Here is a 57,671-nt window from a genome sequence, read left to right as displayed (position 1 = left end):
TGATTTTTTAGCTAAAAATAAGCACAGGGGATTCCACCAAAATAGGCTTTCCAACAAGCAAATAGCCCAGCTCCAATACACATCCCCCTGGCGTAAATGGGTTGCCTCATGTTGAATAATCGAATGAACTTCTTTGGCATCAAGCAGCGCCCGATCCAGCCAGATAGTGGGCCGTGTCACCCCACTGGCGAATGCCGGAGCCCCTAACTTTGCAACCCGAACAGGGTAACCCCCACTACTTTGCTCATAGCGGTTACAGGGTGTGGAGTGGCGATAAAGTCGCTTGATAAACGAGAAGTACTGCCCTATGCGCCAGATAAACAAGGCGACACCAATTAGCAACGCCAGAAATACCAGATGAGAGACATCAAATGCATAGCCATCAACTAACGACACTGGTGCCTGAACCTGAGTAGCTAGAGCATCTTGTTGTTGGCCTTGCGAGGGAGCCGTCTGCCAAAAATGTGCAACGTTAAAAGTCAGCTCCGGGTCTTGCTGATATTTAGAAACTTCGGGCATATGCTGCCAGGGCACAAGCCAGCTGGACAGTGCCAACACCGAGACATAGAAGCTCAGTCGTGCCGGAGCACTTTGTAGCCCCTTTAATGCGACCAGTGCGCACAGTGAAATAAATAAGCTGGTTAGGAAATAGTCCGTCATATCGCCCTCCTTTTTTACATGTCTTTCTTTTTGCTATTTAACAGGTTTTGTAAATAGGCAATATCCTCATCATTAAGACGCTCTTCTTTAATAAAGTGAGCAATGAGATTACGGGAGCTTCCCTTAAAAAAGCGCTGCATAAAGGTGGGGACGGCTTCTTCTGACAGAGCGCTTTGCGTCACAATAGACTGATAAACAATCGCCCTGCCTTGCTGACCACAACGCTCCACCGCGCCTTTCTTTTCAAGCCGATCGACAATTGTTTTCACCGTGTTATAGGCCACTTGCTTGTTATTCTTTTTTGCTTCGCTAAGCAACTGATGGATTTGGCTCGCTGTACATGGCTCGTGTTGCCAAAAAAGCTGCATCACATCCATTTCAAAATCACTGAGTTTCATTTCACCCTCACTACTACACTTGTAGTTATTAACTGCCACAAATGTAGTAATTAGACTTTTTAAAGTCAAGATTTAATTTAACCCTCAGCATGAAACGGTTAGGTAAGTTGTGAACTGCGTCTTTATTCTGCCGGCACGAGGTTGAGCATGTTATAATCCCCTTTTACTTTTAAAAGATGATTGTCACCGTGACCTTACCTGCCTTTTCCAGCACCCCGCTTTCTCGCTCTTTGCTCGATAACCTAGAGTCTTTGGGTTATCACCATATGACAGAAATCCAAGCGCAAACCTTGCCGCTCATTTTGGCGGGCAAGGATGTGATTGGTCAGGGTAAAACCGGCTCAGGCAAGACGGCCGCCTTCTCTTTGGGGCTGTTACATAATCTCAATGTAAAACGTTTTCGTGTCCAGGCCCTGGTGGTATGCCCGACCCGAGAGCTGGCCGATCAGGTGGCGGTGGAAATTCGCAAACTGGCTCGTGCCATTCACAATATCAAGGTGCTCGCCCTGTGTGGTGGTGCGCCCATGGGGCCGCAAATCGGCTCGCTTGAGCACGGTGCCCATATTATTGTCGGCACCCCGGGACGCATTGAAGAGCACTTGCGTAAGGGCCGCTTATCCCTAGATGAGGTTAACACCTTCGTACTTGATGAAGCGGATCGCATGTTGGAAATGGGCTTTGAAGAGCCACTGCAATACATTATCGATCACTGCCCGGCAGAGCGACAAAACCTGCTCTTTAGCGCCACCTATCCGCCTAAGATTGAACAGCTGGCCCAGCATGTGATGCACAACCCGCAAAAGATCACGGTCGAATCGACCCATGACGACAGCAGCATAGAGCAGTATTTCTATGAGGTGGACAACAATGACATGCGCTTGGAAGCAGTGCAAAAACTGCTGCTGCATTTCCAGCCCGAGTCGGCGGTAATTTTTTGCAATACCAAGGCCGAGTGTCAGCAGGTGTGCGATGAGCTTCAGAATATGGGCTTTGATGCCGCCGCCTTACACGGCGACCTAGAACAAAAAGACCGCGACCGCACCTTGGTACGTTTTGCCAATCACAGCCTGAGTATCCTTGTGGCCACGGATGTCGCCGCCCGAGGTATAGATGTGGACCATGTGGATATGGTGATCAATTACCATATTGCCCATGACCCCGAGGTCCATGTACACCGCATCGGACGTACCGGCCGCGCCGGTAAAAAAGGCATCGCCTGCTCCTTAATGAGCTATAAAGAGTCGCACAAGGTCAATGCCTTAGAAGATTATCTCGAGCAAACCTTGGAGCCCACCGACCTGCCCAATGACAACGTCTTTAGCAATGCGATTAAGCGTGCGCCCATGGTCACCATACAAATCGACGGCGGCAAAAAGTCCAAACTGCGTCCGGGAGATATTCTTGGCGCCCTGACCTCTAATCAGGCCATTACCGGGGATCAAATTGGGAAAATAAAGGTCACGGCTATCAGCTCCTACGTTGCCGTGCAGCGTAAAATTGCCAATGCGGCGCTGAAAACCATCAGTGAGGGGAAAATGAAGGGCCGCAATTTCCGCGCCCGTAAGCTAAATCGCTAAGCCCTTACGGAAATATATCACTTAGGTGCCAAGGCCTTACGCCCCGGCACCCAATCTCTTAGTTGGCGCCCAGTAAGGCCTTAGCCATTAACTGACCGATTTCGGTGTGGTGCAACATGCTTGAGAACGGCTTGGTCACGCCATCTGGGCCAAACGCATACACGGCAACCGGCGTTGCGGTATGAGTACCGTTACCCCAAGTCACGCTTTGCTCCGAGCTAATCGCACGGGCAATCAAGGCTCCTTGGTCTTCATAGGCATACACATAGAAGTCGCTGAAATCATTGATAGCCGGCACCTGAGTCGCACTTAGGTACTTGTGATCCGCATAATAGTTTTCGTTGGGCTTAACCGCAGCAATGGCTTGGGCATCTGCATAATCGATATGGAAATCCGGGTGCAGGGTCGCGTTTACCGCAGTTTGCCATTGCTCCGGCGTTGAAGCGCCAAAATCCCAATCAGCATTCACCTGGTCGTAAATCGCATAGAAAGACGCTTTTTGATCGTAAATCTTGTCCAGAGTAGAAAGCGAACCAAAGTTGTAGTTTGGATGGTAGTTTTCACCCTTCATACCATCACCCGACAAGGTAGTGGCTTCAGGAATATTATGTGCCGAGTAGCTAAAACCAAAACCACCGGTTTCGTGGTCGGCGGTGATCACCACTAGGGTGTCATTGCGCTCGCTTACCCACTCGTACACGGCATCAACCGCTTCATCAAACTTCAATAGTTCGTGTAGCATCCAGCCGGTGTCATTTACGTGCGCCGCCCAGTCGATTTGACCACCTTCGATCATCAAGAAGAAGCCATCTTCGTCTTGAGACAAAACATCCAGGGCTTTTAGCGTCATTTCACGCAGTGAAGGCTCGTGGTTACACTGGCTTTCATCGTTTTTACAGGCCGTGTATTCGATGCCATCGTTCATCGCCGAGTCGTCAAATAGACCCAGCAGCTTAGCACCCTCTGCCGCGCTCAACTGCTCCTTATCAAAGGCCAGGGTATAGCCGGCGTCGCGTGCTTCTGCGATCAGGTTACGATCATCGCTACGCTTAGACTTTTTAATTACGCTGGTGTTACCGCCTAGCTCGGCAGCCAATGCATCTTTGCGATCGGCGGTATCTTGTGGCAACCAGTGACGCGCACCACCACCTAGCAATACATCAACCTGATTCATCAATAGGTCTTCGGCGATTTCGTTCTCAAATGAACGATGTGGTTGGTGCGCCGCAAAAGCCGCCGGCGTCGCGTGAGTAATACGGGTATCTGTCACTAAGCCTGTGGCCTTGCCCGCTGCCTTGGCTTTTTCCAAAATGGTCTCGACCACATTACCCTGGTCGTCCAGGCCAATCACTTCGGAAGCCGCCGCTATGCCGGTAGCCAGCTGAGTCGCCGAGCACGCCGAGTCTGTTACCAAAGAACCGTTTTTGCCACCCGGGGCATTAAGCGATAAACCAACGTGGCCGCCGTCGGCAAACTTCTGCATGCCCGTAGTCGTGCTTGCCAATACGCTGTTTGGCGCACGACGCGCATATTCTTCAAGCAGGCCGATTTGTTGCGGGCCCATGCCGTCGCCGATCATTAAAATGACGTTTTTAACCGAGGTAACTTCTTCTTGTTCAACCGGTACTTCAACGATTTTTTCGACCTCAACAATGCGCTCTACTTCAACTGTTTTTGTGTCCGAATCACAGCCCATTAGCAGTGCCGAAGAAATGGCCGCCGCCAGCATGGTTTTATTTATTTTCATTTTTTTCCCTGATAATACTATTTTAGTTAGTGGTACAGGGCGGCGATAATGAACGCGCTTTGTTAAAAATAAATGAAACTTTTGTAAAGGTTTAAATTATTGGGACATTAATTTTTATATTTATAAAATAACCATTCCCATATTAGGGATAAAATAAATCAAACCATATTTCTTTCTCTCCCCCTAAGCCAAGCGCGCTTTATCTAGACTTTTTTTATCTATTTGCCCAAGGGAGGCTAAACTTGAAAAGCAGCTTAGCGATTTAGTTGATTTATCGGGGTCAATTTCAGGGAGCAAGGCATGAGTCGTGTCAGTAATGTAGAGGCGCAGCAGAGTAAACCGATCGCCGCACATTCGCCAATTCGAGCACTGTTAACACCACGCTATAAAGATATGGGTGGTTTTTCGGTGCTGCGCTCCCTGCCCACCTCACAGATCACCACCATAGGACCCTGGATTTACTTCGATCACCTAGGACCGGCCACCTTTGCGCCCGGACAAGGGGTTAATGTGCGTCCTCACCCTCATATTGGCATAGCCACAGTCACCTATATGTTCGACGGCGAGCTGCTGCATAGAGACTCCTTAGGCAGAGTACAAGCGATTCGTCCCGGCGATGTTAACCTAATGATTGCCGGTGCCGGCATAGTACACTCAGAGCGCCAAAGTGAGCAGGAGTGCGCTAAAGCGCACAGTCTTGAGGGCTTACAGTTATGGCTGGTATTGCCAGAAGAGCAAGAGCAAAGCGACCCGGCCTTTTATCATTATCCCGCTGAAGCCTTGCCTATCACCTCGGTAGCTGGGGTCCCGGTGCGGGTGATGATGGGCAGCGCCTACGAGGTAAGTTCACCGGTAAAAACCTTTTCCGATACCCTTTACCTTGAAGCCGAATTAGCACCCGGACAAACACTGCCCCTGCCCAATTGCGAGGAGTTAGGCTTGTATGTAGTGCGTGGCCATATTCACTGCGCCGGCACCTCGGTGCCAGCTCAAAGCATGGCGGTGTTCGATTGCGCACCCACGCTGAGCATCCGCGCTCATGAATATTCACGCATCGTCTTGCTCGGCGGTGCTCACCTCGGGCCCAGGATCATAGATTGGAACTTTGTATCAAGCAGCCAGACCCGTATCGAACAGGCAAAAGAAAAATGGCGCCAGGGGCGCTTTCCAAAGGTGCCCGGCGATGAGGAAGAATTTATCCCTCTGCCTTAATCAGGAAAGCCAAGTCTATAAGTACATAACCCAGGTCAATACCCTGTTGCGGTAACAGGAGTTATACGGCTTGATAGAAAAAAAGGTCGCCCCGATTGAGACGACCTTTTAAGGAGGGGAACTTACTTGTTACTTCACGCCCTTGCCATTACAGCTATTAACCATTAAATGATCATATGCGGCTTTGGCCTGAACCAAGCCATTACCATACTTGTAGTCATAGCCGGCATCGCCCAAATCCTTCGCCGAAGCGCTCAAGGCATTGCGGATCTCATAGTTATTACAGTGTGGGAAATGACTCCATACCAAGGCTGCGACACCGGACACATGAGGCGTCGCCATTGAGGTACCCGACATCCAGGCATTGCCACCACCGGGGAACGTGGAATAAGTGTCTACACCAGGAGCTGCAAGCTCAATCTGAGAAGTTCTTTGTGAAAATTCAGCATGTTGCATATCCTTATCCACTGCCGCGACCGACACCACGGAATCGTAAGATGCGGGGTAGCTATGGGTGGCGTTGCCATCATTACCAGCAGCGGCAATGGCCAAGACACCGGCACGCTCTAGTCGTGCAAAAGCACGTGCTTCAACCTTGCTCGAAAAGGCGCCGCCCAAACTCATGCTCACTACCTTAGCACCGGCGTTGGCGCAATCCGCCACCGCGCCAGCAAGATCTGAGGCATAAACAAAACCGCCCTCGTCATCAAACACTCGTACTATGTGTAATTCGGCCATACCTGAGCCTAACACCCCGGTCACACCGCCGTTACCATCGATTGCGGCTATGGTGCCGGCGACATGGGTGCCATGACCATGGCCATCCTGATACCAGGGGCCAGCGCCTTCATCGTCACCAGTCACAGTAGTGCTTGGCAAATCCGGGTGTCCCAAATCATAACCGGTATCGACAACACAGACCTTGATACCACCGGCATAGTTAAGCTGATCCGCTTGCACCATGGCTAGGCCGTATGGCGCAATATCTTGAAATTCATTGGCGGAAACTGCGCTTGGGATAACCTGGCGCACGGCATCAATTTCGGCGGATTTCATCACCCCCTTTGCCTGTAATTGTTTAAATGTATCGGCATTAACCACAGCCGCCACGGCGTTATCATGATCCAACTGACGTTTTACTTCGCCACCGGCAGCCTCAATGGCGGCGATCAGCTCGGCCTTATTGCCCTGATGATATTCGAATATGACACGAGCCGTTTTGCCCGCCAGCATATCTGTGCCCTCAACCAGCTCGGCTTGCGCCGAAAAAGCAGTGGCTACTAATACAGTGAGTAAAGTTTTATTAAACATCCGTATTCTCCTTATTATTCTGCTTCGTTAGTTTCTGGGCAGCTGTGTTGCTGAATATTACCGTTCACTGTGCCAACATTACCGTAACCCTCATAGGGTCCGTCGATAAGGTTAAACGCGGTAATGGCACCATGGAAATTGCCTTTACCTTCGCCGGTATCAAAGAAACAGACAAAGCCTGTGCCTTCTCCAGGCGCCTGAGGGTTTTTCGATGAGTAGCTAAATTGCGCTTCAAACTGATCCATGCAGTTACATTCCTGCACGCCGTTTTCTAATCCTTCATCGGTCAACGCACAATAACCAAAATTATCTACTTGTGCCTTAAGGCTTACACCACCAACATCTTCGAAATCAATGGCGCTGTGATCGACATAGTTAACGCGACCCTTAACCTCATCCCCGCCGCAATTTTCGGCGTTAAAAGTAAAGACGGCATTCTTATCACCACCGGCCGAAGCCATGGTGCCGCCGCCAGTAAACTTATGCTCACCGATAAAGGTACAGCCGCTCGACAAGGTTGCGGCCAACAACGCCACGCTAAGCAATTTGAGTTTGTTTTGGACCATAACGTCCTCCATTTGTCATTATTTTTAACTTCATTGCATGTTTTTTTATTGCGCACTTGTTCAAACAGTAATGAGAGCCATATAACAACCAAGATGGCACCACTTCCTCACCTGTTGTGAAATTCCAGTGTAAGCAGTTACCAACAATTAACATATAAAGCAGATGCGCTAATTGAACGGCTAAATTGACCTAGGCCATTTGACCTAAAATAGCCGTTAAATGCGAAAAAAGTCGTGGTTTCTGAGTGAAAACCAGACTTTGTTGCAATTATTAGCACAATAAAAAAGGGGCTAGCTTAGGTGCTGAGCTACAGGTTTACAGCTCAAGGGCATGAGCCAGGCGCTTATATTTCACCGCCGCCTGAGTACGGTTTTCAACATCCAGCTGTTTAAATATGGCACTGGCGTGAACACGAACGGTTTTCTCGGAAATATTCAACTCACGGGCAATTGCCTTGTTGCTTAAACCATCGGCCATTTGCTTTAACACCTTGCCTTGACTGGGGGTCAAAAAGGGTAATACATGGAGTTCATCGGCCTCGGGCAAGACCTGGCTAGGGGCTACTGAATCGACAACAAGGTACTTAGAAATCAAGTCAATAATCACCGAGTCGAATTCAGTTTTAGAGACAAATCCGGCGGCGCCGGCGTTTAAACAGGCGGTGCAGCTGTTAAAGTCATCAAAGCCGCTGATCACTATCACAGGGACATTTGCGTAGTTCTTACATATGTATTCCACTCCCTGAATACCCTCACTGCCGGGCATGGAGAGATCAACAATGGCTAAATCTAGGTGTTGTTCTTTTTGCTCAAAAAGGCGAAACAGTTGATGGTAACAATGGGCACTTTCAACCTGAATATCGGGCCAAACGTCTTTAATTTTATGTTCAATGGCAAACACAATTAAAGGATGATCATCGGCTATCGCAATACATGCGTTACTCATTTTAAAACCCTCCTTAGCGGCCTTCCCTGCTTGTTTGGCTTAACTGACCCTAGCTGGTGAGCACACCTCTTGTGTGCTTTAGCCAACTTATTACAACGACCCCAATACGGATACAAGACCTTGGTCTAGCTTTCCTTTACCTAGGCTAGCCTTACCTAAATCTTCACGCTATGAAATCAGTTAATGCTCATAGTCAACATACAATGTACTTTACAAAGGTACAAGGTGCGCGCGATAGATTCTATTCTCACCATAACCCAGTTCCGACATCGCCCTGTGTTCCTCATTTCTAATTGCACCGCGCCGCCAAACAGCTTAGCGCCGATGCATTAACTTAAAGCCAACTATACTTTAATGATTGAACAACTAAGAAACAGCGCCCTATGACTCGCTCAGCCTTTGTTATTCGCCTTATGGTTCTTGGAGTTTGCAGCTTATTCGTTGCCTGTGGTGGCAGTGACGGCGACAGCGCCCCTCCAGTCAAAATATGCACACAGACCAGTCTATATTACTGCCCTGCCTCCGCCTTTAATGACCCTTTTGGTATCGCCCTGACCATAGCCTGGTATACCGGCCAATGCACGAGAGAAGTGTTTTGCGAGGAAGACGGTAATGTGCCCGACGTCGACCCGGATAATGGCATCATTGACGATGACTTTATCAGTAAAAACTGGACGACCCAGTCACTGCAAGAAAGAGAGCCCAATAATGAGTTTGAGCAGGCCACGCCTTTTATTCTCAGGCCCAGTAATGGCGTGCTGATCACCGGAGAGCTTGACGCCGCAGGCGATAAAGCCGATATATTCGCCTTTATTATGGATGGTCAAATCACCGTCAGTATCTATTTGTGTTCAACGCCGAGAACCTGTACCCAGCCGTTTTACAATGGCCCCGACCTCTACATCGAGCTCTATAACGCCAATGAGGTGTTATTGGATAGCACAGAAACACCCAATGAACTGGGCCATGTATTTACTGGCCCGCAATTATTGGATGGTGAGCAATATTTTATCGCCGTGCGTATCAGAGACGCTGCCATGGCTGCGCAAGAATATAAGTTAGTCATCACCGACTAACTTGAATCAAGGCCGTCACACCACGGTTAAGGTGCCACGATACATCTGCATCTGGCAGTGAAATGGATACTCACCCGGAGCCAGGTCGGACAGCGTAACAGCTGTTAACTTGTTCAACTCCAGTTGCTCGCTGACTCCCAAGCTTGGGATCAGTAACATTTCCGAGCAGGGCGAGTGGTCCTTGCGCAAGAAATTAAGGGTCACAGTCTGATGTGCCGTCACCTGAATCGCCGAAGGAGTATAGACTCCGTCTTTAACCTCTATGGTCAGCGACTGCTCCTGCACCCGGGTTTGGGTCGGTTTGTAGAGCCAAAACCACCAGGCTATCAAGGCGATGAGTGCCAGTCCTAGAATGTTGATGATGATCATGCTTGTTTCTCCTTTGCCTTATGCGCAGTAAATAACCGCAGGCGGTTGGCGTTGCTAACCACAGTGAGGGAGGAAAAGGCCATGGCTGCACCGGCGATCACCGGGCTCAACAACATGCCAAAAACTGGATAGAGCACACCGGCGGCAATGGGAATGCCGGCAACATTATAAATAAAGGCACCAAAGAGGTTTTGCTTAATGTTTTTTAACGTCGCCTTGCTCACCGCAATGGCATCGGCCAGGCCATGCAGTGAGCCGCGCATTAGCGTGATATCGGCGCTTTCGATGGCCACATCCGTGCCGGTGCCAATGGCAAAGCCGACATCGGCCAAGGCCAGTGCCGGCGCATCGTTAATGCCATCGCCCGTCATCCCCACCAGCTCACCGCTCTGTTGCAGCTCTTTGACCTTGTTGGCCTTGTCTTCGGGCAGTACCTCGGCAAAAAACTCTTTAATACCGGCTTTATGCGCCACCGCGGCGGCGGTGTCCTGATTATCGCCGGTCAGCATAATCACCCGAATGCCATTGTCCTGGAGGCGTTCAATGGCGGCAATGGAGTCCTTTTTGATCGGATCGGCCACGGCAATAATGGCGGCCAGTTCACCATCGATAGCAAAAAACATGGGAGTTTTGGCCTGTTTCGCCAAGTCGTGGGCGCGTTCGCTAAAATCGCCAAGCGTGATGCCCTGTTGTTGCATCAGCTTGGCATTGCCAAAGAACAAGGTTTTCTTATCGCAGCGCCCTTCTACTCCCAAACCGGTCAAAGCCTTGAAGGAGTCCACCGCTAACAACTCAACGTCCTGCTCTTGTGCCTTGCTCACTATGGCCTGCGCCAGCGGGTGCTCGGAGCCGCTTTCCAGACTCGCCGCCAGTTGCAATACTTCCTGCTGTTGATGGTTGTCGGCAACCACCAGGTCGGTGACCTGAGGCGCTCCCTCGGTGATGGTGCCGGTTTTATCCAGCACCATGGCGGTGATTTTTGAGGCGGTTTGCAAGGCTTCACCATTACGGATCAACACCCCCGCTTCGGCGGCCTTGCCCACGCCCACCATGACCGACATGGGCGTTGCCAGGCCCAGGGCACAAGGACAGGCGATGATCAGCACGGTAGTGGCACAGACCATGGCCAGAGCCAGCGCGGGCTCGGGGCCAAAGTTCAACCAGGCCAAAGCCGTCAGCACGGCAATGATCATCACCACGGGCACGAAGTAAGTTGAAATAACGTCGGCCAGACGGCCGATGGGCGGCTTGGAATTTTGCGCCCGCTTGACCATACTAATGATGCGAGCCAGCGCCGTGTCTTTCCCCACCCGGGTGGCCCGAAACTGTATCGAACCGGAGGTATTGATGGTGCCCGCGGCCACTTCGTCGTCTTTAGACTTTTCAACTGGCATGGGCTCACCGGTCAGCATGGACTCATCGATAAAGGTATGGCCTTCACTGACCACACCATCGACGGGAATTTTCTCGCCGGGTTTGACCTTGACCAGATCGTCCAGCAAGACCTGGGCAATATTAATTTGTACTTCTTTATTATCGCGGATCACGGTCGCGGTCTTGGCCTGTAAGCCAATCAGACGCTTTATGGCCTCGGATGTTTTGCCTCTGGCTTTTAATTCCAACGCCAGACCGAGGTTAATCAGGCCAATGATCATGGCGGTGGCTTCAAAATACACATGCCGTGCCATGGGGGGAATGGCCTCGGGGATGGCCACCACCACCATGGAGTAAAGCCAGGCGGTGCCCGTGCCCAAGGCAATCAGGGTATCCATATTGGCATTATGGTTTTTAAAACTTTTCCAGGCACCGGTGTAAAAATGCTTACCGGAAAAATACATTACCGCCAGGGTGAGCAGGCCAACGCCTAACCAGGCTGCGCGTTGCATAGATGTGGTGACCGACATATCGCCGCCAAGCAGGCCAAACAGCATTAATGGAACACCCACCGACAAGGCAATCACCGTATCCCTGACCAGCTTTTTATAATAGGCTTTATCGGCAAGTTCTTTTTCACCTAGCAAGTCTTCATCGTTTTGCTCTTGCACCGCCTTGGCGTTATAGCCCGCCGACTCTACGGCGGCAATTAAGGCCTGGGTTGAGGCCGTGCCGGTAACCAACACGCTTCTGTCGGCAAAGTTCATCTGCGCACTTACCACGCCCGGCGTTTTTTTCAGCGCCGCCTCTATTTTACCAACGCAGCTGGCACAGCCGGCTCCTTCGATAAGCAGCTGTTGATTTACGTTCGACTCACTCACTTAGTTCTCCTTATTCGCACCCCAAAACTCACGTTACTAGCAAGTTCCGCTGCTTCCGCTCGTTTTATCGCTATTGTCGATGAAAGTGTAGACCTGTGAGTAGGACCAAGGTCAAACTTAAATCAATTAATTAAAATAAAAGGGTAAGCTTGAGTGCGTTTATTGGCTGGGATTCGCCAGTTAGGTAGAAAAATAGGGCCGCTGTTATAGCTTGTAAGCAAATTACTAAAGCGCCTGATTGCCACCCCTAAGCCCTTGTCTTAAGGTTATAAAAGCGGCTTTATTGCGCTTTAGAAAGACCTATTCGCTGCCTTGTTACCCAGTTGCGTCCTTATCAACAACGGCGATAACATGCTGTTTTATAGATTAAATAAGCCATTAACCCAGCCGACTATTGGTCTTTCGCTGCATTTCTTTACTAAACAGCAATAAACAACTATAGCTATAGCCACGTTGAAACATTGCTGGCTGAATGAAGTCTGCCCGACAAACTGACACCAAGTCTGCCTGACAAACTGAAGTGAAATCCGCCGACAAAAGAATCACCCTCAAGGAGATTTTATGTTGATTTCACTGCTGCTCAGGTGTGCCTGCACCTGCTCTCGCCTTTTACTAACCAGTGCCGAAAAAGGCGCAACTAGAAAGACACGTAACCACTTACGCAAACTCAATATAATGGCGAGTGTTACCTTATTACTGGCCTGTTTGTATATTCCCAATTCCTACGCCGCGAGCAGCTGTGGCGGCGATGGCGAGCGCGCCTGCTGTGCCGGTACCTTTGAGGTCTGGCTTGGCCAGGCCTGTGATTACGGCAATGTTGAAGTCGCGGGTTGCTCCGGAGACTGTACCTGCGGCGGGCTAAATCCATTTGGCATTCAGGCATCGGGCACCTGTAAAGCCACCACTTCCTGTGGCGGCGAAGGACAAAGAGCCTGCTGCAATGGCCTGACGGAAACCACCACCTCGGGTGAGCTACGCGCCTGCAACTCAGGGTTAGTTCCCGTCGCTGGCTGCGCCGGTAATTGTTATTGTGGTGGCAGCATAGCCACGGGGCAAGTTGCTCAGCATACCTGTGCGCCGGTGACCGAATGCGGCGGTGAAGGACAAAGAGCCTGCTGTGTTGGCGAGCCAAATACCAACGGCGCGTGTAATTCTGGTTTAACCGAAATACCCGGATGCTCCGGGGATTGTAGCTGTGGCACGGTTGATCCCGCCGACTGGCTGGGCGGCATTCCCTCACAATCCAGTGGTACTTGTGCACGTGTCGGCAGTGTCGCTATCGAAGAACCGCAAGCGGGCTGGAGCGCCAGCGAGGAGCCGCGAACCTGTGCCCTGCGCGGCTACGCCGACCTGCATAACCACCTGTTTGCCCATTTAGCCCATGGTGGCAGGACCTTTGCCGGTGAGTCGGCCCCGGTTGATGATTTTGGTCAATTTACCCTGGATGCAAGTAACAGCATTAATTCAGCAATGTCGCAACAGGAAGATCTCGACATCCACGGCACTCACACCATACTCGAGGGCTTGATTAACGGCGATACCGTCGGTGCCGGCACTAAGGACGGCTCGGTCGGTACGGGTGCACCTCCGTATTTCAATAACTGGCCGACCTGGACCACCACCACCCACCAGCAAATGTACTACCCCTGGGTGGAACGTGCGTTTCGTGGCGGCATGCGCTTGACCACCATGTTGGCGGTCACCAATGAGGCGCTGTGCAAGTCCACCGAAGGCAGCGACTGCGCCAACTCCATGGGTCCCATAGATGCACAGATAGAGGCCGCCTATGATTTCCAACGCTTTATCGATGAAAACTGTGCTGCCGACCCGGCCTCCGGCTTTTGTGCCGGCGAAGCGGGCGTCAAAGAAGGCTGGTTCCGTATCGTCACCAGCCCCTTAGAAGCACGCCAGGTTATAAGTGAAGGCAAGCTCGCCGTGGTGCTGGGCATAGAGGTGGATAACCTCTTTAACTGTAAAGAACAAAATAGCAATCGTCCCGAAGCCAGCTGCCCCAATATGCGCGACGGCAATGGCGAGCTGATGCGCAACGAGCTTGGTGAGCCCATAGACACGGTGACAAAAGCGGTGAATCATTACTTCGACAAGGGCGTACGCCACTTCTTCCCTATTCATAATTTCGATAATGCCTTTGGCGGCGCCGCCACCTGGAACGACATTATCGCCGTCGGTAATGCCTATTCGGAGCAGCGCTGGTGGCATATAGAAGACTGTGGTGTGGGATATGGTGAGTATGGCAGCCGGCTGTCCGGTGGGCCCTTCGACGACCTGTTAAAACGATTAATCGGCGCTATCGGCTTTGACTCAGACCTGCCCGTGCGCCCCATCTATCCCCTTTACCCCGCGTGCAACCGCTATGGTCTGAACCTCAACGACACCGGCCCAGGTCCGGATAAACGCGGGTTAGGTAGTGAGTTATTTTCGGCGCTGATGGATAAGGGCATGATCATAGATATCGACCATATGTCCCGTAAGTCCCTGGACAACACCCTGGCCCTGACACGCCTGTATGCGGGCGATGAAAATAATCCCTTAGCCTACTATCCCCTGGTGGCCAGCCATGTGCAGTTTTTTGATTTGCACCAGCGTACGTTCGGTGGCAACCAGGGCCGTCATGAGCGCATGCGCACCAAAGAGCAACTCGAAGCCATTCGTGATGGTGGCGGTATGATAGCGGCCATGACCAAGGACGATGTGCAAGATACGGCAATCAAGGGCTATAAGGTCACCTTGCCCTACTCAGAGCCGCTTTTTGGCGTAGCCATCAAGGATAACTGCCGTCATTCTTCCAGAACCTTTGCCCAAGCCTATCAGTATGCGGTGGATGTGATGGGCGGCCCCGTGGCTTTGGGCAGTGATTTTAATGGCGTCGCCGGTCATGTTGGCCCTCGCTTTGGCGCTAATGCCTGCGGCAGTGATATTCCTACTTTGGCACCCAGCGCCGATGTAGAACGCAGCGCCCAACTGCGCGAAAACAATAAACTTATCTACCCCTTTACCCTCGACGGCTATGGTACATTTGATAAGCAAAAAAGCGGATTTAAAGCCTTTGACTTCAATGTCGATGGACTGGCCCATGTGGGTCTGCTGCCCGACCTAGTGAAAGACATGGAAAATATCGGTCTTGCCAAACCCTATAACGATGCCTTGTTTGAGTCGGCGGAGCAGTATATTCGCGTGTGGGAGCGAGCCCTGCGCATCGCCGCGTTGAAAAACGGTAACCCTTTACCCGAAAGTCCCGCGGCGGAGCTTACCTGCCCTCGCAGCAATTTATGCCAGGGAGATAACAGCGTACCGGCAGCTATTAACTGTCCGGCACAGGTGGTTAAAGAGTGCACCGGGCCTGATACCGAGGCACAATTTGCCGACCCCAGCGTGAGCGATGGCAGTTGTGGTGTGGCCACCTTCCAAGGTTGTATTCCAGGCTCAGGCTCGCTCTTTAGCGTGGGAGACAATCAGGTAACCTGCGCTGTGATGGACAGTGGCAGAAACTCCGAAAGCTGTTTCTTTAACGTGACCATACAGGACACTCAGGAACCGGAAATTACCGCCCCCGCCGATGTGCTCGCGTTTGAATGCACCTCACCCCAAGGTGCTTCCCCAGAACTCGGGCTGGCAAGTGCCGCAGATATCTGCGACCTAACTCCAGTTATTAGCAACGATGCCCCCAATATTATCCCCATTGGCGCCAATACCATCACCTGGACCGCCACCGATGGCAGCGATAATAAAGCCACGGCACCACAGCTGGTGGAAATAGTCGATACCGTGCCCCCACAGATTAACTGCCCGCAAAACATAGTGGCCGAGTGCAGCGGCAACCGCTCTGCAACCGTGACCCCAGGCGCGGCAACCGGGTCAGATCTCTGTTCAACCTCGGTGGCGCTAAGCCAGCCATCAACCCAGTCTTTCCCCTTGGGGATCACCGAGCTCACCTACACCGCCACCGATGCTCAGACGCTGACCTCGAGCTGCACCAGTACGGTTAAGGTCGAGGATACGCTGGCACCACAATTCAACGACATCCTGGCCTCACCGCATATCCTCTGGCCGCCAAACCATGAAATGATTGACGTGGTGATCGCCCTTACGGTCAACGATGTCTGCGACAACAGCGTCCCCGTATGCCGCGTCACCGATATAAGCAGCAATGAGAGCAGCGATGGCAAGGGCGATGGCAGTACCGAGCCCGATTGGTCCTGGAATGCCAATCAAACCGGCACTACTTTGAACGTGCAATTGCGCGCCGAGCGAGAAGGCTCAGGCGACGGTCGCACCTACACCATCGACCTGGCCTGCAGCGATCTCACGGGCAACACCAGCACGGCGCAAACCACGGTCTATGCGCCCAAAAATAACAATTAGTGTTAGAACATAAATTAAAGCCCGCAGCTGCGGGCTTTTTTATATCAACACGCGCCCTGGGCTTAAACGGCAAGGACCTCAGTAAGCGCCAGCTTGTAATTGCTTCATCAACTCCCCCCTGAAAATAGCCTGATAGCAGGATAACAGCCCATCTTGAAAAATTTTTGAGATCAATTGTTAAAAACCGGTAAATGAACTGTTGTATATACCGCAACCCTAATGTATAAAAAAAGAGCGGTATATACAGCAGGGATTAAATTGGTATTGCTCTACACTGCCATTAAACAGGATCTGAGAACAATAAATTTAATAGAATCAACTAGATCGGAGTTACTATGAAACTATCACCTATTGCCAAAGTGTTGTGCCTGGCTTTTCTTGCATCCCATACGGTGCACGCACAAGATGAGCAAGTAGATCAACAGAACGAAGCGGATATTGAGAAGATCCAAATTACCGGTAGCCGAATCAAGCGAACGGATATGGAAGCGGCCAGCCCGGTTAGCGTGATCACCTCGGATCAAATTCTTGCCACCGGCATTTCCAATGTTGAAAACCTCTTACAAGAGATGTCTTTTTCTGCAGGTGTTGCGGGTAACCAAACAAATGCCTATTGGACCAGCGGCGGTTATGGCACGGCTCAAGTTAACTTGCGTGGTATGGGGATCAAAAGAACGCTTGTGCTGTTAAATGGACGACGCATTGTCTCCGGTGGTACGGGTGCTAACAGCTCGGTTGACTTAAACATGATCCCGACTTCAATCATTCAACGCATTGAAGTACTTAAGGACGGTGCCTCTGCGGTATATGGCGCAGACGCAGTGGCCGGTGTAGTCAATATCATCACTAAAAATGATTTTGATGGTGCCGAGCTAGACGTAAAAGCCGGTATGGCCGATGACGGTGACGGTGAAAGCCAAGACGTCAGCCTGAGCCTGGGTGGTGATTTCGATAAGGGCAACTTCTTTGTCAATGCAACATACAGCAACAGTGAAGCCGTGCGCCAATCCGATCGTATCGATTGTCCTGTGTTTGGTACCGAAGACAGTGAACTGGTGTGCTTCGGCAGCGGCACCACAGAGGGCGGCCGAGCGCTTTTACCCGATGGCACGGCGGTACAATTCAACCAAAATCCAGACACAGCAACCTATGGCGACGACTTTGGTCCATACAACAGTGCAGAGCATGGGTTTGACTGGCTTCCCTACCTAAACGCGGTCAGTCCGCTAGAACGCATCAGCATCGCCAATTTTGCCAATTACCGTATTAATGATGACACCCGCTTATTCTATGAAGCCATGTATACCAAGCGCAAGGCAAGCCAAATAGTAACGCCGCGCAATGGCTTTGGTGGCATCAGCGTTGATGCCGATTTCCGCTACAACCCAACCGGCCAAGACGTTGAATTCCAGCGCCGCCGCAACACCGAACTAGGCGCCCCTTTCTTTTTCCAAGAAACAGACACGGTACGAATCGTCCTGGGCCTTGAAGGCGAATGGGACAATGGCTGGTATTGGGATGTGGCCTACAACTATGGCCGCAACACGGGTAAAGATGGTTGGACATTTGATATCGACCCAGCTAAGGCACAGCAAACCCTGGATGACAGTATTTGTACCTACGACAACGGCAATGGTATCCCCTGCGGAGATTGGTTCGGTGTGAATGAGCTCACACCCGAAGTCATTGACTATGTTAAATACCGCCGCGAAGGCACGGGTGGTAACGAGATGCGCACCTGGACCGCCAACGTTTCCGGTGAGGCATTTGCACTTCCTTATGGCGCCCTTGCGGTGGCCGTAGGTGTCGAAAAACGCTGGGAAAGTGGTTGGCGTGACCCGGATTCCACGGTACTGGCCAATGGCCTGGAGGATGAAATCTCCGGTGACTTCAGCGTTACCGAAGCCTATTTCGAGCTTTCGGCTCCCCTCTTAGCGGATCTGGATTTTGCCCAAAAAGTCGATGCCGAATTCGCCATGCGCTATTCGGATTACGACACCCTTGACCCAGAGACCACCTATAAACTGGGTATTACCTGGAAAATCGACGACAGCCTGATGCTACGCACGGTTAAGTCTACCGCCTTCCGCGCACCGGCCATTACCGAGCAGTTCGGCGGCACCAACGGCGAGAACCTGCGAACCATAGACCCTTGTGAGAATGCAACCGGCGCCATAGCGCAAAACTGTTTGGCCGATAATGTGCCTGCCGGCTTCGTTCAGGACGGCACCACAGTACTCACCAATGTGGGTGGCAACCCGGACATTGGTCCAGAGGAAGCAGACACACTCACCGCCGGTATCGTTTGGCAACCTCAGTTTCTAGACAACTTTTCGATGACGGTCGACTACTTCGATATTGAAGTCGAGGGTGCCATTACCTCGGTCAACGGCTCGGATATGTTAAAGCTATGTTATGAAGATCCTGTAGGTAATTCAGAGTTTTGTGGTACATTTACCCGTCATCCACTGACCCGACAGGTAACTGAGATTAACCAGCGTCCGGTGAATGCGGCGACAGAAAATGTCGCGGGTGTCGACCTCAACATGGACTATAAATTTGACCTTGCAGGGTTAAATGCAAAAACCAGTTTAGATGTCACTCGCCTGCTAAAACATGAAAGCACGCCTTTCGCCGGTCAACCTACAATCGATAAAGTAGGTTTCATCACCGAAGATCAAGGTAGCTACACCAAATGGCGCAGTAACTTTAACTTTATGGTCATGGCGGATTTATGGTCAGCGGGGCTGTCGGTACGATATATAGGTTCTGCGGATGATGTGAATGGCGGTGATTTCGATCCACTGGGTAAATCCGTTGGCTCGGTCACTTATACAGACGTGCAAGGCTCGTATCGTATTAATGACGATTTGCAGCTGTCTGCGGGGATAGATAATATATTCGACAAGAAGGCGCCCTACTTAACGTCTTGGAATGACGCCAATACGGACGTTATGACCTACGATTTAATTGGTCGCAGAGGCTTTGTCCGTTTAAATTATAAGTTCTAAGAGCTTATAACAAATAGTGATGTAGGCTTTAACTATGGTGAAGCCTACATCTCACTAAATAAATACACCTTATACACATGGATAACGTTGTAAGCGATGCAAGTTCCAAAATACAAAGAAATCAGCAATTTTATAATCTCAAAGATAAATAGCGGAACTTGGGCTGAGAACGAAAAGCTGCCATCTGAAAACGACCTAGCCGAGTTGCTCGACAGCAGTCGTATGACGGTAAGAAAATCGTTAGAACAGCTGGTCGCCGACGGACTGCTTTATCGCCGACCCAGTGTTGGCACCTTTGTCGCGCCAAAGAAAGTGCAGAGTTCTTTTTTGGAAATTCGAAACATTGCCGATGAAATTAAAGAGCGCGGCCATCAGCATTCAAGCCTTGTCCTTAGTAAGGTGCTGATGAAGCCCACGGACAAGTTATTAGAGCTGTTAAAGCTGGACACTTACGTCGATGTAGTAAGAGTGGTGATTTTACATCAAGAAGATGGCAAGCCCTTTCAGCTCGAAGAGCGCTATGTCAATGCCGAGCTGGTGCCCGATTTTTTCAACCAGGACTTTACCCGTATCACCTGTAATGAATACCTCAATACCCAGTTGCCTGTGACCAGTGCCGAAATCTCAATTGAAGCCATTACCCCACCCAAAATCCTAAAACACCAATTAGGAATGAACGATGGCGATCCCTGCCTAAAACTCACCCGGATAACCACCTCGGGCAGTAACACCGTCAGTTTCGCTAATCTTTACCACTCGGGTAATGCATTTAAACTCACCGGCAAACTGGTTTCCGTGTAACCCTTATCGTCTGAACTCAGCCAATGTTGTGCGTTTGCAGGAACGCCTTTTAGCCCTGAACACATCCGCCTCTACCTCCGGCCACTAGGCCAAACGCCGTGTCGACCTATGCTCGCTAAAGTAAAGCCACAAAAAAGCCGAGTAGTTACCTACTCGGCTCATTTTGAGCGCTTATTGACTCACTTAACCCTAACTAAAGCTATCGAAGTGGATAACGTTTTTATCGACGCCCATATTAACCAGGGTGGCTATGGTTTCATCCATCATGGCTTTAGGCCCACACATATAATAGTGCGCGGCTAACAGGGCTTCTTTATTCATATTATTGAACAACACCTGCTGGGCATAGCCGGTGGCGCCTAACCAATCCGGACCGGCTTGCGATAGCACAGGGGTGAAGCGGAAATTATCAAAGCGCTGGCTCAGGGCAAAAAACTCTTCCTGATAGAGCAGGTCTTCTTCATGGCGCGCACCAAAGTAGAAGTGAATTTCCTGCTTGCTATTGTTGGCCAACAGTAGCTCCTTGATGATCCCTCTCAGCGGCGCCATACCAGAGCCTGCGCCGATCACCACAATGGGTGCCTTGGTGTCTTGGTCAACATAGAACTCTTCGAATGGACCCAAAGCATCAACCGTGTCACCTGGCGCCATGTTACATAGATAACTGGAACCCGAGCCCGCCGGCACGCCCTGTTGCGGGGCGCGATGATATTTAATGGCAAATACCAGCTCTTCGTCTAACTGGCTCACCGAGGTCAGTGAGTAGTTACGTGAGCAAGCCGCTCTGGGGTACTCGCTATTATCTTCCTCGTCCCAATAGGCTTTGTAATCGCTTGGAATATAGTGCGGCCTTGCCGGTACTTGCCCTTCGGGAATAAAGAAACGCATAAAGGCACCGGCTTTATAAGCCAATGGCGGCCCCTGAACTTTAAATCGCAACTCCTTGATATCCGGGGTTACAAACTCACTGCCGACCAGGGTCAGCTCAACCTTTTTGGCATCGGTGACATCGAACAAGGTCATGTCTTGAACATCGTCACTAAAGTGTTGACAGGCTAACCTAAAGCCTTGTGCCAGCTCAGCTTGCGAGAAGTGTTGCTGGTCGGCGGAGGTAGCCTTAGGTGCGGGGTTAATCAACACCTTACAACGCCCACAGGTGCCACCGCCACCGCAGGTAGACGGCAGGGAAATATCATGGCCCGCGAGCCCATCTAACAGATTCGTCGCCGTAGAGAGCTCAAGCTGATCAAGCAACTGCTGCTCGTGATCGAATATTTTCACCGACGTTCGCTTCGACAGCAGGGCGACCTTATACTGTCCACGGCGAATAAGATCTAAGGTCCAGATCAGCCCCGACAGCGACAACCACAAGGTAACAAAGGCGAACAGAATAATCTGTATATTGTTAAAGCTGCCCTCATTGCCGTAATCCATAAAGTGCAACATAAAGAAGATATCGGCGAAGCGCTTATGAGCATCGCTGTGCCCGACCACGCGTCCCGAACCCGCCTCGATATAGACACTGGTTTGAATATCATCGTTAAAGTTCACCCGCCAAGCGGCATTTTTCTGCTTGGGAAAATCTTCAAGGGGTGGCTGCAGCAGGGTCACCTCTCCGACGCTGCCCGGGCCATTGTAAGATTGCTTGGCAAGGCGCGTGGCAAAGGCTGCATCTATGCTCACCTCATTACCCCGATAGGCATCAAACAGGCTGTATTCGTTTTCAAAGTACGGGTACAGGCCGCGCTTATGGGTAAGCAAATAATAGGGCTGACCGAGCAGTGCAATCTGCTTGAGTGACATGCTGGGCTCGGCTTTTTCCAGCACGCTTCTTGGTTCGACCAAGGCTGCGGTATCTATCTGCACTTGGTCATGCGCGTGGGCGCGATAGGTATGACCGCCGACCTTATGGTGATCCATCAAGTTAAAATAAAAGCCGCTGCCTAACCACAGCATAAACTGAACCCCCACGACCAGGGAGGTCCATTTGTGTATTGATCGTATCCACTGCATTAGACATCACCTCGTTGTAGTTGATTTTTTTGTTGGAGGTCTTGCGTTAAGGCATGCTCTTCTTCGTTCTTTTTGAACACCCTAAAGTACACCAGCACCATGCCGGCTAGGGCGGCCAAGATGCTAAACAGGGTCACCCAAAACAGCAATTGATTGTCTATTTCACTGTCTTCGTAGTCCATTACGTGGAATCTAAACATCCAGTCGAACAAGCGCCACCATTCATGTCGCTTGGCCAGCACCTCACCACTGCGGGCGGAAATGTACAGCGCCGGGCTGCCCAGGTTGTCAAAATTCACGCGCCATGCTGGCAGTGCATTGTGCACCCGTCGACTCAACTCAAAGGGCGGGTTGTCGTCTATGTATTCAACACTTTCAACGTCACCGCTGCCGGTGTACTCGGACTTGGCTACCCTCACGGCTTCGTCTTTGCCCAAAGGCGAGAGCAAGACGCCGGTGTTGGCATCAACCAGATAGTGAACATCGTCCTGCACAAAGCGATAAACCGGTTTATCCAGGTGCATCCCCAACGAGAGCTTCTCCAAGCCCGTGTACTGAGCCCTTAACGAGCTCATGGGATAGTTGACCTGCTGCACCGCCACCTTGGTCTGATGGTTGTGAACCAGGGTGTCGCCGTGCACATAATCTATGTCAAAAAACACCATATAGGCCCCGGTGACCGACCAGATCACAAACTGCGAGCCTAAAAACAGCATCAGCCACTTGTGGTATTTTCGGCTGCTTTTTAGCAGGCTAAAGGGCGGTGTTTTGTCTGCCTCAATGGCGCGAGCGCGCCAAATGAAGTAGACCGCAGGTAAGACCAGCAGGGTCAGCAACACCGCACTGAGCATGCCGCCCACCATGGGCGCGGCAATACGGCTCATCACCTCGGAGCCGGTTCCCGAACCATATAAGATGGGCATTAGGCCGATGATAATGGTGGCAACCGTCATCATTACCGGGCGAATACGCATGCCCGCCCCTTCCATAATGGCCGCTGTCAGCTGTGCTCTATCAAAGGCGATGCGCTGCTCTTTACAGCGTTCCCTCGCCTCCTTATAGGACTGGTTTAAATACACCAGCATAATCACGCCAATTTCAACCGCGACCCCGGCCAGGGCAATAAAGCCAACACCCACGGCCACGGAGAAGTTAAAGCCCTCAAGGTACATCAACCATAGGCCGCCGATCATCGCCATGGGCAGGGTGATGATAATGATGCCGACCTCAACAAGGGATCTGAAGTTTAAGTAAAGCAGCACCACAATAATGGCCAGGGTGAGTGGCAAGACATAGGTCAGCTTATCTTTCGCTCGCTCCATGTACTCGTATTGTCCGGCCCAGTTGATCGAGTAACCCGCCGGTAAATCCAGGTTGGCAACCAAATGTGCCTTGGCATTTTCAACATAGGTGCCCACATCCACATCGGCGATATCGATAAAGGTCCAGCCATTAATACGGGCATTCTCACTCTTGATACCCGGCGGACCAATCTCGATACGAATATCGGCAACATCGCCAAGGGCAATCCGTTGTCCGTTTGGTGTCACCACGGGCAGGCGAGCAAGCTGCTCCGGCGAGTCGCGGTAATCCTGGGGATAACGCAGGTTGACCGGATAGCGCTCCTGGCCTTCGATGGTTTGCGTCACATTCATGCCGCCGATGGCGGTCGAAACCACCTGCTGCACATCTTCAATGTTTAACCCGAAGCGGCTCGCTTTTTCCCGTGAGATATCCACCTTGATATAACGGCCGCCGGCGACGCGCTCGGAGTAAACCGAGGCGGTGCCTTGCACCTGAGGCAAGAGCTGCTCAATTTGCTGACCTATGTCTTGAATGACATCCAATCTCGGTCCCGCGACCTTAATCCCCACCGGGGTTTTAATGCCGGTTGCCAGCATATCGATACGGGTTTTAATCGGCATCACCCAGGCGTTGGTTAGGCCGGGGAATTTCACCAATTTATCAAATTCCGCTTTCAGGCTTTCGGTGGTCACGCCTTCGCGCCACTGATCGCGCGGTTTAAGCTGAATAAAGGTTTCTATCATGGTCAGCGGCGCCGGATCCGTCGCCGTTTCCGCTCGCCCTACTTTACCGAACACAGTCTCCACCTCCGGCACGGTGCGGATCAGCCTGTCGGTTTGCTGCAACAACTCACGGGCCTTACCAATGGAAATACCCGGGTAGGTAGTTGGCATGTACATTAAATCCCCTTCATCCAACGGCGGGATGAACTCACTGCCAATTTTGTCTACCGGGTAGAATCCTACCAGGGTCAAGGCAAGGGCCAGCACCAAGGTGAGTTTCGGGAACTTCATCACCTGTGCCAACACAGGCTTATAGATGGCAATCAACAAACGGTTGAGCGGGTTTTTCTTTTCCGAGACTACTTTGCCGCGGATAAAGTAACCCATCAATACCGGCACCAGGGTAATGGCCAAACCGGCAGACGCCGCCATGGCATAGGTTTTGGTATACGCCAGCGGCGCAAACATACGCCCTTCCTGCGCTTCAAGAATAAACACCGGCAGGAAAGACACTGTGATGATCAGCAAGCTAAAGAACAGCGCCGGCCCCACTTCGGAGGGGCCTTGGCCACGATTTCCCAGCGGTTTTCGTTGGTCAGGGGCGTTTTTTCCATGTGTTTGTGCATGTTTTCTATCATCACGATAGCACCATCGGTCATGGCACCAATGGCAATGGCGATACCGCCCAGGGACATAATATTGGCATTGATCCCCTGCATATACATGATGATAAAGGACACCAAAATGCCCAGCGGCAAGGTAACCACCGCCACGATGGAGGAGCGTAAATGGAACAGGAAGGCCACACAGACCAGTGCCACAATGGCCAGTTCTTCTGCGAGCTTGCTCCAAAGGTTATCAACCGCGCTTTCGATCAGTTTGGAACGGTCATACACGGTGACAATCTCAACCCCTTCCGGCAGCGACGACTTCAAGGATTCGAGCTTTTCTTTGACCCCATCTATGGTTTGTTGGGCGTTTTCACCAAAGCGCATCACCACTACGCCGCCAACCACTTCGCCTTCGCCGTTTAATTCCGCGATACCGCGGCGCATTTGCGGCCCCAGGCTGACATTGGCCAGATCACCTATACGCAGCGGCGTACCTTGTTCATTTATACCCAGGGGGATTTTTTCAATGTCACTGACCGACTTAATATAGCCGGTGGCGGTCACCATATACTCGGCTTCGGCCAGCTCGACCACGGATGCTCCCGTCTCTTTGTTACCGCGCTGCAAGGCCACCTGAATTTGCGCCAGCGGTACGTTGTAGGCGCGCAGCTTATCCGGGTCGACCTGCACCTGGTACTGCTTCACCATACCGCCCACGGCCGCCACTTCGGAAACGCCGGGCACGGTTTGCAGCTCATACTTCAAGAACCAATCCTGAATACTGCGCAACTGACTTAAATCATGGTTACCGGTTTTATCCTCCAGGGCATAGATATACACCCAACCCACACCGGTGGCATCCGGGCCCAATTGCGGTTTGGCCGTCTCCGGCAGGCTAGAGGCCACCTGGCTTAGGTACTCCAGCACCCGCGAGCGTGCCCAATACAAATCGGTGTCATCATCAAAGATGATGTAAACATAGGAGTCACCGAAAAAAGAAAAACCGCGCACCGTTTGTGCACCGGGCACCGACAACATGGCCGTGGTCAGCGGAAAGGTGACCTGATCCTGTACCACCTGAGGCGCCTGCCCCGGGTAGCTGGTTTTAATGATCACCTGCACATCGGATAGATCCGGAATGGCATCAACCGGGGTGTTCTTCAGCGAGTACAAGCCGCCAAAGGCTATGATCAGGGTGATCAGCAAGACAAAGAAACGATTGCCTACCGACCAGCGAATTATTGATTCAATCATAACTACTTCCCTCTACTTAATGCGCTGAGTGATCAACAGCATCTTGCTGTTGCGTATTATCAGCGAGAGAGATTTCGGTGATGACAAAGTCGTCTCTGATTTCAAAGGTAAACATCACTTCATCGCCGACGTTAAAAGCAGAAATATCGACATCCTCGGCAAGCATAAAGTCCATGGTCGCCGCCGGGCGGCCCCACTTTTCAATTGGTCCGCGGCTGATGTTCATGATGCGGTTTTGCGCATCAACAAGGTTTATCACCCCCATCACGGTGGCACTGGACACCTCGGGCTCGGTCATGATGTGAATACCGGTTAGCTCATAACCGCCGTCATCGGTTTTGGTCACTTCAAAATGCAACGTCTGACCCGATTTTAAGGCGTCAATATCCACCGAGTCTGCCACGGTAAAGTCCATGGTCATCTCTGGCCAGTCCCATTCTTTTGCCGGTCCGTGGGTGATGTTCACCATGCGATGACCCGCCATGACACTGTTCACTTCCCCTTCCATCCATACCGATGTAGGCACTTCGTCGTGATACATGCGTTTGAAGTCGGAGCTCTTGCTTGATTCCGAGTCAATTAAGAACTGAGCCGAGGTCACCACCACATCGCCCTCTTCAAGACCCGTTAGTATCTCTACTTCGTTCTCGCCCACTCGACCTAGGGTTACCGCGACCGATTTAAACTGGCCGTCACCAAAATCCAGAACGACACGATCTTGCTGTCCGGTTCTGATCACCGATTCTTTTGGCACCACCATGGTATTGCCGGTTTGCTCTGCCTGCAGCGACACCTGCGCGAACATATTCGGCTTAAGCAAATAGCCTGGATTATCAAATTTCAATCGCACCCGCAGGGTACGCGTTTGGCTGTTAAGGGTGGGATAAACATAATCAACCACACCGTGCCATTCTTTACTGGGTAAATAATCCAGTGTCATCGACACCGGCAGGCCTTTTTTAATGACATCGGCATCGCGCTCGAACACCTCCGCCTCAACCCACACCTGAATCCAGCTTAGCAATACTCATCAGCGTGGTACCGGGCTGCACATAAAACCCTTCACGCACTTGCAAGCCATCCACAACCCCTTGTTGTGGCGAATAAAAAGTAACGGTTTGGCGCACCTTGCCGGTACGCTCCAGCTCATCAATAAACTCCGAAGACATGTGCAACGCCTTTAAACGCTCTCTGGCTGCAACGGCCAAAGAGCCACTGCTATGCTTTAAGGCGATCAGAAACTCTTCCTGGGCATTGACCAGTTGCGGCGAGTAAAGGGTGTATAACGCCTGCCCCTTATCCACCGGGTTACCGGCGGCTTTGACGTAGAGCTTTTCTATCCAGCCATCAACACGGGGGTGAATATGGATCAGTTCGTCTTCATCATATTGGACATAGCCCACGGTGGAGATATTGGTTTGCATTGTTTTCACTTGCACCGGCGCGGTGCGCACGCCCAAATTATGGATCACGTTCGGAGAGATTTTTACCGCGCCTGGGCCAATATCACTGCCCGACTCTTCTTCCTCGTAAACGGGCACCAGGTCCATCCCCATGGGTGATTTACCAGGCTGATCACGACGATAATTGGAGTCCATGGGCGCCACCCAATAAAGCGGCTTCTTTTCCCCTGAGTCGGCGACTGTTCCGCTAGTGTCAGACTCTTGGCTGTGAAACAAACTCATGCCCCCGACTCCGATCAAGGCACCAATGATCACGGCGATAATCGTTTTGTTGTTAGACGACATTATTCTTCTCCAATTCGGTGTGTATGTATGGACTCGCTGTTGGTTTGCTGTTGTGGTTGGTAGCGAGCCATAAAGTAATTGATTCGGGCAACGGTTTTAAGCAGGTTAACGTCAATATTAAGTGCCGAAATACGGGCATTTAACACGGCGATACGGGCCCGAACGACCTCGGCAAAATCACCATCATCATTGGTGTACGCATTGAGCGATGCATCTGCCTGTTCTTGTGTTTGTTTAAGTAACAGCTCGCCGTAGAGCGCCTTTCTGTCGGACAAGCGCTTTAACTGCTTGAGCTCTTTTTCCACGGCGCTGATCATTTGCTTGAGCAGCAGTAACTTCTCTGTTTTTACCGACTCAGACTCGGCGATTGAGGCGGCCACTTGTTTATCCTGGTTATTCTCGGTGAAAATCGGCAGGTCAAAGGTAACGCCCACAGAGAAAAAGTCGGCGCGACTATCGCCGGAAGGCATATCGCCCCGGTAGCCGTAGCCGGCGTTGACGCCCCATTGAGGCTTATAGCTCTGCTCGGCCAGCTGCACGCCTTTTTCTGACACCTGCTGTTTCACATCTATGGCCATGAGGGCGGGATGATAAGCCAACTCGCCGGCAAGGCGCTGGCGGGAATAATCGGATGCCTTAAACAGTTCGGCATTTAACAGCTGCAGTGTAGGCAACTGGTTTGATACCTCAAAAGCGAAGGTGCTTGGGTTGTCATCGAATGTGATTGCAAACTCATCTTCATGGTAGATATGAAGCCATTCGTTGAGCTGCGCCAACAGGGTATCGAGTTTTTGCTTTTCTACCGTCAACCTGTCTTCGAGTTGCACAATTTCCAGTTCGGCGCGAATAACATCCTGCTGGCGCGTCTTACCAATCACATTGGAGTAGCTAATCATCGCCACCTCGGCAATTTGCTCAAACAGCGCTCTGTCGCCCTTGATAAGCTCTATTGTGCGCTGCGCCAGGTAAGCGTCTAACCACAGCTCTGATACCTTGCTTTGAAGCTGCGCTTTACGGTTCGCGCGTAACAGCGGGTACTGGGTCGACTCGAGCTCAAGCTGGCTTTGTTTTAACTGCAAGCTATCACCGCGAGGGAACATTTGCGTCACGCCGACTTTCACTTGCGTCATCCCCTCTTGCTCAAACTCCCAGGTATCTACCGGCAGGTTCATTAAACCGAGGGAAACCTGAGGGTCGGGCAAAGCACCCGAGGCAATGCTCTTGTTTTCAATGGCTTGCTGTTTTAGGCGATTGCCATGCAACCAAGGGTCATTTTGTTGCGCCATCATGACCGCTTGTTCAAGGGTGAGCGCTTGCTGCGCCGTCGCCGCCTGCGAACTCGCGGCCACGGCGATAGCTAACAGCCAGGTAGCAAGGCTAACAGGATAGCTAGTCATTAGAACTGCTCCTCATAGGTCTTCACATGGGCGTAGACTTTGCTGCTGCCATCTTTGTAGAGGATAAGCACCTGATAGGGCGTAAACCTGTCACCCACTTCCATGCCGGGTGACCCTAGGGGCATGGCGGGAACCGACAGGCCGATGGCATCGGCGTGCTCTTCTTTTAGAAATTGCCGGATAAACTTGGCCGGCACATGGCCCTCAAAAGCAAAACCATCGCGTGAAATGGCACTATGGCAGGAGCGATAATTGGCGGCGATGCCAAGCTTGGTTTTGACCGGGCTGATATCCAGATAGTCTTTGGCATAGGTAATGATCCCCTCACTCTCGATGTGGGAGATCCATTTTTTACAGCAACCGCAGGTCGGTGTTTTGTACACCAACAGCTCTAAAACATCATTGCCATTGCTTCGTTCATTGGCATGAACAACACTCGGTAAAAGCAGTACTAACACTGCTACTTTTAAAAACTTTTTAATCATTTTAGCCCCCAGCAAATGCTGGCTTTTCAACACGTTTACACGTGCATTATCACAAAAGTGCTCATCATCTTTGAGCAGATTTTTGACGCATTAACCCTGTGTTAGGCAAAAATGGGGGGGCGAAAAAGGGACGTTTGAATTGCGCTTGGCTGCGCAGAGGTGGCGCTAATGACGGCTTCACTGACGGCAATTACGTCGGCCATAGCGGTTGAAGAATTGACAAGGGTTACCGATGTACAGGCGTTTGTCGGGCAAACACACTGCACCTCACAGCAGTCGTCCATCATAGCTGAATTCATGGTTGTATCGCCATGTTCCATGCCTTGATGATGCTGCATCTGGGTATTATCGGTCACCATCTTCATGGCTGCATGTGATTGATGAGCGTCCATAGCCGTTTCACATGTCATCGCAGAATACGCGAATGCCTGCCCAAGCAGAGCAATCAGCACGGCTGCAATAACTAATACCTGTGAAACCAGTCTAAACATAACACTCTCAAATTGAATAACCTAAAAAGACTAAGCTACTTTTTGCGTAAAGTAAATGCTTTGTAGATAAAGCAACTAGCGAAAGCGTTAGCAAATTCACCACCAATAAAAAGCCGGTGTGAAGTTTTAATCACACCGGCTTATTTTGTATCGCTTGCTTGTGCGCCCGTGGCCGAACACATATTGTCGGTCGCCGAGCAGAACACACTTAGTGTCTTCTTTGTGGTGCGTTTTGGATCATTTCTTTGCCATTTTCATACACATAGGCGCTCACCCAACGTCCATACAGAAGCTGGTGATTGTTGTCCAGCACGGCTACAAAGGGACGGCCATCGGCATTATTGGTCGCCAAGGCAATTCCCGTGGCGTTTTCCAGCCCCAGAGCACCACTTTCAACTAAACGTAAAAACGCTTCAAGCTCTTCCAGGGTTTCAATAATGTCGTTGTCATTGATCATGCTTATTACTCACTTAAACTCCGATAGGTGTAGAGTAGCACCTCTGGACGAACCGATAAATAAAACGCATCCCCGCCCAACGTCAAAGTATGCCCGACATTTCAATAATTGCTCAGGGGTCACGCGTTTACCCAAACTGCACTCACAAAAAAGCAGGCCAATTGCAGCCTGCTTTTTTAAAATCAAAATGAACCCTTAAGATTCGCGATAGAAAACTTCTACCGTGCCTTTGCTTTTCAGCAGTAGTGGCTGGCCGCGACGGTCAAGCGCCTTAGGTGAGGCTACCTTAATCCAACCTTCGCTGATGCAGTATTCTTCTACGTCGAAACGCTCTTTGCCGTTAAAACGCACGCCAATCTCATGCTGTAGAATTTCTTCGTTGTAGAACTTGCTACGCGGGTTGATAGAAAGCATGTCTGGAATGGCCGGTTTTGCATTTGTGTCTGTCATGATGATTTTTCTTAATTTATAAATGTGCCGCTATTGTAGGTAATACCGCAGCAATGCTCAATCATCAGCGCACCAAAACAACCGGCTGATTTATTTGCGCTGGGCAATGAGACATAGGATAGTAACGCAAGCATCCAACTAGGCATTGACACTGTATAGGACCACTATGATCAAAGCACTTCTGGCTTCTGGCCTTGTTTTATCCACCTTACCAGCATTTGCGGCCAACCTTACCGTTGAAGAGCTGCGCATTGAAAAAGCCACCAGCGCCATGCCTCAGGTATTAAGCGCCTTTAGCGCTGATATCAGTCAATTTGAACAGCAGTGGCAAGGCGCCAAAAGCTATGCCGAAGCAAAAGAGCGGGTGCAAGCGCACGCCAGCGAACTATGGCAAAGCGCCAAGCAACGCCTTACCAGCAGCGCAAGTTATGATGATCGCGAGCTCTATTGGGCACGCCTGCACTCCAGCAAAGTAATGCGCTCGGTTAAGCCCGCATTTGCGATGAGCGATGCTGAGCAAGCCACCCTGCTGGCTCTGTTAGAGCACGGCAGCCGTGGCCGTGATGACCTTGAATACACTAAGGGCACAGAGAAAAAAATTCTCCTGACCGGCTTTGATCCCTTCTTGCTCGATAAAAACATCAACCAGAGTAACCCCTCCGGCGTGACCGCGCTGTTACTCGATGGCCAGGTGATAAGCTTTAAGGGCGTGCAAGCAGAAATCAACACAGTGATGATCCCGGTACGCTATGAAGACTTTGACCAGGGTCTGATTGAAGAGATCCTCGCTCCCTACTACGCCCTGAATAATGTGGATATGGTGGTCACCGTGAGCATGGGTCGTAAAGACTTCGACCTTGAGCGCTTTCCCGGCAAACGTCGCAGTGTCACCGCGCCGGATAACGCCAATATCGTCTATGGCGGCACGCAAACGGCACCGAAAATATCCAGCCTCAATGGCCGCCCCTTACCTGGCGATGAGTTTGTGCAATTCAGCCTGCCGGTAGCGCAAATGCAGCAGGCCAAGGGCCCGTACAAGGTTATCGACAACCACAAGGTCACCACACTGGAAAAAACCTTTGAGCCGAAGACCCTGGATGAGCTTAAAAACGCGATTGCGGTTAACGGCGGCGGTGGCGGCTATTTATCGAACGAGATCTCCTATCGCAGTATTCGCCTGCGCAACGAGCTCAATTCCGACATTCCCACCGGGCATATTCACACCCCGCGTATCGCCCAGTTTGAACCTGAAGTGGAGGCAAAAATTGTGGCCCAGATTAAGGCCATGCTGGAGCACAGCCTCACGGCCATCTAAAACTTGCCTGCGCCAATGGCGAGCAAGAGCAATAAAAAAGCGCCTTAGGGCGCTTTTTTTGAGAGCTTTATGCATCAAGACAATCACTTGAATGCAATCACTTGCGAGTGCGTCTGGCCTGGCAGTCAGAACCAGGGCTACAGTGGCGCCAGGGCTTAGTTAGACCAGTGAATATGCTTTATTTTCCACTGTCCGTCTTGTTGCTCCAGCACTATGGTTTCCATACCCTCATAATCGTATTGCTTATCCTTATAGGTGCCCTTGGTATGGCTGCGTGAAACAGAAACCGCGGTGTTACCAAAAACCTCAACCTGATGTTCCAGTGTTTTTGATTCCATCATTTTCAGGTATTTCATATCGGATAACATATGATGATGCGCATATTCGTCGGCACTGCGCTCTACGCGCCCGCCCTCGAAAATAATAATATCATCGGCAAGCTGTGCCGTGGCGAGCGCCTTATCACCGCTTTTAAGGGCCTGTTTAAAGGTTAGCACCGCCCTGGCCGCTGGTGTGTCCAAGCCGTTGAACAGTTTCGCGTCTTTTTCATCGCCACTCTGGGCTTGCACGGCAACGCTGGTCGTTGCCAGTAGGAATAAAAATGCCGATAGTAATTTCATTATGCTTCTCTTTTTATTGTTTTAGTTAGTAGGGCCTACCACACTGGTTAAGCAAGCGGTGACGGCCAAAATGGCCCCTGCGATGACCATCTCTAGAGTGATGGAGTTAGCTAACACCGCCCGCCCATCCGGGTTGTTAAGCCGAGGAACAAGTATAAACTTATGCCTGGCGGCCAGCGCCAATATACACAGCACTAGCACTAGCTTAAGCAGTAAGGTTTGTCCGTAACTCGACGCCAACAGTGCCGCGGGGCTGATGAGCAATTGAAACGCCAAATACGCCCCGGCCAAGAGTAAAACCCCAACCAATACACTAGCCTGCCGTGAAAAGCGGTTCATCAGGGCTATTAGCCCATCATCATTGAGCACCTCAACGGCATGTTTAAGCGGATACAGGGCCCCAAACCACCAGGTCATCACCACAACATGCATCATTAAAAGCGCTTTTTCTAGCGCCGCTAACTCAGAAACATGCCCTACCAAGGTAAAGGAGTAGGCAAGCATTAATAAGCTGGCAGCAAACAGGCCATGGCGCGCCCATTGAACTAATGTGGCTTTGGCAGAGCAAGCCAAAAGCATCACCGCCCCTAAGGCAACCAGGCAGCCCAGGGCTCTAACCTGAGCCGCTGCACCTATGGATGAATCCCACATAATTTCCAGGATAAAGCTATCGAATGCGCCGCCAATGCCGTCTTCTGCCATGGCACCGGTATTGGCAAAAAACCAAACAGCATTGCCGACAAAGGCAAGCAGAACCAGAGATAATGGCAGGCAAATGCCGCTCAATACGCCTGGCCGTGCGGGGTCCTGTTCATGGGCAAACACCTGACCCAAGAAGGCATAACCTGCAACACCGGCAAAGCCTGCATAAAAGGCCATTTTCGCTAGCACAATGATGGTATTCCAGATAAACACGTCCATCACAGGGTATTAGCCTTGCTTAGTTCACAACAAAGCTAACGCTGCTTTTCATTTTATGGCCGTCTTGGCCAAGAAAAATCATATCAACCTGATAGCTTGAGGGCGCAAGTTCAGGAAGTGCCCAGGAATGCTCAAGGCTCGCTTCCTTAGTGGGCTTAAAACCAAATTTAATGGCCTCACCCTGCGCATTTTTTAGTGATACCTTCACCAGGCGCACTTCTTTGGTAAATGTGAGTGATAACAGCTCGGGAGTTTGCGCTAGCGTGGCCTTATCAGCGGGCACACTGGCTTTCAAATCGACATGGGCAAAGACCGCAGAACTAAACGCCAGCGTGATTACCGCAAGAAAGTGAATTAGGGATTTCATTGTTACCTCGATTATTTTTTTATTTATAAGATCACGCGACAGGCAAACAACTGATACACCAGGCCTGCAACACCTTTACATCTGCCGACGTCTTATTCGAAATTTATCACATTGCGTTGTTACTTATTGTCTTTATTGCAATGCGTTTTCAGCCCTATCTAACCAGATATACCCCGGTGTTAAAAGGAATGTGATAAAAAACGGTGTAAAACCAGCGCCGGCTCCTTAATTGAACCACCTAGCCAAGGCCACAGGTATTGCGCTACGGCTAATAGCGAAAAGGCACATGCCCTACCTTCACAAAGATCACCGTTTCTTCGTTTACGTACGGCGTGTGCTCACTCATATGCGGGCTGCGCAGCCAGGTGCCCTGCGGATAATGACCGAACTCATCGCAAAACTCGCCACTAAGCACTAAAACCTCTTCGCCGCCAAAGTGCTTATGAGGCACAAAGCGCTCGCCCTTGGGCCATTTCACCAGGGCCGTATGTTCATGCTCAAAGGTGTGCAGTGGCATCACTTCAAGGCCACCCTGCCCCGGTTGCCACTGTGTTTCCCGGGTGTTGATGCGCACCGTTTGCGTATCCTTTTCATCAAACTGATTGAGCTTCACAAAGAGCACGCAGCCTTCTTTACTAAAGGGCGCGTGCACACTATTAGGTGGATTACGAATGTAGGTGCCCGCCGGGTAATCGCCGTGCTCGTCTGAAAACACCCCCTCAAGCACAAAGATCTCCTCGCCCAGAGGATGAGGGTGCGGATTAAAACACGAGCCCGCCTCGTATTTAACTATGCTTGTAGTGTGCCCCGACTCTTTGCCTTCGCGCTCCAATGGCTTGCGCCACACCCCTTTAGCCGGGCTTGCCTGCCAGGGTTGCGCTGCCGTTTTAATCGCTAACTTCTGGTCAAAATCCATATTTAACATGCGTGCTCCTGTTTGATGCGCTTCTGCAAGCGCTCAGCTGGTTTTGATAATAAGCAATGAATACTACACCACCGGCGTTTTGGTTCACCCAAAGACGGTAAAAGGAGTATCGGGGCAAAGACTATAGTGGCAGTGCGATGCGACCAAGAACTCCCGTTATCTTCCCTTGCCAGCGCGTCATAATTCGGCGGTTATGTGTGAAGACACCTTATGGAAATTTAATAATTTATCCTTGAGGCGCTGCGAGTATGTAACAAAGTTGGTGAGCGCACCGGCATCTTTTCTATTGGTATCGGCAAGTAACAATAACAGCTTGCGGTGGGCCTGATTAAGATGCAGCTGCAACAACTTGGCCGACTTCTCAATCTCCTCATTATTGGGCTCCTCTAGATGCTCACTGGTTTTTGTAAAAAGATTTAAGGTATCGCTCGATAACTCTCTTACCAGAATCAAAATATCACTTTTCAGCTCGATAAATTGCTCACTCATGATGCGTTTGCTCTCAAACAGATCGGTAATTGAGTCATGGATCTGGAACAGATAATCATAGCGATTAATTTGTATTATCAGCTCTCGTGATTGCTCTTCATCCTTCATCTTGCTTAACAGCGAAGTGAAGTAAGTCATGTACTCTTTTTCGATAAAATTGACATATTCAATGCGTTTTTGCGCCGTGTCCTGAATGCTCTTGTAGTTTGTTTCTAAGCTTAGGGTGACAAGGTTGTAGTTCTCCTTTAAAAAGTTGAGCAGCTGTTGATTACCCGTTTCAAGCCTGTCCACGATAAGCTGAAACTCTTCGTCTTCTTGATAGGTCGGCAGCTCAAGGCGCTCAAAGTCCATTTTCCCTTCACCCAGCAAAAAGTCGACAAAGCGGGTAAAAGGGGTGACAAAAATAATAAAGATGAGGCTGGCAACCACGTTGAATATAAAGTGAATGTTAGCCAGGGCAATGGCCGGATCCATGGTCACGTCACTTAACTTGTGGCCAAACAATAAAATAACGGGCAAAAACAACAAGACCCCACCCACATTAAACAAGAGGTGACTCAAGGCTGCTTTTTTAGCGGCAATATCCATCCCAAACACGGCGATCATAGCCGTTGCCGTGGTGCCTATATTGGCCCCCATAATGATGGGCACCGCATTCTCAAGGCCCAAAACCCCCTGCTGGGTGAAGATAATAGCCAAACCCGTTGTGACCGAGCTCGACTGCACCATGGCGGTAAAAATACAGCCAACCAAAATCGCAATCAGGGGGTTTTGCGGCTGGGTTAAAATCTCAATTAACGCCGGATTATTTTGTAATGGCGCCAAAGACGAAGAGATCAGATTCAGGCTGAAAAACACAAACCCGAAATAAAAGATGGCCTTGCCGAAGATAGAAAAACGATTGCGCGTCAGCGATAAGAAAAAGCCGATAATGATAAACACGGGCGCAAACACGGTAAGCTTAAAGGCCACCAGCTGCGCCGTTATTGTGGTGCCCACGTTGGAACCGAAAATAATGCCCACACTGTTTTTGAACGTTAACACCCCGGCGTTAACTAAACTAATAGTGATCACCGAGGTGGCGGAGCTGGACTGAATTAAAGCGGTAACAATGGCGCCAATAAAGACGCCGAGTATGGGTATGCGCGTTGCCCGGCTCAGGGACTTACGAAAGCGCTCGCCTGAGATGCTTTCAATTTCCCGAGAGAAATTCTGAAGCCCAAAAATAAAAAGAATAATGGCGGTTAATCCAGCCATGGCAATCGTCAGGTTTTCCATTTGCTTATCAAATTTTGAGCAAGGCAGATATAAAAAGCATAGGTTTTAGATGCAGTTAGCGCAATATTGTCCAGCGATCTTGGTTCGTATTTGGAGTAATAATAATCCCCTTGGCTTTCGCAGGGAAAACCCATGGCCGCAGCAGGGTAAGCCGTATCATTGTCGCTGCGCTTGCCGCTTCCTATACTAAAAGCACACCCACCCCGCTTGTTTAAGGCGTTCTTTTTATGGCTGCCGATATGCTTTCACCCCAGACCATACTCTTTGCTGCCATTGCCTTAGCGCAGCAATCGAGCTGGGAGCGCTTTTCGCTGCAGCAGCTGGCCGGCTCGCTCAATTGTGGTTTAAGCGATATACACAGGTACTTTCGCTCCAAGGACGATATCGCCGAGGCGCTGTTCGATGGTGCCGATAGGGCCATGCTCGCTTACGCCGATACCGAGGCCGCTAAAGTAGGCTCGGAGCAAGAGCGTACCCTCAATTGCATCATGAGCTGGTTTCATTATCTGGCCCCTTACAAAGCCGTGGTGCGCGATATTATGCGTTATAAACTGGAGCCCGGGCATGTTCACCTGCAGGCCCATGGTGTGACCCGCGTCAGCCGCACCGTGCAGTGGTTCAGAGAAGCGGCGGCGCGCCCGCAGCAGGGATTGGCCAAGGTGGCCGACGAAATTGCGCTCACCAGCGCCTATCTGAGCAGCTTTTATTGCTTTTTAAGCGATAACAGTGCCGATAATGCCAAAACCAGAGCCCTGTTAAGGGGCTTGCTTAAGCGCATTCATGCCGGTCATGGCTTTTTCTCCCGCCCGGGTCGAGCAACCTAGCCTTGGATGCCCTCACCCATGTATTCATTGGCGCCCTTGTCGCCCAGTTGCCCGCAGCTAAACCTTCATCGGCAGGCGCAGACACCAGCACAAAGACTGGCTGGAAACTCAGAGCCGCGATCGGCGCTGCGGTGGCCCTTTTTCCGGACATTGACTACCTGCTCTTTTGGCTCAACCCGTTAGACTTTCTAGCCTATTGGCACCGGGCCGAAACTCACTCCCTGCTGCTCTCCCCCGTGTGGGCGGCGCTGATAAGCTATCTCTTGTGTAAACTGCTGCGCCTGGCAAACGCCGCACTGGTCTTTACCATCTGTTGGCTTGCTATTCTCTCGCACCTAGTAGCAGACACCTTAACCGTGTTCGGAACTCGTTGGTTTGCCCCCTTGTCAGACGTGAAATTTAGCTGGGACCTCTTATTTATCATCGACCCCTACTTCACCCTGAGCGTAATGCTGGCCGCATTGCTGATGTATATTTACCGAAAAAAAAGGTGGCACCAAAAGCGCTATCACCTGGCGGCCCTGAGCCCGCCCTTACTCTATCTTGCGGCTGTGCTTGGCATAAAACTCACTTTAACGGTGCAAATAGCGCCCAATGCGGATAGTCGCTTGCTGCCACAGCCTTTTTCACCCCTTTATTGGCAGCTGCTCAGCGAAGACGAGGAGCATATTTATCAGGCCTATCTTAAGTTCAAAACCGATCCACTGGCGGACAACCTGTCCCACGCCGCTGGGGTAACAGGCTTTTCTGGAGCCTACACCCGGACTGATGCCTTGCAATGGCACAGCTATACCCACCCGGCACACGCGGAGCCGCTTGTTCAACAGGCGTGGCAACACCCAGACTTCAAGGCCTTTAGAGACTTTGCCGAGTACCCGGTGGTGTTAGCAAAAGAGACATCGGCAAAGCAAGGCTGCGTGTGGTTCAGCGACCTGCGCTATCACTGGCCCGGCATCCAGCCCTATTTTCGCTATGCCATGTGCCAGAGCCAGGACGGCCAGTGGCAACTTAAGCGCGGCCGGTATTTTAGTGAACATAATGAAGAGGTTAACTAGCAAGTGTCCTACGTATTGAACTCACACATCTGTGTGACAACGTGGAATTGAGGTTTGTAGGTCGGTCTTTTAGGCCGACAACAAAGCACTGTAAGTTAGACTTTGCCGTCATGGATAACAGTTTATAGGTCGGTCTTTGCCGCCATGGATGGCGGTAGTAGAGCAATGTAGGAGCACATTGCCGATAAGGCCGACAACAAAGGGGAGGATTTCTCCAGCGCGAATTTAAACAGAAAATCAACTAATACACCTGTGTGACGAAGTGGAGATTAGAGTGATTGTGGGTTCGGCTAAGCGCAAGACCTAACCAAACTTCTATGCCTAGGAAATCTGGGTTTGCTTACTCTTCCTCTTCATCGGCGTCAAGGATCAGCTCTTGCATCTGTTGCGGGGTAAAGACAAAGAAGTACAGGTTTTCGATAGATGAAAGGGTTTTACCTTCCAGAGATTGATAGTCTGCGGCATCCGTGTCGAGCCAGTAGCCGGCGAGCACGCCTTCTTTAATAGGGAAATACACACTCTCACTGGTGGTCACCGCGCCGACCGAGTTAAACACATAATCGCCATAATGTTTGTTGACCGTGTCGACCAGCTCACTTTGCTGCTGCTTGCGTTGGCCCAGTTGTGAAAATAAATCTGATTCTTGCATACGCCTCTTCTTAAATTCGCCGCTACATCCATTTGCTAAGCTGGCCCGGTATTGATACCAGCCTTATGCGGATAAAATGATGACACTTAAAATGAATATAACACGGTAACTGAACAGGGGTAGTCCTGTTGTGGCTGTATTTATGCGATACGTTTGGAGTCAGACCGCTGACAGCGGTTTTTTATATTCAGATTTTGTCGTCCTGACTCGGTAAACCTAACTTCGCAGTCCCCCTCCTCGCAGAGCTCGTCGCCTTCAAGCGGCGAGAGTGAAACTGTTCACTCTCTTAAATCCGCTTTCAGCCCTATCTCGTTGTTTCAAACACGCTCCGCAACAAAAGCCGATTTCTACAGCGCGAATTTTAACGGGAAATCAGCTGATGCGCCTGTGTAATACGGCTGGATTGGGGTGGCTGTGAGTTAGACCTGATATTTACTCATTGTTTTAAAATTGACATAAGAACGTGCTTTCATTAGCTTGAAACCTGCGCGTATAAATTCATAAGGACATGATATGGAAAGCCAACTTCCTTTATTCGAAGAAATAAGCCCGTCAATTAGTGCTAAAAACCCCATCGAGTCAAACCGCAGATTCTGCAAAGAGATCGAAGAAACTCTGCTTCTCTTAGGTTATGAAGAAAGCAAATCAGAATCGCCCGAATTGAATAGCTTTAACAAGCGCAATGCGTATGAAGATATGTATGGCTCCAAACGACAAAGCTCATTCCTCGTTAATAGCAATCAGCACGGTCTAGTGAGAGTGGAAGCCCACCGCCAGGAAACCTCTGGCTCTGTCGACCAAAAATTTCCATTCTTCTTTGAATCATTGATGAAAGCACCGGAGTCAAACTTAGTCATCGTTTTCGATGGTAAAGGCTACAAAGAAGAAGCATACGATTGGCTACTAACAGAAACAGCCAAAGTTCAGGATAAGACTTTTCTGGTTTTCCCCACCAAAGAAGAGTTTTGTGATTGGCTAATTAATAAAACAAACGCTAAGTGAAGTTTCTGTGGCCTTTAAATATCAGAGTTTGGAAAGCCGATTAACAATGTTCGTAACAATCAACATTGTTATTGGCTTTTCGTTTTTATTAGTTTACCCAACTTTCATGGCTGATTATCGTTTTGAAGGGCCTTTACTTTGGAGTGCGATACTTATTGTTGCATCATCAGCGTGGAGCTTTGGTGTATTCACTTGGATGATTGATAGAAAGTATCGGGCCTTAATCAGACGCGTAATGATCTACCGCCTTATTATGATAGGCCTACCGTTCCTACTAACTTATTTCGGCATGGTAGCTTTTGCCCTTTTTATCTCTGCATATCTATTCGCTGCGGCTCTCACTTCTTTAATTTTGGTGATTTTATTAAGTGAAATCATCGTAAGACGCAGAAAGATAAAGAAATTTTTAATTACTTTACTTAAATATATTAGAAAAGTATGGGTTGCAGTATTTGCTAGCACAGCGATTACGCAGAACGAAAAAAACAATAATCAAAGCGACACTGAAGCCGCGAATTCAGAGAGCAACAAGCATTAGCAGGACACTCACCCTAACATTGAATTCGTAAAAGCGGATTTTCAGATGGTTTTATCTGTTTGAGTTAATCATATTGAGTAAAAATACGCGTTATTTAAACCATCAAACCGAGATAAAAATATCTGCTCTATACCTTATCTACTTAAAGTGGATGTCTTGTTTATTTTCTGCTCCTAAAGGAGCGCTTAAAAAATTGAAAATCTACCCTTCGATTCAATCGCTGGACAAGAGCAAATCACATTACCGTCAGCGAATACGTTCGCGCAGCCTTTAGTCCGAATTTCCTACAATGCCTCTTTCCTAGAGCGAATACCCAAACATTAGCTAGACACCCATCCTAATATTTTCCACATTCCATAACGCTCTCTGCCCGGTTATAATTATGCTTTATTACCGTAACTCCTTATCTCGAACTTCCATGAAAAAGCTCTCCAAAGTCCAGCTAAAACAACAGGCACTGGTGCTCAACGTTGCCGAAGCACTCGAACAACAAGCGCGCGCAGAAATACCCGGCATGTTGCAATGCTGGTTTGATGTCCAATACCACTTGTTCCCCGGCTCCCTGCTCCTGTGTTTTCAATTCGAAAATGACCAAGCACTAAAGGCCGCCGAACCTCACCTACTCAAATGGCAAAAACGCCTAAGCGCCGCCATGCTGAAAAAAGGCGTGATCCTAAAAGATATGCGCAAGCACTTAACCTTCACCCTCAAAGGGCCAGAGGATTGAGATAAAAGATAAAAGACGTCGGGTGAATTTGCTGGACTGCACAATGCAAAACCTACCCCATTTTTTTTAGAGTGGGTGTCTTGTTAATTTTTATTGCCGCATTGGCGACGACAAGTTAGAGGAAATGCGCGCCCATTTCCTCTAACAACTCCTAGGGCGCCCGTAATTCGTATTGCTTCCGAACTCAGGTTTTTGTTAAACGCTGCGCTTAGCTTTCAACGCGGTTTAACGAGTCGTCCTGACTCGATAAACCTAACTTCGCATCCATGCTTCGTTGTTTTAAGCACGCTCCGCAACAAAAGCTGATTTCTCCAGCACGAATTAAAACGGGAAATGAGCTGATACACTGGGGCTATTTGGTCAGAGTTATTGTGGTTGTGAGCTTGAGATGGGTCAAGTGCACAATTCATACTAACGTGTAAGAATAATATGTTATAAACTAATGAAAAATTACTTAAAAAGGATTTGTTTTGAATATCGAGGAAGGTTTTAGGCGTATCACTTGGATTATTTCAAGAGTAGGTCCACTCGTATTAATTCTATGGTATATCTGCTTCAGCATTGCAATGATACTGTTTAATGGTGGATGGGATAGATATGTAGATGACATAAATAGCCACATAGGTGAGGTTGCTGGATTTCTAATAGCTCCGGTACTTTTATACATAATACCGCCGCTAATAATGAAAATGCTTGTTTGGATCGTTGATGGATTTAGACAAAAAATTGATTAAAAATCTCATAACTAATAAGACTCCACCAGAGAAAAGAAAGCTTAAGACCCATTGGCTTTTCTTTGAGTTCACTTCGAAATGAAGTAACTCTTTCACCAAACGCTTTCAGTCGTTGATAAATCTCAATAGCCCGCTCAGGATACGCACAGTCATCAATGGATATACACGCCTCATGCAGCTCTTTGACTGTGTATTTTGAGAAATCGATATTCATATAAATTCCCTTTAATTTATATCTAGTTGTTTATTTACCATACACTGTGATTCGAGAGTCTTGAGGAGGTTTGTAAAAGCTAATGTTTTTATAGCCTTCGCTCTCTAGCAACTTAACAAGAGGCTCCAGTTCCTGGAGTTGGTCTGTGCCTGTGGTCGCATCATAAAAACACCCAGAAATTTCAGATTCAAAAGAGCGCGCTCCTTCAACCGAGTCATCGAACACCACATAGTGTTCATCAAAATATTCTGGCCCCCAGATTTGTTGTTTGGCGTATGTCTTCTTTTTCCAGTTCTCCAAACAAGCGACTTGATCTTTTGTCGCAATAAACACTTTCTGATCTTTAGGTTCGGACATTCCCTTGAGCAACACTCCAACTAGTACGAGATTGAGTAAAACTGAGGCTATAAGCTTCTTGTCCATCGTTTATCACTCCATTTATAAATGAATATATCGCCGTGTATTTTCTTTGTTCTTCACAGGCACGAAGTTAGAGTGTTCTTCCATTCTATCCCCACGTAAATTTGCACTTACCAAAAACTCCCTAGGCAATAAAATAAGAACTTTATTAAGTAGACGATAGGCCTTTATCAGACATGCGGAGCCAGCAATAAACATAATGATGGGGATGATCATCATAAGGACATTTTCTAAACTAAAGTATTTATATGCAAGCTGATAAAGAATTGCGCCAGCCACTCCTGTGATGGAATAGAAAAAAGATAGAGAAATGAAGCGCCCAAAACGACTCCACCCACTGTTAAACTTTTCCCGCCATTTAAACGCGTCTTTCTCGTAATCTATATCTATAAATTCGATTTTTTTTCCATACTCTTGAAGGTAGCGAAATGCACCCGGCGTCCAAATGAACCATTCAATTTCTTTATTCGTAAGGTGAGCCCGCGTGAACAAACGTAAGATGACTAAAATTTCTGACAAGTTGGTATTCGCATCAGCACCACAAAGCTTTTGTAATTGCTGGTATAACTCAACTCGTTTGTAGTTCTGTGAACTAAGATCTATATGGATTTTGCTAATAGCGAGCGCAACAGCAAAGACACTAGCTAATATCTTTGCAATTGGCTCAAGGTCAAAATTAAGAATTGCTTCCATTCTTATCGATTAATTCCGTTTCTGAATGTATATACCTAAAATACAATAACTTCAGAGGAGAATGCAAAATGCAAGACCTAACTGTATCTACTTCACTTACTCTACACATCACCATTCGGATATTTCTTATTTGAGCTAAGTCCCATATTACTTAATCCACCTATGTTGTTAAAGTTGTCCAACGGTGACTTATATATAGGGGCTATAGAATTAGCCCAAGCTGGCTGCAATTGTGTAATTGCAGAAGGTAGTTGGTTAGCCATTAATTGCTCTGTCTGCCCTACCTGGAAGTTTTTAGGTAAATAATCCTTGTAAATTGGGACTGAACTCAAATGATTATGTATTGTATCAATGGCTGTTGGTAAACTTGTTTTTGAGTTCGAGAACTGAAAGTAATCCTTCGTTGAGTCATTTAAAGTTAACTTTCCATGGCTATTGCTAGATTTAGCTTTTTTATTTAGCTCAGCATTACTTTCTTTAAGCCTTTTTATTTCATTTTTCGATTCATCTAGATCCCTTCTTAATTCATCATTGTGTATATTCACAGCTCTTGTGCTGTCTATTTGGTTTTTGACTTCAGTTAACTCTTCTACTTTGGTTTGTAAATCTGCACCTAAATTTTCAATTTTCCGCTGACTTGATTCCATGGCCACCTCAAGTTCAGATATAGTTGCCCTAGCCGCCCTAAGCTGTTGTTCAACCTCTTGGTATTTTTCCTGCGCCACCATTTCTTTCCAGCCTAGCCTGTTCAACAGCTTATTTGTGGTGTTTTCCGCCAGCCGCTTCAACACTTCAACTAAGGAGTTGAGCCACGGCAATAACGCAACCATAAGACCAGCGAGTAGAAATGGATCCAACAAGTTCCACTCAAATTTACTAGGGAATTGCTGTAACTTAATACTTATACGCAGAGGCTCCATTAATAACCAAGCAATAGCTTTCCAATTCCAGCCACAAAACACCCAAAAGTAGGTAAACATAAATGGATTGGATAGTCGCTCTTTAAAAATGTCGAGAAGTGTATGATCTTGTTGATTCATTATTATTCCTTGTGACACAAATAAAAGGTCATCTCAGTGCCTCTATAAAGTAAAGTCCTTTTTAGAATAATGGAAATAGCTGGTTATTACTTTATTTAATTTTCAAAATTAGGGGTCAGGTCTTGCTTTTGCACTTTTGCACTTTTGCAGCAAAAAAAGACTACTCGGCATGCACCCAACTTTCAGCCCCTTATTCCCCCTGCATTTGCGCTGAGCATGGCGGGGTTGGTAGCACAATTTGACCTTGGACGGTCAAATTAAGCGAATCGAGGCAGGGATAGCCGAGTTTCGCTGTGTGTGTTGGCAACCCCAACACGCGCAAGCAAATAGCAAATGCGGGGGTGTCCTAGGAGATCCAAGAGGAAATGGACAAGCATTTCCTCTTGGCCGAAGTCGGCGGCCCGACAAGAGAGTAGTTTGAAAAGGCGTTCGTACCCGTTAACACCAAAGCCAATTCGAAGAAATAGCCCTTCATAGTCGGCCTAAAGACCGACCTACAAGCGATCTACAAACACAAAAAAAGCGCCCCTTTTCAGGGGCGCTTTCCAAACTTGTTAATCAGCCCTCGCTCTGCAGCGAGAATAATGCCAATTACTCGTCGCGATACGTATCAACTGCAGGACAAGAACAGATCAGGTTACGGTCACCGAACACGTCATCGATACGTGTAACCGTTGGCCAGAACTTGTTCTTCGCTACGCTTTCAACTGGGAATGCTGCATAGAAACGGTCGTATGCGCGGTTCCAGTCGTTGCTTAGTACGTCTGCTTGGGTGTGCGGCGCGTATACTAGTGGGTTGTCTTCAATTGACCATTCGCCGTTAGCAATCTTGTCGATTTCGCTCTTGATTGACACCATGGCTTCGATAAAGCGGTCGATCTCAACCTTAGACTCAGACTCGGTCGGCTCGATCATCAAGGTGCCGGCTACCGGGAACGACATTGTTGGTGAGTGGAAACCGTAGTCCATCAAACGCTTAGCTACGTCCATTTCAGATACGCCAGTGGCTTCTTTGATTGGACGCAGGTCAACGATACACTCGTGGGCAACACGGTTGTTACGACCACGGTATAGGATTGGGTAATGCTCGCTTAGCTTCTCGGCCAGGTAGTTGGCATTCACAATCGCTGTTTCGGTTGCTTCACGTAGGCCTTCGCTACCCATCATGGTGATATAAGCCCATGAGATAGGAAGAATAAGCGCTGAGCCGTAAGGGGCTGCCGATACCGCGCCGTTGTCTACATTGGTACCCGGTACGTTGATTACGCTGTGGTTAGGCATAAATGGCGCTAGGTGTGATTTAACACCGATTGGGCCAACACCTGGGCCACCGCCACCGTGTGGGATACAGAATGTTTTGTGTAGGTTAAGGTGCGATACGTCTGAACCGATGAAGCCTGGGCTGGTTACACCTACTTGCGCGTTCATGTTCGCGCCGTCCATGTACACTTGGCCGCCGTGCTGGTGCACGATGTCGCAAATTTCACGGATTGTTTCTTCGTATACACCGTGTGTAGACGGGTATGTGATCATGATGCACGATAGGTTCTCTGACACCGCTTCAGCTTTCGCTTTAAGGTCAGCCATATCCACGTTACCTAGCTTGTCACAATCAACCACTACGATCTTCATGCTGGCCATTTGTGCCGATGCAGGGTTAGTTCCGTGCGCAGAGCTTGGGATCAAACATACGTTACGGTGACCTTCGCCGCGTGACTCGTGGTATTTACGAATCGCGATAAGACCTGCGTATTCACCCTGAGCACCTGAGTTAGGCTGTAGTGATACGGCATCGTAACCCGTGATGTTTACCAACCAGTCGTGTAGTTCACCAATCATGATCTGGTAACCGGCCGCTTGATCCAACGGGCAGAATGGGTGCAGGTTTGCAAACTCTGGCCAGGTGATTGGGATCATCTCAGCGGTCGCGTTTAGTTTCATAGTACATGAACCTAGCGAGATCATTGAGTGGTTAAGCGATAAGTCTTTGTTTTCTAGACGCTTGATATAACGAAGCATCTCGGTTTCGCTGTGGTATGAGTTGAAGTTCGGGTGCGTTAGCACTTCGTCATCACGTACCAGGCTTGCAGGGATAGACTGTGAACCATTGGCGCTGATTTGTGCGTCAAGTGCTGCTACGTCCAGACCATGACCTTCACCTAGGATGATGTCGAATAGCTCTAGTACGTCTTCACGTGTTGTGGTCTCAGATACAGAGATTGAGTACTCACCGGCGTGGTTAGTCGCGAAGTTCACTTCTTTCGCTAGTGCGCGTGCAATAACTTCGTCTTTGTTATCGGCAACAACGGTAATGGTGTCGAACCAAGTATCATGCTTAAGAGCAACGCCCTTCTCTTTCAGACCAGCGGCTAGGATATCGGCGAAGCGGTGGATACGCTCGGCGATTGTTTTCAGGCCTTGAGGACCGTGGTAAACCGCGTAGAAGGCAGCCATGTTCGCTAGTAACACCTGAGCAGTACAGATGTTTGAGTTCGCTTTTTCACGACGGATGTGCTGCTCACGTGTTTGCATTGCCATGCGCAGTGCGTCGTTACCTAGGCGGTCTTTTGAAACACCGATAATACGACCTGGTAGTGAACGCTTGTAGGCATCACGGGTTGTGAAGAAGGCAGCGTGTGGACCACCGTAACCCATAGGCACACCAAAACGCTGTGCTGAACCAAGTACTACGTCTGCACCTAGTTTACCAGGGGCTTTAAGTAGCATAAGCGCCATGATGTCTGCAGCAACACAGGCTAGTGCTTTTTTGCTTTGTACAGCAGCGATAAGGTCAGTCAGGTCAACCACTTCACCGCTGGTTGTTGGATACTGGAATAAGGCACCGAAGATCTCATGGTTTGCAGCTTCGCTTGCAGGACCAATGATGATGTCAAAACCAAACTGCTCGGCACGTGTTTTTACCACGTCGATAGTTTGTACGTGAACGTCTTCTGCAATAAAGAATGCGTTGGCTTTTTTCGCTTTAGAAACGCGCTTAGCAAGAGCCATGGCTTCAGCCGCAGCAGTTGACTCGTCAAGTAGTGACGCGCTTGCAAGGTCAAGACCGGTCAGGTCCATTGATAGGGTTTGGAAGTTAAGCAGTGATTCCAAACGACCTTGGGCGATCTCTGGCTGGTATGGCGTGTACGCCGTGTACCAACCTGGGTTTTCTAAAACGTTACGCAGGATCACGTGAGGTACATGCGTCGGGTGGTAACCCTGACCTATGTATGATTTGAATACCTTGTTTTTGCTGGCTACTGATTTTAGGTAGCTTAGGGTTTCAACCTCAGTGCGGCTTTCGCCAATTTGCAGGCCGTTCTCAAGACGAATGCTAGCAGGAACAGTTTGTTCCATCAGCGCTTCAACACTCGATACTCCAAGAGCACTTAGCATGTCGCTCATTTGCGCCGCGCTTGGGCCAATGTGACGACGAATAAAATCTTGCTTCTGCTCTAACTGTTCAAGAGATTTGGCATTTGACATGTGTCCAGATTCCTATGATCCAAGAAATTTAATGCGGTTTAGTGGGGGTTATTGCCAACAAATATGGCATTGCACCAAACCTGTAAGGGTGCCGATATGGCGGCACATCTACACTAACCCGATACCCAGGTACCTGGGGTTAGTATCAAAAAAGCCCCAAAACGGGGCTTTTCAGGGCCGACGCCCAAACGACTAATTAGTCTTCGTCGATGTTGTTCTGGTAGCCTTCTGCGTCAAGCAGATTTTCAAGCTCAGACTCATCAGATGCTTTAATACGGAATAACCAGCCGTCACCGTAAGGGTCGCTGTTTACCGTTTCAGGTGCATCTTCAAGCTCTTCGTTAATAGCAACGATTTCACCGCCGATTGGCGCGTAGATGTCTGAAGCCGCTTTTACAGACTCAGCAACGGCACAGTCTTCACCTGCGTCTACTTCGTCACCAACTTCTGGTAGTTCTACGAATACCATGTCACCTAGAAGCTCTTGCGCGTGCTCTGTGATACCTACAGTGTAAGTACCATCGCCTTCAGCGCGTACCCACTCGTGTGAACTAGCGTACTTTAACTCGCTTGGAATGTTGCTCATTGTCTGTTCCTTTGGTGTAAATTTATATTCTTATACTACGGCTTTACCTTGACGCACAAAGCAAGGTTTAACCACTTTAACATTGACTAATTTTTTACGCATTTCAACCTGCGCCGTTTCACCGATTTCACGCGGTACACGGGCAAGTGCAATACTGTGACCTAGTGTTGGTGAGAAGGTACCTGAGGTGATCACCCCTTCGCCCGCTTCACTTACTACTTTTAAGCCACTGCGTAATACGCCTTTTTCTTCAAGCACAAGACCAACAAGTTTGTCGGTGCTCTTGTCAGCGCGTTGTTGCTCTAATACTGCACGGCCGATGAAATCACGCTCTGCCGGTTCCCAGGCAATGGTCCAGGCCATGTTGGCCGCCAGCGGAGATACGCTTTCGTCCATGTCCAGACCGTATAGGTTCATACCTGCTTCCAAACGTAAGGTGTCACGCGCACCCAGACCAGCCGGTGCTACACCTGCGTCTAGCAGCTGCTGCCATAGGTCAGCGGCTTGCTCGTTTGGTACTACGATTTCGTAACCGTCTTCGCCAGTATAGCCTGTTGTGGCGATAAATAAATCACCGGCCTGCACACCGAAGAATGGCTTCATATCGGCCACGGCTTGTTGCTGTGCTGCACTTAGTACGTTTGCTGTTTTTGCTTTGGCGTTAGGGCCTTGCACGGCGATCATGGCGAACTCAGGACGCTCGGTCACACTCACGTTGAAATCGGCAGAAACGGCAGCCAAGTGGGCTAAGTCTTTTTCACGGGTCGCCGAGTTAACCACTAAGCGGTACTCGGTGTCGCTGAAGAAATAGATGATCAAATCGTCGATCACACCGCCTTGCTCGTTAAGCATGCCTGTGTAAAGCGCTTTACCGGCAACGGTTAGCTTAGCAACGTCGTTTGCTACCAATTTTTGTAGGAAAGCTTTGGCGTCATCGCCTTGAACGTCAACTATGGTCATGTGTGATACGTCGAACATGCCAGCGTCGGTACGCACCGCGTTGTGCTCTTCGATTTGCGAACCGTAATTGATCGGCATTTCCCAGCCGTGGAAATCAACCATTTTTGCACCGGCTTCCAGGTGCTTGGCATGTAGAGGTGTTTTAGAAGACATAATATTCCTTCACGTTTTACAAACCCAGTATGGTGGGCGTGGCCTCGATTATCGAGGGGGAATAACATGGGCCGCGATTATACATAAGTTGTTCGCCGCTGGCACCCAAATTAACGATTACTTTTTTAACATCTGGCAAAAGATGCTTACATAACCCAGTGCGCCCATTTAAGCAGCTTGTGCTTGGGGGTTAAAACGAGCGCTGGTTAGGCTCTGGGTTAAATCCGTTAGCGTCGATGACAAGGCAAACACGCGATAGTACTGCTGTGCGTCCTTGGCACTGGCGATAACAAAACAGTCATCGCACTGCACGCCATAATGCTGGCTGTTATCGCCAAGCGCCATGCCCATATACAGGCTGAACTGCTGGCTTAGGAACTCACCGGCATCGGGACCGCTAAAGTGTAGGCAATTTAGCTCGGGACGGGGCAAAATATCCACATCAAACGACTCGCTGGCCGTAGCAAGCACAGCCAGCAGCGGCTCGGCGTCGTTGGTTACTATGCGCAGCGCTGTATCGCTTAAGAAGAAAACATCAAAGCTGAGCGCCTGCTCTGCCAGCTCATAACGCACCGCCATGCCGGTTTTATTGGCCCAGTTCAAGGTGCTGGTCTTCAGGCTTTGTAATAACAAGAGCACTTCCGAGCCGCCGAGATCGATGATCTGTTCATTGGCCGACACAAAGGTATTGGTCTGGGCGTTTTCCGCGCCGTGATGACGGGCAAAAAAGAGAGATTGGATCGTCATGGCTGCCTCAACTTGTGATTTTTAAACTGTTGGCAGTATAGGGCTGGGCCAGAGCAACAACAAATTGTAATTTTTTATCGATTGATAAATAATTGCAATGTATATAGACCAATAAATTTCCTTTACTAATATGAAAAATATCCCCATGGACAGTCTGCGCACCCTGGTCACCGTTGTTGACGTGGGTGGTTTTGCCAAGGCCGGTGAGCTGCTGGGGCTGTCGCAACCTGCGGTCAGCCTGCAAATAAAGCGCCTCGAAGACTTACTCGGCCGTAAGCTGTTTAAAAAGCAGGGGCAACGCCAGGTGCTCAATCATCAGGGCGAGCAACTGCTGCCGCTGGCCAAGCAGATCCTCAAGGAAAACGACGCCATCTTGCAGCTCTTTAGTAATGAAACCGTCACCGGTAAGGTGCGCTTAGGCATTCCCAGCGAATTTGCCGCCAGTATTTTGCCCGCCATTATTGGCGATTTTGTTTCTCTCTATCCGGATGTATCGCTGGAGGTGAAATCCGAGCTCAGTAAACAGCTGATGCACGTGAGTAACCGCGAAGAGTTTGACCTGCTACTGACATTGGTAGAACAGCTGGATAACCCCCACTACCCAAGCTTTTTACAAGATCAGCTGGTGTGGGTGGGCAATACCTCCATCAAGGCGAACAAGCCAGTCACCCTGGTGGTGGCGCCACAGGGCTGTATTTATCGCCGCCGCGCCATCGATGCCCTGGAGCAGGCCGGCATTCCCTGGCGTATTGTCTATACCAATGCAGATTTGACCGGACTCACGGCGGCCATTAAGGAAGAGCTGGGGATCACGGTATTGGCACGTAAAACCGTGCCCGAGGAGCTGCCCTTTACCACACACACCGACATACTGCCGGTGCTGGGGCAAGTGGGCATTAGTTTGATTAAGCGCGCCCAAGAGCCTGCCCATGCCATCGACAAGCTCGCCGAGTTTATTACCTTGCGCCTGAGTTAAAGGGCGTCTGTTTACTTGCCGAGTGCCTGCTCTGCAAACACCTGCTTCAGCGGCTTGATATCGTTCACCGCACTTAAGCCTAAACCGCGTACCAGCTTCTTGATGGGGTTGTTACCGGCAAACAGGGTTTTTAGCCCCTGCATGGTGGCGATATGCTTTTGCGCGTCGAGCTTACGCTCGCGCTCATAGGTGCGCAGTGCACGTTGAAGATCGCCCTCGCCGCTTAACAGTGGCTCGGCCAGCAACTCGGTAAAGCGCGCCGCATCCTTAAGACCTAAGTTCATACCTAAACCCGCTAACGGGTGTATGGTGTGGGCCGCATCGCCCATCAACACGATACGCTCCTTCACCCATTGACGGGCGTAGCGCATGGTCAGTGGGAAGACCGGGCGTTTGGACTGCACCTCACACAGGCCACACTGACCGTCAAAGGCGGTGTAGAGCGCTTTGTTAAACTCTTCGTCAGTCATGCCTTGATAGGCCTGTGCCTGCTGCGGTGAGCACGACCAGACGATGGAATGCATATGCTCGTCGGCCAGGGGTAAAAACGCTAACGGACCGTCCGGCAAAAACACCTGACGGGCGCACTGCTCATTGCCCTGCTCGGTTTTAATGGTGGCGACCAGGGCATGGTGATCATAATCTTTAAAGGTAATGGGCAGATTAAAGCGCTGGCGTACGCCTGAGTTGGCGCCGTCTGCGGCAATCAAGAGCTCACACATCACCGGCGAGCCATTATCCAGCGTGAGTAATACATTGCTGTCGCTTTGGTGAATGTCTTTATAGGCGTGATTAAACAACAGGGTGACATTAGCTTGCTGCTCTAATCTGGCTACCAGAGCACGATGAATAACATCGTTCTCGATAATATGACCCAAATGAGTGACATCGTAGTCGTCGGCGCTGAAATGAATATGGGCGAAGCTGTCTTTATCGCGTACATCCATTTGCGTATAAGGACTTATACGCTGCTCTTGCATCAGCGGCCAGGCGCCGAGCTCTGTAAACAGGGCTTCGCTGGCCTGGTTAATGGCACTAACGCGCAGGCCGTATTCGTCGCTTAAAGGCGCGCATTTATCGCCGGCATCGATGACCACCACACAGACGCCTTGCAGGCTCAGTGCCAGCGCCGCACTTAATCCAACACAACCGCCGCCAACCACGGCTACCTTCGCTTGAAACATGCGTTAATTAAACCCCATTAATTGTTTTGCTAATGGCTGGCGCAACGAACTGCATAGTTGCATTGCCGCCAAACCCACACTGCGCCCAAGGGCTATGGTGCGCGAGCCATTGGAAAAAGTACGCACTAGACCGTCGGTCAGTGTCATCACCCGGGTAATGTCCTCGGCACGCGCCTGAGCGTAGGCCGAAGTAAAGGCGTATGTGCCCAAGTCATCGCCAGCATAGGCAATTTTGGCCACCAATTCTTTGATGTCGCGCAGGCCCAGGTTAAAGCCTTGCCCGGCAATGGGATGAATGGCGTGGGCGGCATTACCTATCACCACGGCGCGATGGCTGACAAGACTATTCGCTCTGCCCCACACCAAGGGGTAAACACTGCGCTCGCCGACCTGGGTAAAGAGCCCGGCGCGATAGCCGAACTCGAGCTGTAGTCTGGCAACAAATTCGTCGCTGGAGGCGTCTTGCAAGTCACCCAGCTTATAGCCTTGGTCGCACCACACCAATGAATAGCGCTTACGCGACATGGGCAGTAAGGCCAGCGGGCCATGGCTGGTAAAACGCTCAAAGGCCTGACATTGATGGTCGTCCTGCACTTCGACATTGGCAATCAGGGCATGTTGGGTATATTCCTGGGTGTCAAAATCCAGATGTAATAACTTGCGTGTGGGTGACTGGGCGCCATCGGCCATCACTAACAGCTTGGCGCTAAGCTCGCTGCCATCGTCCAAAGTGATCTGGTTATGTGTCTCATGCATGCTTACCGCGGTGACTTTCGCAGGGCAAAATTGGGTCACTTGTTGATGGCTTGCCAAAGCACGATGTAAGGCCTGACCCCAGGGGCGCACCTCAACCACGTAACCCAGGGCATCAAGATCATAATCCGCATGGCTGATCTGGGTTTTGCCAAAATGTCCGCGGTCCGATACCTGCACCTGTTTAATGGCACAGGCATAGTCGCTGTGCTCGTTAAACAGGCCATATTGCTTGAGGTAGTGCACCGAGTCGGCGGCCAGGGCAATGGATCTATCATCAAAGCTGGGGTGATAATCGTTACTGGGCTGGTAGGCCTCGATAACGGCCAAACGTAAATTAGGACACTGCTGCGCTAAGATATTCGCCAATGTGCCCCCGGCCAAACCACCGCCTACAATCACCACATCAAAGTGCTGCACCTGTTAGCTCTCCTGCATTAGCGCTTCTATTTCGGCCACTTCTTTGGGCACCGAGGCGGTGAGATTTTCATGGCCATTTTCGGTGACCAGTACATCGTCTTCAATGCGAATGCCAATACCGCGATATTGCTCTGCCACCGGCGCATCTTCGCTGATGTAGAGGCCCGGCTCTATGGTCAGCACCATGCCTGGCTCGAAAGGACGGTCTTTTTCGTCCTGCTTATACTCACCCACGTCATGCACATCAAGGCCAAGCCAGTGGCCAAGGCCGTGCATATAAAAGGCACGATAGGCCTGGCTTTCTAATAGCTCGTCAAGCTCGCCTTCTAGCAAGCCAAGGTCAATCAGGCCCTGGGTAAGAATACGGTTTACCACCTTGGCGGTCTGCGCCAGGGTATTACCTGGCTTGACCATATCCAACGCCGCATACTGTGCCTTAAGCACCACGTTATATACGGCCTTTTGCGCGTCAGAAAATTTGCCGTTAACCGGGAAAGTACGGGTAATATCGGCAGCATAGCCAGCCAGCTCACAGCCCGAGTCGATCAACACCAGATCGCCATCTTTCAGGGTCGACTCGTTTTCGGTGTAGTGCAAGATGGTGGCGTTATCGCCACTGCCCACTATGGTGCCGTAGGCCGGATAACGGGCGCCGTTCATGGCGTAATGATGATGTAATTCGGCTTCGAGTTGATACTCGGTGGCTCCGGCCTTGGCAAAACGCATGGCGCGCTTGTGACCATCGGCACTGATCTGACCCGCCTGGCGCATAAGCTCTTGCTCTGCCGGTGATTTAAATAAGCGCATTTCATGCACCAGGGTGCGAATATCGCGGATCACCTCAGGCGCACGATAGCCCTTTTTAGGGGCGCCACGCAGGGTATTGAGTAAGGCAAAAACCTGGTCGTCGACGTCTTTATACACGCCCTGACCATAGTAGAGGGTGGCTTTTTGGTTCACCGCATCGATGAGGCCCTGATCCAGCTCGGCAAGAGTGTGGGCATCATCGATAGGGAGCTGTTCTTTAGCAGCATCGGCGCCCATACGGCGACCATGCCAGATCTCGGCGGTTTTATCTTTGGCGCGACAATAAAGAATCGACTTTTGCTCTTCACCTTTTACCAGCACCAACATGGCATCGGGCTCATTAAAGCCGGTGAGATAGAAAAAGTCGCTGTCCTGGCGGAACGGGAATTCGGTATCGCGGCTGCGGGTAATTTCCTTGGCAGCGGGAATAAGGGCAACCGAGTTGTTTTTCATTTGCGCCAGCAACTGGTGCTGGCGCGCGCGGTATTCTGCGTTAGTGATATTCATTAGTGTAGCGTCTTTGAAGTTGGCGCCGTGCTCTCTCGTTTACCCAGCTCGGCAAAGCAAAGCATGGCCGATACGCGCACATACTCCAACACTTCATGCAGTGCCTGCTTGTCTTCTTCGGTCTCATCAAAGTGGGTATCAAGGCGGCTGATTTCGGTGAAGTCCTGGATCACTTCTTTTACGTCATCGCTTAGCTTGCCGTAATCTTTTTGCTTTAAGCCAAAACCCAGTAAATAGCCGTTTACCCAGGCAACCAGGGCATTAGCTTGATCGATCAGGCTTTCTTCTTCGTCCGGCAGCAAAAGCTCAAACTGCAACTGCTCATTGGAGAAGCTTTCAACTGCTTGGGAGTAGAGTTCACTCAACCATTGTTTGAGGGTCTTTTCAAAACTAATGCCGTCATTAAGCACATCGCTAAGAAGACCCAGGTAATCTTTTTCTTCGATATCCAGACCACAGGCCAGGAGCCCTGTGATAATCCCCTGCACTTCGGAGGGCATAACAAAGATGTCGTTACTTTCTAAGAGTAGTTGGGCTTGCTGATAGCTAGGTTGTTCGCTCATGATTGGCTCGCGTATGACGAAAAATATTGATTTCAATACCCAATGCTACCATCGCTGCGAGGGCGACTCCACCGTATTGTGACCACCCAAGTATGATAGCGATCAAATAACACCCAGCTTGTTTACTTTGCCCGCACTTGGAAGGAAATTTTGTTATTAGGCTGTATCCCTGTTGCTGGGTCTTATATACTAAAGGTGTTCCCTAGCTTGTTGGCCAGCGAATGACGTCCCTGAGCCGATAATTTTTATTTAGGAATGCATTTTGTAGGCTATTGCGCAAGCTCGGCATGTACCGAGAAGCCTACGGCTTACAGGTGTCTTCCGCCTTGAACCTTAGGGTTCAAGGGCTGATATTCGTAACCGCAAGCCGGGGAACACCCTTCCTTCTTTTTCTAAATCTTATCTCAGTTAATCACGCTCACACATTAGGCAAGACACCTTGTATTGGCGCTCTCTGCTTATATTACTCTATGCACAAAAAAGCCTCTACGGGACTTGCTCCATCAGTTACCCTATTCTAATCCCGTGCTACTTCCAAAGCCGGATGCTTTTGCATGGCCTAGTAAACAGAAATGAAGCAGCACTTGCTTAGTTACTCTTTCCTTCAACGTGCTTTTTGAAATTATTGAGAATACTTTGCCAACCTTGTTTTTGCTGCTCGGCCGAGTTTTCGTCTTCTGCGTCGAAAGTTTCAACGACTCTAACGCCATCGCTAACTTCTATAAAAGAAACGGTGACAAGCCGATTATCCTCAAGCTCAAAATGAATAGAATCCTGTACCTCGACCTTCGTAAAGCATCCCTCAAAATCGAAACCAATAGAGCCATCTTTTGCTTCCATTCGATAGTTGAATTTACCACCGACTTGCAGATCTATTTCGGCTCTTGGACAACACCAGTCATCGATAGAAAAATTCCAGCTCGTGATGTCTTGGGGCGTTACCCAGGCTTCCCATACGCTTGCTAGTGGTGCTTTTACTTGCGTTTCAATACTTATCTTCATGGTTCACTCCTGAGCTTGTGTGGTGAAAACAACTACTGATTTGAGTAAGAGCTTACAAGGTAGCATATATCTTTCACTGTCGGTTATTCACTAACAGCAATGAAGCTTCATTACTCCGCTACAGGTAACAAAGTTAGATACTGAGTTTTAGGGGGCAGTTAAACGCAAAAAACCCAGCACTAGGCTGGGTTCTTCGTATAATTAGGAGCTTGGCGATGTTCTACTTTCACATGGCAAATGCCACACTATCATCGACGCTGTTTCGTTTCACTACTGAGTTCGGCATGGGGTCAGGTGGTTCCAAAACGCTATGGTCGCCAAGCAAAAACTTGTAAATTCTTTTTTTGCTCTAAAAAACCCGGCTCTTTGAGCCGGGCTTTCTTAAATAGGGCCCTGACGATGTTCTACTTTCACATGGCAAATGCCACACTATCATCGACGCTGTTTCGTTTCACTACTGAGTTCGGCATG

General features: G+C 49.8%; 47 protein-coding genes, 1 rRNA gene, 1 other RNA gene and 2 pseudogenes (1 of these 51 running past the window's edge). 14 read left to right on the top strand and 37 right to left on the bottom strand.

Annotated features, from left to right (window positions below):
• Together C2M34_RS11895 and C2M34_RS11890 are read right to left on the bottom strand one after the other, a co-directional pair.
• Positions 1-660: the beginning of a M56 family metallopeptidase gene (locus C2M34_RS11895; protein ID WP_105258913.1), read on the bottom strand. Its footprint begins 933 nt before the window's first position; 660 of the gene's 1,593 nt are visible here — the first part of the coding sequence; its start codon is at positions 658-660; the stop codon falls past the left edge of the window.
• A 14-nt stretch (positions 661-674) separates the two neighbouring features.
• A complete protein-coding gene (locus C2M34_RS11890; RefSeq protein WP_105190189.1) occupies positions 675-1,058 on the bottom strand; it encodes a BlaI/MecI/CopY family transcriptional regulator in 384 nt (127 codons plus the stop codon).
• Positions 1,059-1,234: 176 nt separating this feature from the next.
• Here C2M34_RS11890 and dbpA point away from each other — a divergent pair, with 176 nt between their 5' ends.
• Positions 1,235-2,635, top strand: a complete 1,401-nt coding sequence (gene dbpA / locus C2M34_RS11885; RefSeq protein ID WP_199774406.1) for an ATP-dependent RNA helicase DbpA — start codon at positions 1,235-1,237, stop codon at positions 2,633-2,635.
• Positions 2,636-2,693: 58 nt separating this feature from the next.
• Here the strand turns inward: dbpA and C2M34_RS11880 are convergent, their stop codons facing one another.
• Positions 2,694-4,382, bottom strand: coding sequence for an alkaline phosphatase (locus C2M34_RS11880; protein ID WP_234000044.1), 1,689 nt, complete (start codon positions 4,380-4,382; stop codon positions 2,694-2,696).
• A 300-nt stretch (positions 4,383-4,682) separates the two neighbouring features.
• On the opposite strand from C2M34_RS11880, the gene C2M34_RS11875 reads away from it, so the two are divergent.
• Positions 4,683-5,594: a pirin family protein gene (locus tag C2M34_RS11875; protein ID WP_105258912.1), complete on the top strand. Its 912-nt coding sequence runs from the start codon at positions 4,683-4,685 to the stop codon at positions 5,592-5,594.
• A gap of 129 nt (positions 5,595-5,723) precedes the next feature.
• Here C2M34_RS11875 and C2M34_RS11870 read toward each other — a convergent pair whose 3' ends face one another.
• The 3 genes from C2M34_RS11870 to C2M34_RS11860 all read right to left on the bottom strand — a co-directional run bounded on the left by C2M34_RS11870 (position 5,724) and on the right by C2M34_RS11860 (position 8,417).
• Positions 5,724-6,905 carry a S8 family peptidase gene (locus C2M34_RS11870; RefSeq protein WP_105258911.1) on the bottom strand — a complete coding sequence of 394 codons (1,182 nt, stop codon included), beginning with the start codon at positions 6,903-6,905 and terminating at the stop codon, positions 5,724-5,726.
• A 14-nt stretch (positions 6,906-6,919) separates the two neighbouring features.
• Positions 6,920-7,471 (bottom strand): hypothetical protein, encoded by a 552-nt coding sequence (locus C2M34_RS11865; RefSeq protein ID WP_105200926.1) that lies wholly within the window; start codon positions 7,469-7,471, stop codon positions 6,920-6,922.
• Between the two features lie 316 nt (positions 7,472-7,787).
• Positions 7,788-8,417, bottom strand: a complete 630-nt coding sequence (locus C2M34_RS11860) for a response regulator transcription factor (protein ID WP_105258910.1) — start codon at positions 8,415-8,417, stop codon at positions 7,788-7,790.
• 383 nt (positions 8,418-8,800) lie between these two features.
• On the opposite strand from C2M34_RS11860, the gene C2M34_RS11855 reads away from it, so the two are divergent.
• The gene (locus C2M34_RS11855) at positions 8,801-9,493 is read left to right on the top strand and encodes a hypothetical protein (protein ID WP_105258909.1); all 693 of its coding nucleotides are present in this window, start codon (positions 8,801-8,803) and stop codon (positions 9,491-9,493) included.
• Between the two features lie 15 nt (positions 9,494-9,508).
• Here C2M34_RS11855 and C2M34_RS11850 read toward each other — a convergent pair whose 3' ends face one another.
• Together C2M34_RS11850 and C2M34_RS11845 are read right to left on the bottom strand one after the other, a co-directional pair.
• Entirely contained in the window at positions 9,509-9,862 is a 354-nt protein-coding gene (locus C2M34_RS11850; protein ID WP_105258908.1) for a cupredoxin domain-containing protein, read from the bottom strand.
• A complete protein-coding gene (locus tag C2M34_RS11845; RefSeq protein WP_105258907.1) occupies positions 9,859-12,117 on the bottom strand; it encodes a heavy metal translocating P-type ATPase in 2,259 nt (752 codons plus the stop codon). Before C2M34_RS11845 ends, C2M34_RS11850 begins: the two co-directional genes overlap by 4 nt.
• Positions 12,118-12,678: 561 nt before the next feature.
• On the opposite strand from C2M34_RS11845, the gene C2M34_RS11840 reads away from it, so the two are divergent.
• The 3 genes from C2M34_RS11840 to C2M34_RS11830 all read left to right on the top strand — a co-directional run bounded on the left by C2M34_RS11840 (position 12,679) and on the right by C2M34_RS11830 (position 20,312).
• Positions 12,679-16,500: an HYR domain-containing protein gene (locus C2M34_RS11840; protein WP_105258906.1), complete on the top strand. Its 3,822-nt coding sequence runs from the start codon at positions 12,679-12,681 to the stop codon at positions 16,498-16,500.
• A gap of 335 nt (positions 16,501-16,835) precedes the next feature.
• Positions 16,836-19,511 (top strand): TonB-dependent receptor, encoded by a 2,676-nt coding sequence (locus C2M34_RS11835; RefSeq protein ID WP_105258905.1) that lies wholly within the window; start codon positions 16,836-16,838, stop codon positions 19,509-19,511.
• Between the two features lie 96 nt (positions 19,512-19,607).
• Positions 19,608-20,312, top strand: coding sequence for a UTRA domain-containing protein (locus C2M34_RS11830; protein WP_105258904.1), 705 nt, complete (start codon positions 19,608-19,610; stop codon positions 20,310-20,312).
• 189 nt (positions 20,313-20,501) lie between these two features.
• Here C2M34_RS11830 and C2M34_RS11825 read toward each other — a convergent pair whose 3' ends face one another.
• The 9 genes and pseudogenes from C2M34_RS11825 to C2M34_RS11790 form a co-directional block, all read right to left on the bottom strand.
• Positions 20,502-22,325 carry a 2Fe-2S iron-sulfur cluster-binding protein gene (locus tag C2M34_RS11825; protein ID WP_105258903.1) on the bottom strand — a complete coding sequence of 608 codons (1,824 nt, stop codon included), beginning with the start codon at positions 22,323-22,325 and terminating at the stop codon, positions 20,502-20,504.
• Complete coding sequence (locus C2M34_RS15940; RefSeq protein ID WP_234398830.1) at positions 22,325-22,849, bottom strand: PepSY domain-containing protein; 525 nt, start codon at positions 22,847-22,849, stop codon at positions 22,325-22,327. The genes C2M34_RS11825 and C2M34_RS15940 overlap by 1 nt, the downstream gene beginning before the upstream one ends.
• A 252-nt stretch (positions 22,850-23,101) precedes the next feature.
• A pseudogene (locus C2M34_RS11820) lies at positions 23,102-26,217 on the bottom strand (efflux RND transporter permease subunit); the annotation flags it as partial.
• Positions 26,218-26,233: 16 nt separating this feature from the next.
• A pseudogene (locus C2M34_RS11815) lies at positions 26,234-27,965 on the bottom strand (efflux RND transporter periplasmic adaptor subunit).
• The gene (locus tag C2M34_RS11810; RefSeq protein ID WP_105200919.1) at positions 27,965-29,362 is read right to left on the bottom strand and encodes a TolC family protein; all 1,398 of its coding nucleotides are present in this window, start codon (positions 29,360-29,362) and stop codon (positions 27,965-27,967) included. Before C2M34_RS11810 ends, C2M34_RS11815 begins: the two are co-directional and overlap by 1 nt.
• Positions 29,362-29,847 (bottom strand): DUF411 domain-containing protein, encoded by a 486-nt coding sequence (locus tag C2M34_RS11805; protein ID WP_105259283.1) that lies wholly within the window; start codon positions 29,845-29,847, stop codon positions 29,362-29,364. Before C2M34_RS11805 ends, C2M34_RS11810 begins: the two co-directional genes overlap by 1 nt.
• 101 nt (positions 29,848-29,948) lie before the next feature.
• Positions 29,949-30,338, bottom strand: coding sequence for a hypothetical protein (locus C2M34_RS11800; protein WP_105258902.1), 390 nt, complete (start codon positions 30,336-30,338; stop codon positions 29,949-29,951).
• A 208-nt stretch (positions 30,339-30,546) separates the two neighbouring features.
• Positions 30,547-30,795 carry a hypothetical protein gene (locus tag C2M34_RS11795; protein ID WP_105213109.1) on the bottom strand — a complete coding sequence of 83 codons (249 nt, stop codon included), beginning with the start codon at positions 30,793-30,795 and terminating at the stop codon, positions 30,547-30,549.
• A 195-nt stretch (positions 30,796-30,990) separates the two neighbouring features.
• Complete coding sequence (locus tag C2M34_RS11790) at positions 30,991-31,245, bottom strand: DUF3297 family protein (RefSeq protein ID WP_105200915.1); 255 nt, start codon at positions 31,243-31,245, stop codon at positions 30,991-30,993.
• Positions 31,246-31,411: 166 nt separating this feature from the next.
• Between C2M34_RS11790 and C2M34_RS11785 the strand changes: the two genes are divergently transcribed.
• Positions 31,412-32,560 carry a hypothetical protein gene (locus C2M34_RS11785; protein ID WP_105258901.1) on the top strand — a complete coding sequence of 383 codons (1,149 nt, stop codon included), beginning with the start codon at positions 31,412-31,414 and terminating at the stop codon, positions 32,558-32,560.
• A 155-nt stretch (positions 32,561-32,715) separates the two neighbouring features.
• On the opposite strand, the gene C2M34_RS11780 is transcribed toward C2M34_RS11785, so the two are convergent.
• The 5 genes from C2M34_RS11780 to C2M34_RS11760 all read right to left on the bottom strand — a co-directional run bounded on the left by C2M34_RS11780 (position 32,716) and on the right by C2M34_RS11760 (position 37,160).
• Complete coding sequence (locus C2M34_RS11780; RefSeq protein WP_105258900.1) at positions 32,716-33,180, bottom strand: YybH family protein; 465 nt, start codon at positions 33,178-33,180, stop codon at positions 32,716-32,718.
• Between the two features lie 21 nt (positions 33,181-33,201).
• Positions 33,202-34,101 carry a copper resistance D family protein gene (locus C2M34_RS11775; protein WP_105258899.1) on the bottom strand — a complete coding sequence of 300 codons (900 nt, stop codon included), beginning with the start codon at positions 34,099-34,101 and terminating at the stop codon, positions 33,202-33,204.
• 19 nt (positions 34,102-34,120) lie between these two features.
• Positions 34,121-34,468 carry a copper resistance CopC family protein gene (locus C2M34_RS11770; protein WP_105200911.1) on the bottom strand — a complete coding sequence of 116 codons (348 nt, stop codon included), beginning with the start codon at positions 34,466-34,468 and terminating at the stop codon, positions 34,121-34,123.
• Positions 34,469-34,736: 268 nt separating this feature from the next.
• Positions 34,737-35,393: a cupin domain-containing protein gene (locus C2M34_RS11765; protein ID WP_105258898.1), complete on the bottom strand. Its 657-nt coding sequence runs from the start codon at positions 35,391-35,393 to the stop codon at positions 34,737-34,739.
• A gap of 177 nt (positions 35,394-35,570) precedes the next feature.
• Positions 35,571-37,160, bottom strand: a complete 1,590-nt coding sequence (locus C2M34_RS11760) for a Na/Pi cotransporter family protein (protein ID WP_105258897.1) — start codon at positions 37,158-37,160, stop codon at positions 35,571-35,573.
• A 227-nt stretch (positions 37,161-37,387) separates the two neighbouring features.
• Between C2M34_RS11760 and C2M34_RS11755 the strand changes: the two genes are divergently transcribed.
• A complete protein-coding gene (locus tag C2M34_RS11755) occupies positions 37,388-37,984 on the top strand; it encodes a TetR/AcrR family transcriptional regulator (RefSeq protein ID WP_105258896.1) in 597 nt (198 codons plus the stop codon).
• 2 nt (positions 37,985-37,986) lie between these two features.
• On the top strand, positions 37,987-39,039 hold the full coding sequence (locus tag C2M34_RS11750; protein ID WP_105258895.1) for a metal-dependent hydrolase: 1,053 nt from the start codon (positions 37,987-37,989) through the stop codon (positions 39,037-39,039).
• Positions 39,040-39,379: 340 nt separating this feature from the next.
• Here the strand turns inward: C2M34_RS11750 and C2M34_RS11745 are convergent, their stop codons facing one another.
• Entirely contained in the window at positions 39,380-39,688 is a 309-nt protein-coding gene (locus tag C2M34_RS11745; protein ID WP_105200906.1) for a hypothetical protein, read from the bottom strand.
• Positions 39,689-40,201: 513 nt separating this feature from the next.
• Here C2M34_RS11745 and C2M34_RS11740 point away from each other — a divergent pair.
• The 3 genes from C2M34_RS11740 to C2M34_RS11730 all read left to right on the top strand — a co-directional run bounded on the left by C2M34_RS11740 (position 40,202) and on the right by C2M34_RS11730 (position 41,955).
• Positions 40,202-40,690: a PD-(D/E)XK nuclease superfamily protein gene (locus C2M34_RS11740; protein WP_105258894.1), complete on the top strand. Its 489-nt coding sequence runs from the start codon at positions 40,202-40,204 to the stop codon at positions 40,688-40,690.
• Between the two features lie 7 nt (positions 40,691-40,697).
• On the top strand, positions 40,698-41,228 hold the full coding sequence (locus C2M34_RS11735) for a hypothetical protein (RefSeq protein ID WP_158681442.1): 531 nt from the start codon (positions 40,698-40,700) through the stop codon (positions 41,226-41,228).
• 418 nt (positions 41,229-41,646) lie between these two features.
• Positions 41,647-41,955 carry a hypothetical protein gene (locus C2M34_RS11730; RefSeq protein ID WP_105258892.1) on the top strand — a complete coding sequence of 103 codons (309 nt, stop codon included), beginning with the start codon at positions 41,647-41,649 and terminating at the stop codon, positions 41,953-41,955.
• A gap of 714 nt (positions 41,956-42,669) precedes the next feature.
• Here the strand turns inward: C2M34_RS11730 and C2M34_RS11720 are convergent.
• The 8 genes from C2M34_RS11720 to C2M34_RS11685 form a co-directional block, all read right to left on the bottom strand.
• Entirely contained in the window at positions 42,670-42,903 is a 234-nt protein-coding gene (locus C2M34_RS11720; protein WP_105258890.1) for a hypothetical protein, read from the bottom strand.
• A gap of 30 nt (positions 42,904-42,933) precedes the next feature.
• Entirely contained in the window at positions 42,934-43,326 is a 393-nt protein-coding gene (locus C2M34_RS11715; RefSeq protein WP_105258889.1) for a hypothetical protein, read from the bottom strand.
• A 15-nt stretch (positions 43,327-43,341) separates the two neighbouring features.
• Positions 43,342-44,016 (bottom strand): hypothetical protein, encoded by a 675-nt coding sequence (locus C2M34_RS11710; protein WP_105258888.1) that lies wholly within the window; start codon positions 44,014-44,016, stop codon positions 43,342-43,344.
• Positions 44,017-44,117: 101 nt separating this feature from the next.
• Entirely contained in the window at positions 44,118-45,056 is a 939-nt protein-coding gene (locus C2M34_RS11705; protein ID WP_105258887.1) for a hypothetical protein, read from the bottom strand.
• A 591-nt stretch (positions 45,057-45,647) separates the two neighbouring features.
• On the bottom strand, positions 45,648-48,542 hold the full coding sequence (gcvP, locus tag C2M34_RS11700) for an aminomethyl-transferring glycine dehydrogenase (protein WP_105258886.1): 2,895 nt from the start codon (positions 48,540-48,542) through the stop codon (positions 45,648-45,650).
• Positions 48,543-48,738: 196 nt separating this feature from the next.
• Positions 48,739-49,128 carry a glycine cleavage system protein GcvH gene (gcvH, locus tag C2M34_RS11695; RefSeq protein WP_105200878.1) on the bottom strand — a complete coding sequence of 130 codons (390 nt, stop codon included), beginning with the start codon at positions 49,126-49,128 and terminating at the stop codon, positions 48,739-48,741.
• 30 nt (positions 49,129-49,158) lie between these two features.
• Positions 49,159-50,241, bottom strand: coding sequence for a glycine cleavage system aminomethyltransferase GcvT (gene gcvT / locus C2M34_RS11690; protein WP_105258885.1), 1,083 nt, complete (start codon positions 50,239-50,241; stop codon positions 49,159-49,161).
• A 168-nt stretch (positions 50,242-50,409) separates the two neighbouring features.
• Complete coding sequence (locus C2M34_RS11685) at positions 50,410-50,988, bottom strand: hypothetical protein (protein WP_105258884.1); 579 nt, start codon at positions 50,986-50,988, stop codon at positions 50,410-50,412.
• A gap of 130 nt (positions 50,989-51,118) precedes the next feature.
• Between C2M34_RS11685 and C2M34_RS11680 the strand changes: the two genes are divergently transcribed.
• Positions 51,119-51,964 (top strand): LysR substrate-binding domain-containing protein, encoded by an 846-nt coding sequence (locus tag C2M34_RS11680; RefSeq protein WP_105258883.1) that lies wholly within the window; start codon positions 51,119-51,121, stop codon positions 51,962-51,964.
• A gap of 11 nt (positions 51,965-51,975) precedes the next feature.
• Here C2M34_RS11680 and C2M34_RS11675 read toward each other — a convergent pair whose 3' ends face one another.
• Genes C2M34_RS11675 through C2M34_RS11660 form a run of 4 tightly spaced genes read right to left on the bottom strand, consistent with a single transcriptional unit; the run spans position 51,976 to position 56,198 of the window.
• The gene (locus tag C2M34_RS11675) at positions 51,976-53,148 is read right to left on the bottom strand and encodes an FAD-dependent oxidoreductase (RefSeq protein WP_105258882.1); all 1,173 of its coding nucleotides are present in this window, start codon (positions 53,146-53,148) and stop codon (positions 51,976-51,978) included.
• A gap of 3 nt (positions 53,149-53,151) precedes the next feature.
• Entirely contained in the window at positions 53,152-54,321 is a 1,170-nt protein-coding gene (ubiH, locus tag C2M34_RS11670) for a 2-octaprenyl-6-methoxyphenyl hydroxylase (RefSeq protein WP_105258881.1), read from the bottom strand.
• Between the two features lie 3 nt (positions 54,322-54,324).
• A complete protein-coding gene (gene pepP, locus C2M34_RS11665) occupies positions 54,325-55,635 on the bottom strand; it encodes a Xaa-Pro aminopeptidase (protein ID WP_105258880.1) in 1,311 nt (436 codons plus the stop codon).
• On the bottom strand, positions 55,635-56,198 hold the full coding sequence (locus C2M34_RS11660) for a UPF0149 family protein (protein ID WP_105200871.1): 564 nt from the start codon (positions 56,196-56,198) through the stop codon (positions 55,635-55,637). Before C2M34_RS11660 ends, pepP begins: the two co-directional genes overlap by 1 nt.
• A 196-nt stretch (positions 56,199-56,394) precedes the next feature.
• On the opposite strand from C2M34_RS11660, the gene ssrS reads away from it, so the two are divergent.
• Positions 56,395-56,576, top strand: a non-coding RNA gene (ssrS, locus tag C2M34_RS11655) — 6S RNA.
• Positions 56,577-56,786: 210 nt separating this feature from the next.
• Here the strand turns inward: ssrS and C2M34_RS11650 are convergent.
• Together C2M34_RS11650 and rrf are read right to left on the bottom strand one after the other, a co-directional pair.
• Positions 56,787-57,200 carry an SRPBCC family protein gene (locus C2M34_RS11650; RefSeq protein ID WP_105213131.1) on the bottom strand — a complete coding sequence of 138 codons (414 nt, stop codon included), beginning with the start codon at positions 57,198-57,200 and terminating at the stop codon, positions 56,787-56,789.
• A gap of 207 nt (positions 57,201-57,407) precedes the next feature.
• Positions 57,408-57,522 (bottom strand): 5S ribosomal RNA (gene rrf / locus C2M34_RS11645).
• Positions 57,523-57,671 lie beyond the last annotated feature (149 nt).

Source organism: Pseudoalteromonas sp. T1lg88, from assembly GCF_002964765.1.
Taxonomy (GTDB): domain Bacteria; phylum Pseudomonadota; class Gammaproteobacteria; order Enterobacterales; family Alteromonadaceae; genus Pseudoalteromonas.
The sequence above is the reverse complement of the archived record's forward strand: the minus strand, read 5'-3'. Positions and strand labels throughout refer to the sequence as shown.

Excerpts from the sequence above, each read along its gene's own strand:
- C2M34_RS11850 (WP_105258908.1), bottom strand. The coding sequence starts at position 9,862 with ATGATCATCATCAACATTCTAGGACTGGCACTCATCGCCTTGATAGCC.
- C2M34_RS15940 (WP_234398830.1), bottom strand. The coding sequence starts at position 22,849 with ATGCACCTGGATAAACCGGTTTATCGCTTTGTGCAGGACGATGTTCAC.
- C2M34_RS11720 (WP_105258890.1), bottom strand. The coding sequence starts at position 42,903 with ATGAATATCGATTTCTCAAAATACACAGTCAAAGAGCTGCATGAGGCG.
- C2M34_RS11730 (WP_105258892.1), top strand. The coding sequence starts at position 41,647 with ATGAAAAAGCTCTCCAAAGTCCAGCTAAAACAACAGGCACTGGTGCTC.
- gcvH (WP_105200878.1), bottom strand. The coding sequence starts at position 49,128 with ATGAGCAACATTCCAAGCGAGTTAAAGTACGCTAGTTCACACGAGTGG.
- C2M34_RS11770 (WP_105200911.1), bottom strand. The coding sequence starts at position 34,468 with ATGAAATCCCTAATTCACTTTCTTGCGGTAATCACGCTGGCGTTTAGT.
- C2M34_RS11865 (WP_105200926.1), bottom strand. The coding sequence starts at position 7,471 with ATGGTCCAAAACAAACTCAAATTGCTTAGCGTGGCGTTGTTGGCCGCA.
- C2M34_RS11715 (WP_105258889.1), bottom strand. The coding sequence starts at position 43,326 with ATGGACAAGAAGCTTATAGCCTCAGTTTTACTCAATCTCGTACTAGTT.
- gcvP (WP_105258886.1), bottom strand. The coding sequence starts at position 48,542 with ATGTCAAATGCCAAATCTCTTGAACAGTTAGAGCAGAAGCAAGATTTT.
- C2M34_RS11685 (WP_105258884.1), bottom strand. The coding sequence starts at position 50,988 with ATGACGATCCAATCTCTCTTTTTTGCCCGTCATCACGGCGCGGAAAAC.
- dbpA (WP_199774406.1), top strand. The coding sequence starts at position 1,235 with ATGATTGTCACCGTGACCTTACCTGCCTTTTCCAGCACCCCGCTTTCT.
- C2M34_RS11800 (WP_105258902.1), bottom strand. The coding sequence starts at position 30,338 with ATGTTTAGACTGGTTTCACAGGTATTAGTTATTGCAGCCGTGCTGATT.
- C2M34_RS11880 (WP_234000044.1), bottom strand. The coding sequence starts at position 4,382 with ATGAAAATAAATAAAACCATGCTGGCGGCGGCCATTTCTTCGGCACTG.
- C2M34_RS11705 (WP_105258887.1), bottom strand. The coding sequence starts at position 45,056 with ATGAATCAACAAGATCATACACTTCTCGACATTTTTAAAGAGCGACTA.
- C2M34_RS11860 (WP_105258910.1), bottom strand. The coding sequence starts at position 8,417 with ATGAGTAACGCATGTATTGCGATAGCCGATGATCATCCTTTAATTGTG.
- C2M34_RS11675 (WP_105258882.1), bottom strand. The coding sequence starts at position 53,148 with ATGTTTCAAGCGAAGGTAGCCGTGGTTGGCGGCGGTTGTGTTGGATTA.
- C2M34_RS11835 (WP_105258905.1), top strand. The coding sequence starts at position 16,836 with ATGAAACTATCACCTATTGCCAAAGTGTTGTGCCTGGCTTTTCTTGCA.
- C2M34_RS11890 (WP_105190189.1), bottom strand. The coding sequence starts at position 1,058 with ATGAAACTCAGTGATTTTGAAATGGATGTGATGCAGCTTTTTTGGCAA.
- C2M34_RS11795 (WP_105213109.1), bottom strand. The coding sequence starts at position 30,795 with ATGATCAATGACAACGACATTATTGAAACCCTGGAAGAGCTTGAAGCG.
- C2M34_RS11870 (WP_105258911.1), bottom strand. The coding sequence starts at position 6,905 with ATGTTTAATAAAACTTTACTCACTGTATTAGTAGCCACTGCTTTTTCG.
- C2M34_RS11650 (WP_105213131.1), bottom strand. The coding sequence starts at position 57,200 with ATGAAGATAAGTATTGAAACGCAAGTAAAAGCACCACTAGCAAGCGTA.
- C2M34_RS11790 (WP_105200915.1), bottom strand. The coding sequence starts at position 31,245 with ATGACAGACACAAATGCAAAACCGGCCATTCCAGACATGCTTTCTATC.
- C2M34_RS11765 (WP_105258898.1), bottom strand. The coding sequence starts at position 35,393 with ATGTTAAATATGGATTTTGACCAGAAGTTAGCGATTAAAACGGCAGCG.
- C2M34_RS11875 (WP_105258912.1), top strand. The coding sequence starts at position 4,683 with ATGAGTCGTGTCAGTAATGTAGAGGCGCAGCAGAGTAAACCGATCGCC.
- C2M34_RS11855 (WP_105258909.1), top strand. The coding sequence starts at position 8,801 with ATGACTCGCTCAGCCTTTGTTATTCGCCTTATGGTTCTTGGAGTTTGC.
- C2M34_RS11755 (WP_105258896.1), top strand. The coding sequence starts at position 37,388 with ATGGCTGCCGATATGCTTTCACCCCAGACCATACTCTTTGCTGCCATT.
- C2M34_RS11840 (WP_105258906.1), top strand. The coding sequence starts at position 12,679 with ATGTTGATTTCACTGCTGCTCAGGTGTGCCTGCACCTGCTCTCGCCTT.
- C2M34_RS11760 (WP_105258897.1), bottom strand. The coding sequence starts at position 37,160 with ATGGAAAACCTGACGATTGCCATGGCTGGATTAACCGCCATTATTCTT.
- C2M34_RS11710 (WP_105258888.1), bottom strand. The coding sequence starts at position 44,016 with ATGGAAGCAATTCTTAATTTTGACCTTGAGCCAATTGCAAAGATATTA.
- C2M34_RS11660 (WP_105200871.1), bottom strand. The coding sequence starts at position 56,198 with ATGAGCGAACAACCTAGCTATCAGCAAGCCCAACTACTCTTAGAAAGT.
- C2M34_RS11680 (WP_105258883.1), top strand. The coding sequence starts at position 51,119 with ATGAAAAATATCCCCATGGACAGTCTGCGCACCCTGGTCACCGTTGTT.
- C2M34_RS11745 (WP_105200906.1), bottom strand. The coding sequence starts at position 39,688 with ATGCAAGAATCAGATTTATTTTCACAACTGGGCCAACGCAAGCAGCAG.
- C2M34_RS11810 (WP_105200919.1), bottom strand. The coding sequence starts at position 29,362 with ATGACTAGCTATCCTGTTAGCCTTGCTACCTGGCTGTTAGCTATCGCC.
- pepP (WP_105258880.1), bottom strand. The coding sequence starts at position 55,635 with ATGAATATCACTAACGCAGAATACCGCGCGCGCCAGCACCAGTTGCTG.
- C2M34_RS11825 (WP_105258903.1), bottom strand. The coding sequence starts at position 22,325 with ATGCAGTGGATACGATCAATACACAAATGGACCTCCCTGGTCGTGGGG.
- C2M34_RS11740 (WP_105258894.1), top strand. The coding sequence starts at position 40,202 with ATGGAAAGCCAACTTCCTTTATTCGAAGAAATAAGCCCGTCAATTAGT.
- C2M34_RS11830 (WP_105258904.1), top strand. The coding sequence starts at position 19,608 with ATGCAAGTTCCAAAATACAAAGAAATCAGCAATTTTATAATCTCAAAG.
- gcvT (WP_105258885.1), bottom strand. The coding sequence starts at position 50,241 with ATGTCTTCTAAAACACCTCTACATGCCAAGCACCTGGAAGCCGGTGCA.
- C2M34_RS11785 (WP_105258901.1), top strand. The coding sequence starts at position 31,412 with ATGATCAAAGCACTTCTGGCTTCTGGCCTTGTTTTATCCACCTTACCA.
- C2M34_RS11780 (WP_105258900.1), bottom strand. The coding sequence starts at position 33,180 with ATGAAATTACTATCGGCATTTTTATTCCTACTGGCAACGACCAGCGTT.
- C2M34_RS11775 (WP_105258899.1), bottom strand. The coding sequence starts at position 34,101 with ATGGACGTGTTTATCTGGAATACCATCATTGTGCTAGCGAAAATGGCC.
- C2M34_RS11805 (WP_105259283.1), bottom strand. The coding sequence starts at position 29,847 with ATGATTAAAAAGTTTTTAAAAGTAGCAGTGTTAGTACTGCTTTTACCG.